Source organism: Streptomyces sp. NPDC027962 (assembly GCF_055566095.1).
This window is the reverse complement of the sequence record NZ_JBVHTA010000011.1, coordinates 1-56,759: the sequence shown is the minus strand read 5'-3', so window position 1 is coordinate 56,759 and position 56,759 is coordinate 1. Positions and strand designations below refer to the sequence as shown.

Here is a 56,759-nt window from a genome sequence, read left to right as displayed (position 1 = left end):
ATGAACCAAGAACTCAGCTGCTCGTTGGGGCGCCTGCCGGCTGTCGTACCGTCTGCGCCACTGCCGCTCACTGGATTGCCCCCATCCGCCGAAGCCTCATCGCCCGAACCCCTACCAGAATGCAGTCAGTTGCGGCCGCCTGTGACCGGGTTGCACCCGTCGAACAGGAAACCGGATTGCCTCCGGCATACCCGGAAGCAGACTGCAATTGCAGGCGGGTGTACCGAAAGTAATGCCGCGATCACGCCTCCGGCGAGTGGGATTGCAGAATCGCCACCATTCGCCACCCCTCCGAGTGAACGCACTTGCCGCCGGGCGCGATTCACTTGACATACGACGATCAGGAAGCAGTGGAGCGTTGCGCACACAGGCGCGCGCCGCGTTCCGTGCGCCCCCACACGCCACCGCGCGCGGGCGGCACTCCGACGATGGCAACGGAGCGTCACCAGGGGACTCCAGGTCGTAACCACCGGCGCTTACGACCCGTTGGAGGGGGCATGGGCTTCACGATCGGCGGCACCCGGGGGATCAGTCAGATCCGGCCCGGCGCCCGGCGCCGCGGGCGCACGACAGAGGCCACCGCGGTGGCCGAGTACACCGGGCTGTGGGGTTGGGCGGTGATCCCGGGGGCGCGAGCGGTGTCCGGCAAGTGCTCCTGCGGGGAAGCCGGCTGTACGGCACCGGGAGCGCACCCCCTCGACTTCGCGCCCGAGGTACCGGCCGGGGCGACGCTCGAGGAGGCCGGCCAGGCGTGGGCCGACGTGCCGGGCGCATCGCTGCTGCTGCCCGTCGGCCGGAGCTTCGACATCCTCGACGTGGCCGCGGCGGCCGGCCGCCGCGCCATGGTGCGCATGGAGCGGATGGGCCTGCCGCTCGGCCCGGTCTGCGCCACACCGGGCGGGCGCTGCCAGTTCTTCGTGGCACCCGGCGCGGCCGTCGAGCTGCCCGGGCTGCTGTACCGGATGGGCTGGGACGACGCGGACCTGGATCTGGGCTGCCTGGGCCCCGGCGACCACATCACCGCCCCGCCGTCCGACCGCGGGGGCCTCGGACCCGTCCGCTGGCTGCGGCCGCCCTCCCTGGACACGGCGGCGGCCCCGCCGGAGGCCCGGCTACTGCTGGGCACGCTGGCGTACATCTGCCACCGCAGCCGGTCCTGATCCACGGGCGGCCGGGCCTGCTGCACGCGCAGAAAACACAGAAAGGCGCCCGGTCGACCTCAGGACGGCCGGGCGCCTTCACGCGCGGGTGCGCTCAGTCGCCGATGAGCGCGTCGACGAACGCCTCGGGCTCGAACGGGGCCAGGTCGTCCGCGCCCTCGCCCAGGCCGACGAGCTTGACGGGCACACCCAGCTCGCGCTGGACCGCGACGACGATGCCGCCCTTGGCGGTGCCGTCCAGCTTGGTCAGCACGATGCCGGTGATGTCCACGACCTCGGCGAAGACCCGCGCCTGCACCAGGCCGTTCTGGCCGGTGGTGGCGTCGAGGACGAGCAGGACCTCGTCCAGCGGACCGTGCTTCTCCACGACCCGCTTGACCTTGCCGAGTTCGTCCATCAGGCCCGTCTTGGTGTGCAGCCTGCCCGCCGTGTCGATGAGCACGACGTCCGCGCCCTCGGCGATGCCCTCCTTGACCGCGTCGAACGCGATCGAGGCCGGGTCGCCGCCCTCGGGCCCCCGTACGGTGCGGGCGCCGACGCGCTCGCCCCAGGTCTGCAGCTGGTCGGCGGCGGCGGCGCGGAAGGTGTCGGCGGCGCCGAGCACGACGGAGCGGCCGTCCGCGACCAGGACGCGGGCGAGCTTGCCGGTGGTGGTGGTCTTTCCGGTGCCGTTGACTCCGACGACCATGACGACGCCGGGAGTGTCGAGACCGCTCTCGGTCTTGACGGCACGGTCGAAGTCTGTGCCGACGAGCTGCAGCAACTCCTCACGCAGCAGCGTGCGCAGGCCCTCCGGAGTGCGGGTGCCGAGGACCTTCACCCGCTCACGAAGCCGCTCCACGAGCTCCTGCGTGGGGGCGACGCCCACGTCCGCGGTGAGCAGCGTGTCCTCGATCTCCTCCCAGGTGTCCTCGTCGAGGTGCTCGCGGGACAGGAGCGTGAGGAGCCCCTTGCCGAGCGTGTTCTGGGATCGGGCGAGGCGGGCACGGAGCCGGACGAGCCGGCCGGCGGTCGGCTCCGGGATCTCGACGGCAGGCGCGGGAGCCTCGGCGACGACCGGGTCCTCGACGGCGGCAGGCGTTTCGACGGCGTCCTCGGCCGTCGGGAGGTCGACCTCCTCGATGGTGCGGCGGGGTTCTTCCCGCGGTGTCTCCGCCTCTTCGCCGACATGCGGTTCGGCGGGCGGAGCAGTGATGGTCGGCGTGGTCGGCGGCGCCTGTGGCGGCAGCTGCTTCTTCTTGCGGCTGCTGACCACGAGGCCGCTGATCGCGCCGATCGCGACCAGGGCGATGACTACGGCAAGGATGACGATTTCCATAACCCGTCCAGTATCGGCCACAGCCGCGGCACTACGGGGGCGTCGGAGGATCACACAAAGGCCGACTCACCCATTTGGACGTTTTGGGGTGTTCGTACGATGCTTGATGGCTCCGGCTCTCTCCCGGCAGCCCTCCGGTCCCCCACTCTCCGGCGCCCCCCACCCCCCATGGAGCCACTTTCATGCCCCACGCCTCCGAATCCGAAGGCGCGATAGAGACCCGCGGCCTCGAGCCCGTTCCCGACGGCGAGCGCACCGGTCACGTCCGTGAGCTGTTCCCCACCCGGGTTGCCGCCAACATCAGCGTCCTGCTGCTCACGATGGGCGCCGGTTCAACGGACTGAACTTCTGGCAGGTACTGACCGTCGCGGTCGCGGCACCCGTCCTCTCGTACGGGATCGTGGGTCTGATCTCCATCGCCGGCAAGCGCGGGGGCTCCCCCGGCATGGCCCTCTCCCGCGCGGTCTTCGGACAGCACGGCAACCTCTTCCCCGGGTCGCTGATCCGGGTGGCCCGGTGGGGCTGGGAGACGATCGCCGTGCCGCCGCGCACACCGGCCGCACCGCCCGGATCCGAGGAGTCCGCGGCGCAACGGGAGCCCGCAACGCTGTCCATCTGACGCCACGTCAGCTAACGTCCCCCTTCGCCACGTCCGACCCGGCGGAGGGGGATTTCCCATGGCCTTCACGGTGGCCCGCTTCAACATGGTCGACCCGGCCGCGACTCCTGAGACCCTCGCGGCCCGCTACCGCGCGGCCCTGGAGATGGCCGCGTACGCCGACGACCGCGGCGTCGACACGATCCAGACGGAGGAGCACCACGGCGCGGACAACAACTGGCTTCCGTCCCCGCTGACCTTCGCGGGGGCCGTCCTCGGCGCCACCCGGCGGCTCGCCGTCACGGTCTCCGCGGTCATCGGTCCGCTGCACGATCCGCTGCGGCTGGCGGAGGACATCGCCGTGCTCGACCTGATCGGCAGAGGCCGGCTGGTCATGGTCGCCGGCATCGGCTACCGGCCCGAGGAGTACGAGCAGCTGGGAGTGGCGTGGGCCCGGCGCGGGGCGCTCCAGGACGAGCTGCTCGAGACGCTGCTCGCGGCGTGGACCGGCGAGACTTTCACCTACCGGGGCCGGACCGTGCGGGTCACCCCGCGCCCGTACACCCGTCCGCATCCGATGCTGCTCGTCGGCGGGTCGTCCCGCGCGGCGGCGCACAGGGCCGCCCGGTTCGGTCTGCCGTTCTTCCCCAGCGCGCATCTGCCGGAGCTGGAGGCGTACTACGAGGCCCGGCGGGCGGAGTACGGGACGGAGGGCTTCTGCATGATGCCCGCGGAGAAGACGCCGCTGCTGCACATCTCGGAGGATCCGGACCGCACCTGGGCGCTGTACGGGGAGCACTTCCTGCACGAAGCGCGGACCTACGCCTCCTGGCAGTCCAAGGACATCCGCTCCGCGGTGCGCTCCGGTGCGGCCACTGCCCCGGAGCTGCGCAGCGAGGGCGTCTACCGGATCGTGACGCCGGACGAGTGCGTGAGCCTGGGCGCCGAGAGCCTGGTGCTGCATCCGCTGTGCGGCGGCATGCCGGTGGACGAGGGATGGCGCAGCCTGCAGCTGCTGTGCGAACACGTACTGCCCCGGCTCACGCGCTGAGCCGGGGCAGTTCCGTGGCGAGGAGAGAGGCAGCGGGGATTAGCCCATCTCCTCCAACGCCTTGCCCTTCGTCTCCTTGACGTACCTGAGTACGAAGGGGATCGAGAGCACGGCGAAGATCGTGTAGATCACATACGTGCCGGACAGGTTCCAGTCGGCGAGGCTCGGGAAGCTCGCGGTGATGGTCCAGTTGGCGATCCACTGCGCGGAGGCGGCGACGCCGAGGGCGGCGGCGCGGATCCGGTTCGGGAACATCTCGCCGAGAAGGACCCAGACCACGACGCCCCAGGAGAGCGCGAAGAAGAGCACGAAGACGTGGGCGGCGACCAGGGCCACGAGGCCCTGGGTGTCGGGGAGCTTGCCGTCGACGAGGTCGGCGGAGAAGGCCCAGGCCTCGAAGGCCAGTGCGATCGCCATACCGGTGGAGCCGATGAGTGCGAGTGGCCGGCGGCCGATCCGGTCGACCAGCACCATCGCGATCACGGTGCCGACGATGTTGATGATCGACGTGGTGAACGAGTAGAGGAACGAGCTGGACGGGTCGACGCCGACGGACTGCCACAGGGTCGCGGAGTAGTAGAACGCGACATTGATGCCGACGAGCTGCTGGAAGACCGAGAGCCCGATGCCGACCCAGACGATGGGCAGGAGGCCGAAGCGGCTGCCGAGCAGGTCCTTGAAGGTGGACTTGTGCTCACGGTGCATCGCGTGGTCGATCTCCCGGACGCGGGCGTCCAGGTCGACGCTCTTGCCTTCGACGTCGGCGAGCACCTGCTTCGCCTGGTCGACCTTGCCGACGGAGATCAGGAAGCGCGGCGACTCGGGGATCGCGAAGGACAGCAGTCCGTAGAGCACGGCCGGGACGACCTCCACACCCAGCATCCACTGCCAGGCCTCGAGGCCGGCGATGTCGCCGCGCTGCTCGCCGTCGGCGAACTGGAGGATGCCGTAGTTCACCAGCTGGGAGACGGCGATGCCGATGACGATGGCGGCCTGCTGGAAGGAGGCGAGCCGGCCGCGGTAGGCGGGCGGGGAGACCTCGGCGATGTAGGCGGGTCCGATGACGGAGGCCATGCCGATGGCGAAGCCGCCGACGGTCCGCCACAGGGCGAGGTCCCAGAGCGCGAACGGCAGCGCGGAGCCGATGGCGCTGGCGATGAAGAGCACGGCCGCGATCTGCATGCAGCGGATGCGTCCGATGCGGTCGGCGATCCGGCCGGCGGTGGCGGCACCGACTGCGCAGCCGATCAGGGCGATGGCAATGACCTGGGCCAGCGTTCCCGAGCCGATGTCGTAGCGGTCCCGGATGGCCTCGACGGCGCCGTTGATCACGGAGCTGTCGTAACCGAAGAGGAAGCCGCCCATCGCGGCGGCGGCCGTGATGAAAATGACATGCCCGAGATGTTCGGGGTGGGCCGAGCGGGCTCCCGGTGCCGGTGGCGGCTGCGCGGTGCTGGTCACGTGTACTCCTGAGGCCGTCCGGCAGCTTCGCCGGGCGTGGGGGGCGAGCCCTTCCAGTGGGGCACAGCGTCGGGGGGCGCACCACTTGAAGGTAAAAGCAACGTTGCAGAGACTATGCCTTCAAGTTTCGAAGTCAATACCCTCGTTCGAATCTTCCTTGGGTGGCGACCTATCGACTTGCCTTCAAGTTTTGAAGAAGTGCGCTGGGAGCGTCTTGGCTCAGCGAAGGCGCTGGCTGATGACCTTGGAGACGCCGTCGCCCTGCATCGAGACGCCGTAGAGCGCATCCGCGACCTCCATGGTCCGCTTCTGATGCGTGATCACGATCAGCTGCGAGCTCTCCTGGAGCTCCTGCATGATCCGGATCAGGCGCTGGAGGTTGGTGTCGTCGAGGGCAGCCTCGACCTCGTCCATCACGTAGAACGGGCTGGGCCGCGCCTTGAAGATCGACACCAGCATCGCCACGGCCGTCAGGGACCGCTCCCCGCCGGAAAGCAGCGACAAGCGCTTCACCTTCTTGCCGGGCGGCCGCGCCTCGACGTCCACGCCCGTGGTGAGCATGTTGTCGGGATCGGTCAGCACGAGCCGCCCTTCGCCGCCGGGGAAGAGCCGGGAGAAGACGCCCTCGAACTCGCGGGCGGTGTCCCGGTACGCCTCGGTGAAGACCTGCTCGACGCGCTCGTCCACCTCCTTCACCACCTGCAGAAGGTCCGCACGGGTCTTCTTCAGGTCCTCGAGCTGTTCCGACAGGAACTGGTGACGCTCCTCCAGCGCCGCGAACTCCTCCAGGGCGAGCGGATTCACCTTTCCCAGCTGCTGATATGCCCGTTCGGCCGACTTCAGGCGCTTTTCCTGTTCGGCTCGGACGAAACGTCGGGGCTGGTTGCGAGGATGCTCCGGATCCTCCGGCAGTTCCTCGCCCTCGGCCGGCGGCGAAGGGGGCACGAGCTGGTCAGGACCGTACTCGGCCGCCAGCCCGGCCGGTTCCACGCCCAGCTCCTCCAGCGCCTTCGTCTCCAGCTGCTCGATCCTCAGCCGCTTCTCGGCGCCCAGCACCTCGCCGCGGTGCACCGAGTCGGTCAGCTTGTCGAGCTCGGCCTTGAGGTCGCGGCCGGTGCTGCGGGCGGCAGCCAGCTCCTGCTCGCGCTCCGCCTTGGCCGACTCGGCCGCGGCCCGCTCGGCCTCCGCCCGTACGAGCGACACCTCGACATGGGCCAGCAGCTGGCGGGCGCCGGCGGCGACGGCCGCGGCGACCTCCGCCTCGTGACGCAGCCGGTCGCGCCGCCGTTCGGCACGCGCCCGTGCCTCTCGCTCGGCGCGTGCCCCCCGGTCGAGCGCGTCCGCGCGCCCCGACAGCCCCTTGACCCGCTCCTCGTGCGTCCGGACCTGGAGGCGGGCCTCCATCTCGGTCTGGCGCGCGTTGGCGCCGTCGGCCGCGAGCCGGTCGCGCACATGGGTGTCGGGTTCCTCCTCGGCCGGAGCCTCCTCGGCGACGAGCAGTCGCTCGGCCAGCTCCTCGGCATCCTCGGTCGCCCGCTCCAGCGCCTCCTGTGCGCGGGCGGCGGCCGCGGCGGTCCGCTCTGCCTCACCTGCGGCGCCGCGGGCCTGGCCGGCGAGGCGGCCGAGGCGGCCGGAGACGGCCGACTTCTCACGGTCCGCGGCGCGCCGCCGCTCCCCCAACTCCTCGACGAGTGCGGCGCATTCGGAGCGACGGGCGGTGGCCTGCTGCTGGGCGGCGGCCAGCTCGTCGCACTGCAGGGCCAGTTCCTCGAGCTCGGCCGCCGCCTCGTCGACGGAGGCCTGCACCTCGAGCAGACTGGGAGCACCCGCGGAGCCGCCCTGGGCGAAATGCGCCCCGAGGACGTCACCCTCCGCGGTCACGGCGGTGACCCCGGGCCGCGCGTACACGAGATCCTCGGCGTCCTCGAGCGTCCCCACGACGACAAAACCCTGCAGCAGCCGCCGCACGGCGGGCATGAGCTCGGGCGGCCCGCTCACCAGGTCTGCCGCGTACGGCGGCCCGTCGGCGGACGCCTGCGGTCCGGTGGTCCCCGGCCCCATGGACTCCGGCCCCGTCGCGCCGGCGAGGAGCAGCGCCGCCCGGCCTCCGTCCTGTTTCCGCAGGAGGCGAATCGCCTCGGCCGCCGTGGCAGGGCCGGCCGCTGCCACCGCGTCCGCCGCCGCGCCGAGGGCAGCCGCCACGGGGATCTCGTGGCCGGGCGTAACGGTGAGCAGTTCCGAAGCCGGGCCGAGCAGACCCGCGGGCCGGTCCTGCGCCCCGAGAAGCGCACCGGTACCGTCCTTGCGGCGCAGGCCCAGCGCGAGCGCCTCGCGGCGGGCCGCGACGGCGGCGCGCTTGCGCTCTGCCGAGGTGAGCGCCTCGCGGGCCGTGCTCAGAGCCGTTTCCGCGTCGGCGAGTTCACGCTTCGCCGCGTCGTGGCGGTCCGCGAGCGCCGAGTCGTCGGCGTCCAGCCCGTCGACCTCGGCCTTGAGCTCCTCGTACTCCTCCTGCGCGGCGACGGCCCGCTCCTGGGCCTCGTCGCGTGCCACGGCCAGCCTGTCGATCTCGGCCTGCGCCGATGCCGCGCGCGAACGGGCCGCGTTGACCTGTCCGTTCAGCCGGGCGAGGCCCTCGCGGCGGTCGGCGATGGCGCGCGCCACGTCCTTGAGGCGCCGTTCCTCGACGGCCAGCTCCCGCTCGAGGTCGGCGCGGTGGGCGACGGTGTCCTCGAGGGCCCGTTCCGCCGCCTCCAACGCGGCTTCCAGCTCGGCCTCCTGCTCGCGGATGCGGGCGGCCTCGCGCTCCATGTCCTCCGGGTCGCGGCCCCGCCGTTCCTCCGCAGGCTGTGCGGTGGCGCTCTTGACCCGGGCGTCGGCAAGGGAGATGGTGCCCCGCACCCGCTCGGCCAGCTGGGAGAGCTCGTACCAGCTCTGCTGGGCGCGCTGCAGCCGTGGCGCCAGCCGCCGTACGTCGTCCTCGAGATCCGCCTCGCGGGTCAGCGCCGCCTTGAGCTCCGCCTCCGCGGCCTCCTTGCGCGCTTTGAGCGCTGCCTCGTCGGCGATCTCGGTGCGCAGCGCTTCCCGCATCCGTACGAGGTCGTCCGCGAGCAGCCTGAGCCGGGCGTCGCGCAGGTCGGCCTGGATGACCGCGGCCCGTCTGGCCACCGCGGCCTGCCGCCCGAGCGGCTTGAGCTGGCGACGCAGTTCGTCGGTGAGGTCCTGCACACGGGCGAGGTTGGCCTGCATCGCGTCCAGCTTCCGCAGCGCCTTCTCCTTGCGCTTGCGGTGCTTGAGGACTCCGGCGGCCTCCTCGATGAAGGCCCGGCGGCCCATCGGGTCGGCGTGCAGCACGGAGTCGAGCTGGCCCTGCCCGACGATGACGTGCATCTCGCGGCCGATACCGGAGTCGGAGAGGAGCTCCTGGATGTCGAGGAGGCGGCAGGTGTCGCCGTTGATCTGGTACTCGCTGCCGCCGTTGCGGAACATGATCCGCGTGATGGTGACCTCGGCGTAGTCGATGGGGAGGGCGCCGTCGGAGTTGTCGATGGTCAGGGAGACCTCGGCGCGGCCGAGCGGCGGCCGGCCGGTCGTCCCGGCGAAGATGACGTCCTCCATCTTTCCGCCGCGCAGGGACTTGGCCCCCTGTTCACCCATGACCCAGGACAGCGCGTCCACCACGTTGGACTTGCCGGACCCGTTGGGTCCGACGACGCAGGTGATGCCCGGCTCGAACCGCAGGGTCGTGGCCGAGGCGAACGACTTGAAACCGCGCAGGGTCATGGCCTTGAGGTGCACGCCGCCGGACTCTACCTTTCACTCGCGGTTTCACCCGTGAAGGTGCAGGGCACATCAGATGTTGAAGGAAGCACTTCAGGGACTACGGGGAGCCACGGGGGCAGAGGGCGGGCCGAAGGGCCGGATCAGGGGCCGGGAGCGCAGAAGCGCAAAAGAAAGAAGGGACGCCGAGGCGTCCCTTGCATATCTTGCTGCGCGATGACTCCAGCGGCTGACCGAGCTCAGGTGAGCGCGGGCTCCGCCTGGGGTACGTCGATGTCGATGCCGTCGAGCAGCGACTCTCCAGGGTGCTGAGCGACGGCAGCGTTGAGCGCGTCGTTCTCGGACTGAATCCGTACAAGCTCGGATTCAAGGTCCTGGACGCGCTGCTGAAGCCGTCGCATCTCGGCGAGGAGTCGCGGGTCGGAACCGCCGACGTAACCGAGAAGCGCCTTTGCCATGATGGATGGTCCTCCACACTGAGTGACCGACCGATGCGGTGTGGGTCGTGAGGGATTCGCACCCGCGGTGCTCGGCAGTCCTTCGAGTACTGCTTGCCGTGCTGCGGTTCTTACTGCCGAACAGCTGAGGTGCGCGGGGCTTCCAGACTCTCACCAAAAAGTTTGACGGTCAACACGATCACACCCCGTATCGACGGGCAGCCCGGGGGCATACGGCCGCTGAACACTGCGGCGGTGCCTGACCTGCGGGGCCCTGGGGGCGTGACGATCATCTTTCCTCGCGCAGCCTGGCATGACAAGCCTCTTCTTGGCAACCACCAGGTCGTTTCTGCCGCCGGCCAGTGTTCGGGTCTCCCCTCGAGGAGCCCCCGGCGGGCACCCCGCCGGGGGCTCGTCACCGGATGGCGAAGTCCGGATATCCGCCCCGGGGCGTGTCCCAGATCTCAGTCACTCCGTCGACACGGCCGGGTGTGTCGTCGGAGCGAAGCCACTCCAGCAAACGGTGGCAATTCTCACGTGACCCCTCGGCCACCACCTGCACCCTGCCGTCGTCGAGATTGAGGGCGAAGCCGGTGAGGCCCCCGATCTCCAGAGCGTTTGCCCTGGTGAACCAGCGGAAGCCCACTCCCTGTACTCGGCCGCGTACCCAGGCGGTCAGCCGTGCGGTGTCGTTCATGGCTGCACCGTAACCGGCCGGTTGCTTTTGCATCACATCGCCCCCGGGCCGCATGGCGTACAGTCCGGACGAATCAGCCTCACTCGTACGGGTGAGTCCGTTTGACGTATACGTCGCGCACCAGGAAGGCACAGCAGATGGGTCGCCATCGACGCTCCGCCCCCGCGCCGGCCGCAACCAACCACGCGGCAGGCTCGGCAGGCAGGCACCGGGGCGGTGCCGGCCGGAAGAATCGGGCAGGCCTGCCCGTACGCACCGGCCTGCTCGGGGCCTCTGCCGCCATAGCCGTCGGCGCCGTGCTCGTCACCAGCGGCGTCCTGCCGGGCGGCGACGACAAGCACACCGTGGGCAGCAGTTCCGACGTCCGGACCGAGATGCGCAACGAGGTGCCGTCGCGCCTGCAGGCGCAGGGCGACACGAGCGCCGAGCCGACGGCCGGGGCGTCCGCCTCCCCCAGCCGGACGTCCGAGCGTTCGCAGGCTCCCTCGAAGTCGCCGTCGAAGTCGCCCTCGCCCAAGCCTTCGACGACCACCGAAACGCCGAAGAAGAGCGAGTCCCCGAAGAAGAGCGAGTCGGCCAAGCCGTCGAAGTCGCCCTCCAAGGAGACGACGAAGACCCCCAAGGCGAGCAAGACGGCTTCGGCCCCGACCCGCGAGGCCACCCGCACCCCCGAGCGCACCGCCACGCCGTCGAAGCCCGCGCTTTCGAAGCCGGCCGCGCCCTCGAAGCCCGCCCCCTCGAAGCCGGCCCCCTCGAAGCCGGCCGCGCCCGATACGGAGGCGGCCGCCGCCGCAGAGGCCGACGTGATCGACCTGGTCAACCAGGAGCGCTCGAAGGTCGGCTGCAGCCCGCTGAAGGCGAGTGGCGAGCTGGCCGATCTGGCCCGCGCCCACAGCAAGGACATGGCCGAGCGCAACTTCTTCGACCACACCGACCCCGACGGCGAAACGCCGTGGGACCGTGCGGAGAAGGCCGGCGTCCGTAGTCTCGGCGCCGAGAACATCGCGCGCGGCCAGGGCGACGCCAAGGCCGTGATGAACGCCTGGATGAGCAGCGAGGGACACCGCGCGAACATCCGGAACTGCGACTTCAACACGCTGGGCGTCGGTGCCCACATGGCCGACGGCGGCCCCTGGTGGACGCAGAACTTCGGCTACTGATCCCGCCGATCGAACAAGACGGCCCCTGACACTCGGAGGTGTCAGGGGCCCTTCGCATGGTGCCGGCGGCTCGTGAGCGGGTACGACGCCGGGCGCGAAGGCGCCGCGCTGTAGCGGCACGGAACCGGTGGAGCGGCAGCCTCCGCCGCGCGGAGGACCGTGCGTGGCAGGTCAGGAAACGGTGCGCGGCACCCGCTGGCAGCGCGGGCAGAAGTAGCTGGACCGGTTCATCCACGGGCGGCGGCGTATCGGGGTGCCGCAGCGTCGGCACGGCTCGCCCTCACGCCCGTAGGCGTCCAGGGAACGGTCGAAGTAGCCGGAGTCCCCGTTCACGTTCACGTACAGGCTGTCGAACGTGGTGCCGCCGACCGCGAGGGCCGCCGTCATCACCTCCCGCACATGCAGCAGCAACTCCACCGAGCGGGGCCGGGTGAGCGTCGCCGTGGGCCGCTCGTAGTGGAGCCTCGCCCGCCACAGGGCCTCGTCGGCGTAGATGTTGCCGACGCCGCTGATCAGCGACTGGTCGAGCAGGGCGCGTTTGACGGTGGTGCGGCGGGCCCGCATCGCGGTGTGGAAGGCGGTGTCGTCGAAGAGGGGGTCGAGCGGGTCACGGGCGATGTGCGCGATGACGTCGGGCAGGCCGTCCGGCGAGTTCTCGTGCAGGGACAGGCCGCCGAAGGTGCGCTGGTCGACGAAGCGCAGCTCGGTGCCGAGCGCGTCCGCGAAGCGGATGCGGATGCGCAGGTGCTTCTCGTCCTGTGCTTCCTGCGGCTGCACGAGCAGCTGGCCGCTCATCCCGAGATGGCCGAGGACGGAGGTGTCCGTGTCCTCGAGGGGGAGCCACAGGTACTTGCCACGCCGGCAGGCGTCGCCGACGGTCCGGCCCTTCAGCCGCGCGGCGAAATCCTCGCCGCCTGCCAGGTGTCTGCGGACCGCGCGCGGATGGAGGACCTGGACCTCGGCGATGGTTCGCCCGCTGACCCAGTTCTGCAGGCCGCGGCGTACGACTTCCACCTCGGGCAGCTCGGGCACGGGTCTCCTCGGATGACTCACACGGTGACGTCACGCAGCGTACAGGCCGGCCGTCCTCGCGGGAGCGCCGGGGGGAAGCCGTGAGGCCCCTCGCCACCGGAATCCACCCCGGGGCGAGGGACCTCACGCGAAACCGCGGACAGCCGACGGGCCGCAGGACTCAGGCGGAAGCCCGGTCCGCGGGTGCCGTGCCGGCTGCGGTGTCGGAAGAGTCGGGTGCCGTGTCGGAAGAGGTGTCGGCGTCCCCTTCCCCGGTGGCGACCCCGTTCTCGGCGGCGGCCTTGGCCGCCGCCACACGCTCGTCCGCGGCGGCTCGGATCTCCCGCCACGCGGACTCCGCCGCCTGCTGTTCCGCTTCCTTCTTGCTGCGGCCGGTGCCGGTGCCGTACGAGACACCACCGACGCGGGCGGCAGCAGTGAAGACCTTCTCGTGGTCCGGGCCGGTCTCCGTGACCAGGTACTCGGGGACTCCGAGGCCCTCGGCCGCGGTGAGCTCCTGGAGACTGGTCTTCCAGTCCAGGCCGGCGCCGAGGTTCGAGGACTTCTCGATCAGCGGGTCGAAGAGCCGGTGCACCAGCTCGGACGCCGCCTCGAGGCCCTGGTCGAGATAGACCGCGCCGATCACCGCTTCAAGGGTGTCGGCGAGGATGGATGCCTTGTCCCGGCCGCCCGTGCCCTCTTCGCCGCGGCCGAGCCGGATGAAGGAGCCGAGTTCCAGGCCACGTCCGACCTCCGCCAGCGCACGCGAATTGACCACCGCGGCCCGCAACTTGGCCAGCTGGCCTTCGGGCAGGTCGGGGTGGGTGCGGTACAGCGTGTCGGTGACCACCAGGCCGAGCACGGAGTCTCCGAGGAACTCCAGCCGCTCGTTGGTGGGCAGACCGCCGTTCTCGTACGCGTAGGAACGGTGCGTCAGCGCACGCACCAGAAGGGCGGACTCGAGTCGATACCCGAGCCGCCCTTCCAGAAGCGTGTGGGACGAGGCATTGTCCGTCTTGTTGGACTCAGACATTGCGCCTCTCACCAGCCGCTCAGACCTCGAGGACCTGGCGCTTGTTGTAGGTGCCGCAGCTCGGGCACGCGATGTGCTGCTGCTTCGGCTCCTGGCAACGCTCACACGAAACCAGGGTGGGGACCGCAGCCTTCCACTGCGACCGGCGGTGGCGCGTGTTGCTGCGCGACATCTTCCGCTTCGGAACAGCCACGGCTACTTCTCCTGCTTCTCGTCGACGCCCGCTTCGGCGCCGCCCATGTTGTCCTTCTCGCCGTCCTGAACGGTCTCGGCGAGTCCCTGCAGTGCCGCCCAACGGATGTCGACGGCGTCATGGTGGTGGTCCGGGTTCTCGTCCAGCCTGATTCCGCAATCGGAGCACAGGCCGGCACAGGTCTCCCGGCACACCGGCTGCATCGGCAGTGCGAGCACCACCGCATCACGCAGCACGGGCTCGAGGTCGAACATGCCGTCCTCGAGGAAGAGCCTGTCCTCGTCCTCTTCGTCTTCGACGGGCTCCGCAGCACGGCTGCGGCCCCGGTCGTCGCCTTCGGGGTACGTGAACATCTCCTGGAAGTCCGCGGCAACCTCTTGTTGCAGCGGCTCCAGACACCTTACGCACTCCCCCTCGGCGCTCGCACGGGCGGTGCCCGTGACGAGCACCCCTTCCATGACGGACTCGAGGCGGAGGTCCAGCTCCACCGGCGCGCCCTCCGGCACTCCGATGACATCGGCGATGCCGAGGTCCTTCGGTGCGTCCACCGTGCGGGAGAGCCGCTGCAGCGCACCGGGCCGCCGTCCCAGCTCGTGTGTGTCGAACACGAGGGGATTGCGATGGTCGAGGCGCGTGCTCAGGGGTCTTCCTGCTTTCGGTTCGTGGGGAGGGGCCGTCCCGATTCGCGGAGCGAAGCGGACAGCCGGGATCGCGGAACTACGCGCGACCGAAGAGCCAGGATACTGGAACGTCCGCCATAGACCCAATCCGGGCCGTTCAGCGCCCCTGCTCGTACCGGTTCAGCTGCTCGAGGTCGATCATGCCGGTGTCGAAAAGGCTGGTCTCGTCCAGCGCGGCGCCCTGCTGCGGCTGGGGCTGGGGCTGGTATTCGGGCTGCGGCTGCTGGTAGGCGTACGGGTCGTGCTGCGCGTACTGCTGGTCGTAGCCCTGCTGCGGATACCCGGCGTAGGGGTCGGGCTGCTGCTGGTAGCTCGCGTAGGCCTCCTGCGGGGCGTACGTGTACGGGTCCGGCTGGGGCGGGATCTGCGGCTGCGCCTCCGGCTGCGGCGGACGGTACGTGTAGGCGTCCGGTGCGCGCTCGGGGGCCGGGTCGGCGAGCTCCGCGAGACCGGCCAGATAGTCGGCGTCGCTGGTGTGCTGGTGGCCGCCGGCGGCGTCCTGGGCGGCCATGTGCGCGCCGAGGTCGTCCGTGGCGATGCGGCCGTGCAGCTTCTGGCGGCCGCGGCCGACCGCTTCGAGCGTCTTGGAGAGCACGGCCTCGAAGGCGCCGAGCTTGGCGTCGACGTACTGGTCCGCGCGCTGGATGAGCGTCTGCGGGTCGTTGCTGTGCTCGGGGGCGTCCTCGTCGGCGTAGCCCTGCTCGTCGAGTCCGGGGCCACGGCCCAGCAGCTTCTCGCGGCCCCGGTCGACGGAGCCGATGGTCTTGTTGAGGACGACCTCGAAGTTGGCGAGCTTGGAGTCGACGTACTCGTCGGCCTCCGCGCGGATCTCCTCGGCCTCCCGGCGGGCTTCGGCGAGGATGCGGTCGGCCTCGTCCTGCGACTGGCGGGCGACCTGGGTGTCGGAGATCAGAGAGCCGCGCTCGGCGTGGGCGGACTCGATGATCCGCTCGGCCTCCCGGCGGGCCTGCTCGACCATCTGCTCACGGCCGCCGATGAGCTCCTGCGCCTGGGCCAGGGACCCCGGCAGGGCCTCGTGCACCTCTTCGAGCATGGCGAGCAGCTCGGCGCGGTTGACCACGCAGGACGCCGACATGGGCATGGAGCGGGCGTTCCCGACCGCTTCGACGATCTCGTCGAGCTTCTTCTGCACGTCCACCGTGGTTCGCCACTCTCTACTGCGGATTGGAGACGGACGGGGACGACTGTACGGGCAGTCCGTGCCCGCCCGACACCGGCTGACGCGTTGTCAGGTCAGCCCTTTTCCGCGAGCCGCCGGACGAGTGCGCGGTGGACGGTGTCGGGCAGCAGGTGGGACACGTCGCCGCCCCATGCGGCAACCTCCTTGACCAGGCTGGAGGAGAGGAAGCTGTAGGTCGGGTTGGTGGGGACGAAGAGCGTCTCCACGCCCGAGAGGCCGTTGTTCATCTGGGCCATCTGCAGCTCGTAGTCGAAGTCGCTGACCGCTCGCAGCCCCTTGACGATCGCGGGGATGTCGCGCTCCTTGCAGAAGTCGACGAGGAGCCCGTGGTGCGACTCCACCACGACGTTCCCGTACTCGCGGGTCACGTCGCGGATCAGCTCCATCCGCTCGTCGACGGTGAACAGTCCCTGCTTGGACTGATTGATCATCACCGCGACGTGTACGACGTCGTACAGCTTGGAGGCGCGGGCGATGATGTCGAGGTGTCCATTGGTGATGGGGTCGAACGACCCCGGACAGACTGCTCGGCGCAACTGAAGTCCCTCGCTCTCCGGTCCGGTCATGGTGCGTCTTCGCACGTAGAGGCGGCGCGACCGTACCAAAGCGTCCCCTCGCCGTAGCGACGGGCCCGCAGTGGGACGAAGCCCTGGGGCCAGTTGAACTCCCCGCCTCTGGTGCTGCGCTCCACGGTGACGAGCGCATCGGCGGCGAGCCAGCCCTGGCGGCGGAGTGTGAGCAGAATCTCGCCAAGATCGTCGTCGGTGACGGCGTAGGGCGGATCGAGGAAGACGACGTCATAGGGGGCGTCCGGCGCCGGTCCGGTGACGATCTGTTCCGCTTTGCCGGTGCGGACCTCCGCGCCGGGCAGACCGAGCGCGCGCACGTTCTCCCGGACGACGCGGGCGGCGCGGGCGTCCGCCTCGACCAGCAGGGCATGGGCGGCGCCGCGCGACAGCGCCTCCAGGCCGACGGCGCCGGAGCCCGCGTACAGATCGGCGATGCGGATGCCCTCGAGCGCGCCGAGCTGCGCCTCCCAGCTGGAGAACAGCCCTTCCCGGGCGCGGTCGGAGGTGGGGCGGGTGCCGGTGCCTGGCGGTACGGCGAGGCGGCGTCCACCGGCCGCACCGGCGATCACGCGGGTCATGAAGGGCCTCTCTCGTCGGGCTGACGCCCCAAGTCTCTCAGCCCTTGTCGAGGTACTGCTCGCGCTCCTTGTCCAGCAAGGCGTCCAGTGCGGTGCGCAGCTCGGGCAGGCCCGTCAGCTCCGGGTCGGCTGCGACGATCGCGACCGCTTCCTCGCGGGCGGCCGCGATGACCTCCTCGTCCTCGATGACGGCGAGCATCCGCAGCGAGGTGCGCACCCCGGACTGGGCCTGGCCCAGCACATCGCCCTCGCGGCGCTGCTCGAGGTCGATACGGGAGAGCTCGAAGCCGTCGAGCGTCGAGGCGACGGCGGCCAGGCGCTGACGGGCCGGGCTCGCCTCCGGCATCTCGGTGACCAGCAGGCACAGGCCGGGGGCCGAGCCGCGGCCGACGCGCCCGCGCAGCTGGTGGAGCTGCGAGACGCCGAAGCGGTCCGCGTCCATGATCACCATGGCGGTGGCGTTGGGCACGTTCACCCCGACCTCGATGACCGTGGTGGCGACCAGGACGTCCACGTCGCCGCGGGCGAAGCGACGCATCACGTCGTCCTTGTCGTCGGGCTGCATCCGCCCGTGCAGGACCGCCACGCTCAGACCGCTCAGCGGGCCCTTGGCCAGCTGGTCGGCGATGTCGACGACGGCGAGCGGCGGGCGCTTCTCCGCCTCGTCCTCCGGCGAATTCTTCTTCGGCTTCTCGTCCTCCGCGTCACCGATCCGGGGGCACACGACATAGCCCTGGTGGCCGTTCTCCGCCTCTTCGCGCACCCGCTCCCAGGCACGGGCCAGGAAGTGCGGCTTGTCGGCAGCCGGCACCACGTGGCTCGCGATCGGCGAGCGGCCGGCGGGCAGCTGGTCCAGTACGGACGTCTCGAGGTCGCCGAAGACGGTCATCGCGACCGTACGGGGAATGGGGGTGGCGGTCATGACCAGCAGGTGCGGGGGCTGCTTGCCCTTCGAACGCAGGGCGTCGCGCTGCTCCACGCCGAAGCGGTGCTGCTCGTCGACGACGACCAGACCGAGGTCGTGGAACTGCACCTTGTCCTCGATCAGCGCATGCGTGCCGATGACGATCCCGGCCTCGCCGGTCACCAGGTCGAGCAGCGCCTGCCGTCGGGCGGCCGCCCCCATGGAGCCGGTGAGCAGCACGACCTTGGTGCCGTGGTCGGAGCCCCCCAGCATGCCGCCCTCCGCAAGGTCGCCCATCATCTCCGTGACCGAGCGGTGGTGCTGCTGGGCGAGAACCTCGGTGGGGGCGAGCATCGCGGCCTGGCCGCCCGCGTCGACGACGGCGAGCATCGCCCGCAACGCGACCATCGTGTTGTGCGTGACGGTGAAATGGTCGGTGACATACGCGTGACTCGGGTGAGCCACGCTGATGCACTGGACAGGCTTCCTGCCGACGTACTCCACCGCGCGAATTCCGCGGCGGAAGGTGTTGTACTTCGGGCGGGCGCGCAGACGGTTCATTTTACGTGACAGCCGAAACGGGGTGTATTCCTCGGGCAGAGCCACGGAAACGTAGAATGCGTCCCGCTTCGCCAGGACCCGGGCTCTTCCTCCCAGGGATCGCACCAGCCACGCCACGCCGTCGGCCAGCCGCCGGGACGCCGAGCAGAAAGAAATGCTCATACCGTCGGCGTCGAGGGTTCCGTCCGCGTCCATGAGTCCTTGCAGGATCGCCAGCCGATTCTTGATCGAGGCATTCTTGTAGGGCTCCGGCACGAACTTCTCGTGCGAGGCCGCACCCCACAACCCCATCTCACGCAGCGAAGCAATGACAGGGTTCCGGCGGTTTCCGCCCCTTGGCGCGGTCATGCGAAGTGTGAAGTCGCAGCGTGATCCTGGCACGGGTACCAAGTGACACTCGGGGGCGATGGCAGCCCGCACTGCCTCGAGGATCTCCTCGTCGACACTGGAGACACGGAGATTGTGACGGAATGATCCGTCTCCCAGGAGAACACCGAGCAGGTAGGGGTCGACCGAGAGATCCACACCGCTGTCGAGGTCGACCGGAACGGCAGCCGGCAGATACCACTTCGACGAACCGTTGGCTTTGAACGTGTCCTTCCTGATCTCCCTCGTGGTCATGGTCTTGGGCTGCTGACCGCGGTGCCAGCCGCAGCTCGTACCGACGATCCACAAATGCTCGTCATCGCATTCGACGGAACTTCCGTCCGAGAGCACAAGGCGCCAGACGTCACGCTCGCCTTGAGGAAAGACACCATCCACGACAGCGACCTCCCCAGACGGAACAACCACATCGTCGCCGCGCGCGATGTCGCCCATCCGGTGATAGCCGCTCGGCGTCAACACCAGGGAATCGAGGGGCTGTGCTTTGCCCGAGCCGACCTCGCCCTGGAGGAGGCGGTGCATCGGGTGCTCGGTCGCCAGGTCGTCGAAGATCTCCTTGCTGACCGACTGCTGGCCGTCGGTGAGGGTGAACGGCAGCCTGGCGTCGAACGCGTCGAGAAGTCCGCCGGGGGCGGGGCGGCGGGCCACCGCGGGCAGTTGGGTGTCCGCGAACCGCCGGCGGGCGAGGGCCACCTGGAGGACGAACGCCTCGTCCCACTTGAGGCGCTCCCTGGCCTCTGCGATGTCGGCCTTGGTACGCGGGCGGTGGATCTTGCGCAGCGCGTCCGGCAGGGTCGCCATGCCGCGGCCCTCGCGCAGCGCCGGAGGCAGCGGGTCGACGACGTCCACCGCCCGGTCCAGCACCGCGTCGACCGCCTTGGAGATCTTCCAGGACTCCAGCTGCTTGCAGGCGGGATAGATCGGGATGAGCTGATTGGCGAAGGCGTCCACGGCGTCGGCGGCGCTCGCGCCGCCGCTGAGCGGCTCGTACGCGGGATGCGAGAGCTGCAGCTTGCGGTTGAACACGGACACCTTGCCGGCGAACATCGCGCGGGTGCCCGGCAGCAGGTCCTTGTGCGGCTTGTGGACGCCCTTGCCGAAGAAGACCAGCTGGAGCCGGCCGCTGCCGTCGGTGATCGTCACCTCCAGGCGCCTGCCCCGGCCCTGGTTGAACGTGAGGATCCGCGCGTCGGCGACTTGGGCCACCACCGTGACGTGCTCGTCCAGCGGCAGCTCGGACAGGGAGGTCAGCTCCCCGCGCTCCGCGTACCGCCGTGGATAGTGGTGCAGCAGGTCACCGAGGGTGTGCAGGTCGAGATGCTCGGCCATCACCTTGGCGGTGGCGGCACCGAGCGTCTTCTTGAGGGGTTCGTCGAGCGCGGACACGCGATCCATTGCACACCACGCCACCGACAGCCGTCGCGCTCCTGTTGATAACTCCTGGTCAAGGCGGCGCCGCGCGCCCTACGATGGCCGTTCTTTCCCTCCTCTTCGCGATCACCGTCGTACGGGATCGCCCGACCCCGCGCCGTCGCCCGACCCCCCACCGGCGCAGCGACGATGACATCTGAGACGACACCGGCCACCGGTACGACACCGCACACCTTCCAGGTCGATCTCCGTGGCCTGGTGGACCTGCTGTCCCACCACCTCTACTCCAGCCCCAAGGTCTATCTGCGCGAGCTTCTGCAGAACGCGGTGGACGCGATCACCGCCCGGCGGGCCGAACAGCCCGACGCGCCCGCGCGCGTGCGGCTGTACGCCGAGGACGGCGGCCTGCGCGTCGAGGACTCGGGCATCGGCCTGACCGAGACCGATGTACACAGCCTGCTCGCGACCATCGGCCGCAGCTCCAAACGGGAGGGGCTCGAGTCCGCCCGGGCCGAGTTCCTCGGGCAGTTCGGCATCGGCCTGCTCGCCTGTTTCGTCGTCGCGGCCGAGATCCGCGTGGTGAGCCGCAGTGCCCGTACGCCCGACGCTCCGCCCGTCCAGTGGTCGGCCCGCGACGACGGTTCGTACACCGTGCGCACTCTGCCTGACAGCGCTCGGCCGGAGCCCGGCACGACCGTGTACCTGACGGCCCGCCCCGGCAGTGGCGACTGGCTGTCGGAGCAGCGGGTGATCGCCCTGGCACGCGACTTCGGATCGCTGCTGCCGTACGACGTCGTGGTCGGCGACACGGCAGTCAGCGACCTGCCCGCGCCCTGGGACCGCACGTATCCGGGGCCGGCGGCGCGGCGGGTCGCCCTCGCCCGTCACTGCCACGAGCTGTTCGGCTTCACCCCGCTCGACTCCGTCGACCTCGACCTTCCCGTCGCCGGTGTACGTGGCGTCGCCTACGTGCTGCCGTCCTCGGTCAGCCCGGCCCGGCGCTCGGGCCACCGCGTGCACCTGAAGGGCATGCTGCTCACCGACCGCGCCGACGAACTCCTCCCCGACTGGGCCTTCTTCGTGCGGTGCGTCATCGACACCGACAGTCTGCGGCCCACCGCCTCGCGCGAATCGCTGTACGCGGACGAGACGCTCGCCGCCGTACGCGAAGCCCTCGGCGACCGCATCCGGGAGTGGCTGACGGGGCTGGCCGCGGGCGACCCCGAGCGGCTGGAGCAGTTCCTCTCCGTGCACCACCTGGGTGTGAAGTCACTGGCCAGGCACGACACGGAGATGCTGCGCACGATGCTGCCGTGGCTGCCGTTCGAGACCACGGACGGCAGGATCGGTCTGGAGGAGTTCGCCCAGCGCCACCCGGTGGTGCACTTCGCCCGGACCGTCGAGGAGTACCGGCAGGTCGCTCCGATCGCGTCCGCGCAGGGCATCGGGCTGATCAACGGCGGCTACACGTACGACACCGAACTCGTCGAAAGCCTGCCGTACGTACGGCCCGGCACGGTGGTCGCCGAGCTCGACGCGGACACGGTCACCGCCCACCTCGACGCCGTCGACCCCGCGGAGGAGCTCGCCCTCGCCGGCTTCCTGGCCGCCGCGCGCGCCAAACTCGACCCGCTCGGCTGCGACGTGGCGCTGCGCGCCTTCCACCCGCTCACCGTGCCCGCCCTCCACCTCGACGACCGGGCCGCCCGCCACGAGCAGGCCCGCGCGGACGAAGAGGCGCAGGCCGACGACCTGTGGGCGGGCATCCTCGGGTCGCTGCGGGGCAGCGCGCCGCGCGCCCGGCTCGTGCTGAACCACCTCAACCCCCTGATCCGCAGGATCAGTTCGCTCGACGGGGAGCTCGCCGGCACCGCCACGGAGGCGCTGTACGGGCAGGCGCTGCTGATGGCTCAGCGACCACTGCGACCCGCCGACTCCGCGCTCCTCAACCGCGCGTTCATGGGCCTGCTGGAGTGGGCCACCCACGACCAGGAGAACGGCCGATGAGCCTCGCGACTCCCCCTGACGCCGACGCGCTGCGCCGGGCTCTGAACGACAACTACACGGAGCCGGAGGGCCCGGCGCGCAACGCGCGCGCGGAGCGGCTGTTCGCCGAGATCGAGCAGCTCGGCGACACCGCACTCGTCATCGACGGCCTCGACCATCTGATGCAGGTCTACAACTACAGCTCCGAGGCGGACAGGATGTTCGTCCCCTTCGCCCGGCTGCTGCGGATGTGGGACGAGCGGCCCGAGGACTTCGACCGGCGGCAGGTCCATTCGCTGTTCTGGATGTTCAAGTGGGTCTCCAGTGGGATGATCGACCAGCCGCACATCCCACTCGCCTCCATCGAGAAGTGGCAGGCGGAGATGGAGCACCGCTACCGGCTCGCCGGCCACTCCGAGCGGGCCGTGCGCCAGGGCGAGATGCGTATCGCCCGGCATCTGGGCGACATGGAACGGGCCCGGCGGGCGTACGGCGCCTGGCAGGCCGCCGACCGTGACGACAAGAGCGACTGCCACGCCTGCGAGTTGCGGGCCCAGGGCTCGTGGCAGGCCCACCAGGGCGACGAGGAGGGGGCGCTCACGACCTGGCGGCCTGTCCTGGAGGGCGAGTTCACCTGCGCGCACGAGCCGCACGCGGTGCTCGCCGCCTCGCTGCTGCCCCTGCTGCGGCTGGGGCGCACCGAGGAGGCCCGCGCGCACCATCTGCGCGGCTACCGGCTGGTCCGGTCGAAGGAGAGCATGCGCAGCGCGGTCGCGCAGCACGTGGAGTTCTGCGCACTGACCGGCAACGAGGCACGGGGCCTGGAGATACTCGCCGAACGGCCCGCGTACTTCACCGACACCGGGGAGCCCAGCAGCCTGCTCGGCTATCTGCAGGTCACCACGTTGCTCACCGACCGGCTGACCGTCCTCGGCCACGGCGAGCAGAGCCTGCCCGGTCCCGGGGGCCGCAGCTGGACCGCCCGTGAACTGGCCGCTCACGCCCGCACGGAGGCGCTCGCCATCGCCGCCCGCTTCGACACGCGCAACGGCAACTCGTACGTGAGCGAGAAGTGCGTCGAGCGCATGGACCGCGCACCGCTGGTGGACCGCCTGCCGCTGGGCGTGCGGGCCGCACGGCCGGTGGCCGCACCGCGTGAGGCGACGGCAGCGGCGCCCTCGGTGGAGACCGGGCCCGGGGGCGGCATGTCCGGTGCCGGCGTGTCCGGGCTGCTGGCCGAGGCGCGTCGCCTCTCCGACGCCCAGCACCCGGACGCGACGGCCGCGTGGGCCGCCGCCACCCGGGCCGCCGGGCAGGAGGGCGTCGAACTCGGCGTGCTCGACCGGGCGGAGATCGACGAGCACCGGGGCATGGCGCCCGGTACCCCGCCGGCCGGGGCGATCGAGCTCTTCACGTCCGCGGCCCGCCTTTACGAGTCGGCCGACGAGCCGGGGCGCGCGGCGTCGGCACTCGCCAGGGCGGCGTACTGCCTCGGGCTCGACGGTCGCCTCGACGAGGCGCTGGCCGCCGTGCAGGAGCCCTGCGACCGGTCCCTCGCCCTGTACGCCGAGGGCCGGGCGACCGCACGGCAGACCGGCAGGGCGCTGCTGTGCCGCGTCCGGATCCTCCACGACCTCATCCAGGGCATGCAGCTCAGGGAGGCCGTGGAAGCGGCCGTCGCGTCCTTGGAGGAGGCGGTGCACGCGCTCCTCGCCTTCGCGGAACCGGAACGGGCGGAGCCTGGGGTCGGCGTCGTGATCGGTGAGGCGCTCGGCTACCTGGGCGACATCACCGCGTTCCGTGGTGACGCGGCGGGGGCGGCGGAGCTGTACGCCCAGGCCGCCGACGCGTGCCTCGAGGCGGGCCGGCCCTGGTACGCGGTGCAGCCCGAGACCCAGCTGGCCGGAGTCAGCCGGCACCTCGGCGATCTGGAGACGGCCGAGCGCGCCTCCCGCGCCGCCCTGGAGCACGCGGCGCACTTCCCCGGGGCCTCTGGGCGCTGCCGTCTGCACCTGCAGCTCATGGAGACGCTCGCCGACGCCGGCAAGTTCGACGAGGCCGCCGAACATGCCCTGGAGGCGGCGCACTGGGCCGACGAGGCGGGCGAGACGGCGGGCAACGGGGCATACGCCCGGCACCGGCTGGGCGGGTTCCTGCTGCAGCTCGGGCGGGTGGACGAGGCCGCGGCGGTGCTGGAGTCGGTGCTGCCCGACCTGACGGCGGAGGGCCACGGCGACGGCATGATCGTGCAGACGCTGTGGTGGCTGGGCGACTGCTGCACGGCGCTGGACGAGCCGCGTGAGGCGGCGGAGCACTGGCTGAAGGCGGCGGACATCGCACGCGGCCGGCCGGAGCAGCGCGACCACGCGATGCTCGCGAATCTGGCGGGCCAGGCGCTGTTCCGCGCCCAGCTCAACCCCGAGGCGGAGCTGGCGTATCGGCGGGCCGGCGACCTGTGGCGCGACCTCGGCGACGTGCACGCGCTCGTGCGGACGCTGCGGGTACGGGCGTGGATCGCCGTACGCGACGGGCAGGCGGGCGTGGCGGCGGCGCGGGACCTGATGACCGCTGCTGCGGCGGAATGCGAGTCGGCGCAGGCCGCCTGCGAGGACGCCGAAGCCGCGGCCCTGCTGCGCGCCGAACTGGCGGACACCTACCGCCAGACCGGCGACCTGATCGCGAGCTCCTGCGACGGCGAACCGGGCGACGACGCCGACGGTTCGGCCCGGGCGGCGTACGAGGAGGCGGTCGGCTACGTCACGCGGGCGGTGGCGACCTTCGACGAGGCGGGCGACCGCTTCACCGACCTGCGCACGGGCGCGCAGCTCATGGCGGCGTGGCTCTACGCGTCGCTCTCGGACGCGGCGCCGTCGCGGTCGCTGGCGAGGTCCGTGCTGGCGACGTACGCGGCGGCCTCCTCCTCGCCGGAGAGCAGCGAGACGGCGGTGTCCCGCTGCGACGAGGCCCGGGCGGTGCTGGCGCAACTGTCCCAGTAGCCGGAACGGGCCGTCTCGTCGGCGGGGCCGGGCAAGTCCCGGCCCCGCCGACGATCGGGCGGAGGCCCGCCAGGTGCGGCAGGTCCCAGCTCCGCCGGGCCGTGGGGGAGGCTGAGGCGCGGGGTTCGGGGCAGAGCCCCGACAGGACCGGCGCACCCGGCCCCGCCGGCGACCAAGGCGCAGGCCGGGGGCAGCGCCCACGCCCCCCGGGCGCTACTCCACCCCGATCAGCAGCGGCGTCGCCCCCTCGCCCCCCTCGTACACCGCCGTGTCCACCGCCAGATAGCCCTCCCTGACGTGCGCCTCGAGGCGCCCCGACAGCCCCTCGGGCGCCGACGTCCCCAGGACCAGCGTGACCAGTTCGCCGCCCGCCGAGAGCATGCGGTCCAGCAGCGTCAGCGCCGTCGCCGTCAGGTCCTCGCCGATCACCGCGACGTCCCCGTCGATCAGGCCGAGCACGTCCCCGGCCTGGCAGACGCCGGCCGACGTCCACGACTGGCGTTCCGCCACGGCCAGTTCGGCGTACCGGGTCGCGCCGGCCGCGGCGGTCATCGCGACCACGTCCTCGTCGAAGCGGCGGTCCGGTGCGTGGACGGCGAGGGCCGCGATGCCCTGGACCGCCGAGCGGGTCGGGATCAGGGCGACGCGGACGCCCTCCGTGCGGGCCTGTTCCGCCGCTGCGGCGGCCGTGTGCCGCAAGGAGGTGTCGTTGGGCAGGAGGACCACCTCGCGGGCGTGTGCCCGGCGGATCGCCTCGACGAGTTCTCCGCTGGCCGGCGGCTCCCCGGGCCGGGCCAGGACCGTGGTCGCGCCGGCCTGGCCGCACAGCTCCGCGAGTCCCTCGCCCTGGACCACGGCGACGACCGCCCGCTGGGCCTGTTCGCGGGCAGGGGCCGCCGCGGAGTCGAAGTGTGTGATGCGGATGCGGTAGGGCCGTCCCGCTTCCACGCCCGCCTCGACGGCCGCGCCGGCGTCGTCGACATGGACGTGGACGTTCCACAGGCCGTCTCCGCCGACGACGACCAGGGAGTCGCCGAGCCCGTCGAGCCGGGCACGGAGCCGGGCCACGGCAGCGTCGTCCGCTTCGAGGAGGTAGATCACTTCGAAGGCGGGACCGCCGCCGGCGCACGGCCGCCCCGCGTCCACCGCGGCGGGACGCCGGCCGGTCCGGGGTGCCGGAGTCGCCGGGGCCTCGCCGGAGAGGGCCTGCACCAGCGCTCCCAGGACGGTGACGAGGCCCTGCCCGCCCGCGTCGACGACGCCCGCGGCGTCCAGCACCGCGAGCTGCCGGGGGGTGGCTTCGAGCGCCTCCCGCGCCCCCGCGTAGGCGGCCCGCAGAGGGTCGGCCGGCGCGCTCTGCGCGGCGTCCGCGGCTGCGCGGGCCACGCTGAGGATGGTGCCCTCCACCGGGTGTGCGACCGCCTCGCGCGCCAGTTCGGCGGCCCGCCGCAGCGCTCCGGCGAGGTGGTCTCCGTCACCGATCCGTTCCGCCATGCCGCGCAGGAGCTGTGCCAGGATCGTGCCCGAGTTGCCGCGCGCACCGATCAGCGCGCCGTGGGCCATGGCACGGATCACATCGGCGGGGGCGGGGGCGGTGTCCCCGGTCTCGTGGGCGGCGAACACCGCCTCCACGGCCTGGGTGGCCGACTCGACGGTCAGGTACAGATTCGTGCCTGTGTCCCCGTCCGCGACCGGGTACACGTTGATGGCGTCGATCTCCTCGCGCTCCCGGCCCAGGGCCTCCAGCGCCAGTGAGCACCAGGCGCGTACGGCCGAGGCGTCGAGACTCTGCGGCACCTGGTGATCCTCCTTGTGCGGCCTGACGGGGGCCGTGGCTGCGGGTTGTCCCGCAGCGTAGACCCCGGCCGGCTGCGGACGGCCGGGCGGGGGGCGGCGGGAGCGTGCTAGTTTCGTGTCTCGGAAGCAGTGGATGTATGCTGCTCCAGTTGCCCGATGAGAATCGGGCCATTCCCCCGGCAAGCCACTTCAGATCACTGATTCCGGCGCGCCGGATTCACCGTAAGTGCATCTGAAGTCTTTGGAGTGACCCGTGGCTGCCAACTGCGACGTCTGCGGCAAGGGGCCGGGCTTCGGCAACAACATTTCGCACTCGCACCGCCGTACGTCCCGTCGCTGGAACCCGAACATCCAGCGTGTGCGTGCAGTGGTCGGTCGGACGCCGAAGCGGCTCAACGTCTGCACCTCGTGCATCAAGGCCGGCAAGGTCTCGCGCTAACGCCGACGTTTCGTCGTAGCGCAGCCCCTGCGGTTGCCTTGAAAGCCGGTCCACCTCGGTGGGCCGGCTTTTTGCCGTGCTCCCGCGGAGGCGGCCGACAAAGGCGCCGACGGGGCGGCGCCCAGTGCTGTGACCGGCAAGGTTCACCGGCTCGCGACGCCCGGCACGGCACCTCGCTGTGTTGTCGCTTCACCCAAGTACATCCAGTACGCGGGAGATCCTCCGCCTTGCGATGCACCGCACCGGACGCCGCGAGCTTTCCGGCAAACCCTTCCGGTCACAGCACTAGCGAAAGCGCCAGCCGTGGTCCACCGGGCCGATGCCCGTTCCGAGGGCGAACCCCGCCGCGATCGCGCCGGTGACGTACTCCTTGGCCGCCTCCACCGCGTCCGGGACGGTCATGCCCTTCGCCAGGCCCGACGCCACCGCGGAGGCGAGTGTGCAGCCCGTCCCGTGCGTGTGCCGGTTGTCGTGGCGCTGCGCTCGCAGCCAGTGTTCCTGAGCGCCGTCCGTGAGCAGGTCCACCGCGTCGCCCGCGAGGTGGCCGCCCTTGATCAGCGCCCAGCGGGGCCCGAAGCCGAGGACGGCGTCGGCGGCCCTGCGCATGCCGTCCTCGTCCTGGACCTCGATGCCGGTCAGCTGTGCCACCTCGTCCAGATTGGGTGTGGCCACGGTCGCCGTCGGCAGCAGCTTGTTCCGTACGGAATCGAGTGCGGAGGCCGCGATCAGCGGGTCGCCGTGCTTGGACACGCCCACCGGGTCGACGACCACGGGCGCGTCCGTGGCGGCGAGCAGCTCCGCGACGGTCTCGACCAGTTCGGCGGAGGCCAGCATCCCGGTCTTCACGGCCTGTACACCGATGTCGTCGACGACGCTGCGGTACTGGGCGCGTACCGCTTCGACGGGCAGCTCCCAGGCTCCCTGGACGCCCTGCGAGTTCTGTGCGGTGACCGCGGTCAGCACGCTCATGCCATGGACGCCGAGGGCGAGCATCGTCTTGAGGTCGGCCTGGATTCCGGCACCGCCGCCGGAGTCGGATCCGGCGACGGTGAGCACACGAGGGGGTACGGGCACGCGGGGAGGTATCGGCATGCCCCCGAATCTACTTGCCGCCGGTGTCCACTTGCCGTCCTCGGTGTCTCCTTGCTGCCTTCGAGGTCTACGTGCCGTCCTCGATGTCGCCGAAGTGGTCCCAGCCGCCCTTGCTGTTCCACGGTGCGCCGTCGACGGTCACCTGCGGCAGCGCGGAGGGGTTGAGGACCTCCCCGATCACCTTCCAGCGGGCCGGCAGTTTGGCATCGGGCGGGAAGGTGGCGACGATCGCGTGGTCCTCCCCCCCGGTCAGCACCCACTGCAGCGGGTCGACGCCGACGGCCTGGCCGATGTCGTTCATCTGCGAGGGGATGTCGATCAGTCCGGACCGCAGATCGATGCGGACCTTGCTCGCCTCCGCGATGTGCCCGAGGTCGGCGACGAGCCCGTCGCTGATGTCGCACATGGCGGTTGCACCCAGCCCGGCGGCCGCGGGACCGGCGTGGTACGGCGGCTCGGGCCGGCGGTGCGCCTCCACGAAGGCGCGCGGGGAGCGGAAGCCGCGCGAGAGCACCGCGTGCCCCGCGGCGGACCATCCCAACCAGCCGGTGTAGGCGACGACATCGCCCGGCTGCGCGCCCGAGCGGGTCACGGGCTCATGGTTGCGAAGGTCGCCGAGCGCGGTGATCGCGATGGTGATGGTGTCGCCGCGGACGACGTCGCCGCCGACCACGGCGGCGCCGGCGACCTGGCATTCGTCGCGGATGCCGTCCATGAGTTCGGTGGCCCAGGTGACGGGAAGATCGGCCGGGACGACGAGTCCGAGGAGAACGGCGGTCGGGACCGCGCCCATCGCGGCGATGTCGGCCAGGTTCTGGGCGGCGGCCTTGCGCCCCACGTCGTACGCGGTCGACCAGTCGCGGCGGAAGTGCCGGCCTTCCAGGAGGAGGTCCGTCGTGGCCACGACCCGCCGGTCGGGCGCGGCCACGACCGCGGCGTCATCGCCCGGTCCGAGCCGTACCGCGGGGGTGGTGGTGAGCTTGGAGGTGAGCTCCCTGATGAGCCCGAACTCCCCCAATTCGCCCACAGTTCCCTTCACCGAGTCACCTCTCCTTGTCCTGGACGCTGCGTGCGACCGGCTCCCCTGCCGGGCGTGCGGGGGTCGGCCCCCGGGTGGGCACCGCATCCGGGTGCCCCTTGTACCGCGGTGCGCTCGCGGTCGCGAGCGGTCACTGCTGTCGGTACCGTCAAGAGATGCTTCAACCTCTGCTCGCCGTACGCCACGCTGCGGACGCCGTCCGCCGCGAAGGTCTCCCCGCGGCCCGCGACGACGCGATACCGTGGCGACCCCGCTCCCTGGGATCTCCCCACCGACGGTAGGGGACATGATCCTCGTGCCGCCCTGGAGGCTCCGTGGTACAGGCGTACATCCTCATTCAGACCGAAGTGGGCAAGGCGTCGACCGTCGCCGAGACCATCGGCAAGATCCCGGGTGTGATCCAGGCCGAGGATGTGACCGGTCCGTACGACGTGATCGTGCGTGCGCAGGCCGACACCGTCGACGACCTGGGGCGCATGGTGGTCGCCAAGGTCCAGCAGGTGGACGGCATCACTCGCACCCTCACCTGTCCGGTCGTGCATCTGTAGCCCCCGTCTACGCTTGGCCGGTGACGTCCTACCGCCGCCGGCCCCTCTTCCTGTCCGCCGCCGCCCTGCTGGTGGCCGCCGCGGGCTGCACCTCCACGGACGCGTCGGCGTCGATCACGGTTCCCAGCCCCCCGGCCGGGGAAGCAGCCCTGTGCCGTGCGCTGGACAAGGAGCTGCCGGACAAGGTCGCCGGGCAGGACCGCGACGACCCCGAGCCGTCGTCCGAATTCACCGCCGGCTGGGGCGATGCCGCGATCGTACTGCGCTGCGGCGTGCCCCGGCCCGAGGGGATGAGTGATCCCCGGAGTCAGGGAGTCGACGTGGACGGAGTCAACTGGCTGCTGGAGGAGCGTGACGCCGGCCCCAGGCTCACCACCACGTACCGCGAGACGTATGTGGAGGTCACCCTGGGCAGGCAGTACACGCACGACATCAGCCCGCTGACCGGCCTCGCCGGGCCCGTCAAGAAGACGGTCCCCGCGACGTTTTGACGGCGGTCCCTGCCGCGTTCCGACAGAGGGCGGCTACCGCAGCCCCGTCGAACGGCGCAGGGCCGCCTGGATCAGCCGGTCCACCAGCTCGGTGTAGGCGACACCGCTCTCCTGCCACATCCGCGGGTACATGGAGATCGGCGTGAAGCCCGGCATGGTGTTGATCTCGTTGATGACGAACTCGCCGTCCTCGGTGAGGAAGAAGTCCGCGCGCACCAGGCCTTCGCACGAGGCGGCGTCGAAGGCCGCGACCGCGAGCCGCTGGACCTCGGAGGTCTGCTCCTCGGTGAGGGGCGCGGGCACCAGGCCGGCGGCGGAGTCGATGTACTTGGCCTCGAAGTCGTAGAAGTCGTGCGCCGTCACCGGCGGGATCTCGGCCGGGACGCTGGCCCGCGGACCGTCCTCGAACTCGAGCACACCGCACTCGATCTCCCGGCCGCGCAGCAGCGACTCCACCAGGATCTTGGGGTCGTGGCGCTGCGCCTCCGCGATCGCGTCGTCGAGACCGGCGAGGTCGTCGACCTTGGTGATGCCCATGGAGGACCCGCCGCGGGCGGGCTTGATGAACAGCGGCCAGCCGTGCTCGCCCGCGAAGTCGACGATCTTCTTGCGCGCCGCGGCGTTGTCCTGCGCCCACTCCCGCGGGCGGATGACCTCGTACGGGCCGACGGGGAGGCCGAAGGAGATGAAGACCCGCTTCATGTACTCCTTGTCCTGGCCGACGGCGGAGGCGAGGACGCCGGAGCCGACGTACGGGACGCCGGAGAGCTCCAGCAGGCCCTGGAGGGTACCGTCCTCGCCGTACGGGCCGTGCAGCATCGGGAAGACGACGTCGACCTCGCCGAGCGCCTTGGGCACGGAGCCGGGCTCGCTGTAGACGACCTCACGGCTGCCGGGGTCGACGGAGAGCACCACGCCGCCCTCGTCGGACTCCGCGAGCTCCTCGACGCTCGGCGTCCTGCGGTCGGTGATCGCCATCCGCTCCGGTTCGTCGGCGGTGAGCGCCCACCGGCCGTCGGACGTGATGCCGATCGGCAGGACGTCGTACTTGGCGCGGTCGATGGCGCGCAGCACCGCTCCCGCGGTGACCACGGAGATCCCGTGTTCGGAGCTGCGGCCGCCGAAGACGACGGCTACGCGCGGCTTGCGGAGCTGCTGCTCGGGGCTCTGGGGGAGGTTCTCGGTGCTCATATCGCGATGAGACTACCGTGCAGTTCGAACGTCGTGGAGTGCAGGCGAGGGGCGCGCCGCACCGGCGGCCGCCCGGGAGCGGACGGCTCCGGCGCCCGGCCCCCGCACGGTCAAGCGCCGCTCGGGTCCGGCGGCCCCGGTCAGCACCGCTCGGGCCCGGCGGCCCGGGTCAGCACCGCTCGGGCCCGGCGGCCCGGGTCAGCACCGCTCGGGCCCGGCGACCGGGGTCAGCGCCGCTCGGGCTTGGCGGCCCGGGACATCAGCTCCTTGAGAGCGACGACCGGCGGCTTCCCCTCGTGGACGATGCCGACGACCGTCTCCGTGATCGGCATGTCGACCCCGTGCCGCCGCGCCAGATCCAGCACCGACTCGCAGGACTTGACGCCCTCGGCCGTCTGCCGGGTGACGGCGATGGTCTCCTGGAGCGTCATGCCGCGGCCGAGGTTGGTGCCGAAGGTGTGGTTGCGCGACAACGGCGACGAGCAGGTCGCGACCAGGTCCCCGAGCCCGGCGAGGCCGGAGAACGTGAGCGCGTCGGCGCCCATCGCGAGGCCGAGGCGGGTGGTCTCCGCGAGGCCGCGGGTGATCAGGGAGCCCTTGGCGTTGTCGCCGAGACCCATGCCGTCCGCGATACCGACGGCGAGCCCGATCACGTTCTTGACGGCGCCGCCCAGTTCGCAGCCGACGACGTCGGTGTTGGTGTACGGGCGGAAGTACGGCGTGTGGCACGCGGCCTGGAGCCGCTGGGCGACTGCCTCGTCACGGCAGGCGACGACCGCGGCCGCGGGCATGCGGGAGGCGATCTCCTTGGCCAGGTTGGGGCCGGTGACGACAGCGACGCGTTCGCCGGGCACGCCGGCCACTTCCTCAACGACCTCGCTCATCCGCTTGGCCGTGCCGAGTTCGACCCCCTTCATCAGCGAGACGAGCACGGTGTCCGCGGGCAGCTGCGGCGCCCACGCGGCAAGATTGCCGCGCAGCGTCTGCGAGGGAACGGCGAGAACGGTGAAGTCCGCTCCGTGCAGCGCCTCTGCCGGATCGGTGGTGGCGTGCAGGTTCTGCGGAAGCTCGATCCCCGGCAGATAGTCGGGATTGGTGCGGGTGGTGTTGATCGCCTCCGCCAGTTCCGTACGGCGGCCCCAGAGGATGACCTCACAGCCGGCGTCCGCGAGCACCATGCCGAACGCCGTGCCCCACGAGCCCGTTCCGAAGACGGCCGCCTTGACGCGCTGTGTCACTTCGCTTCCTCCTCGGCCGCCTTGCGGCGCTGCTGCGCGCGCACTTCGCGCAGATCGAACGGTTTCTCCGGTGCCTTCTCGCCACGCAGATCCTCAAGCTGCACCGTGATCGCGGCCATGATGACCTCGGTCGCGGCCTTCAGGACCTCGGGCGTCGGGTCCTGGTCGTAGAAGCGTGAGAGGTCGACCGGCGGGCCGGCCTGCACCTGGAGGGTCTTTCGCGGGAGGAGACGGACCTTGTTCTCCTTGGCGTACGGCGGCATCGCCAAGTTGGCGCCCCACTGCGCGACCGGGATGACGGGCGCCTGCGTCTGCAGCGCGGCGCGCGCCACACCGGTCTTGGCCGTCATCGGCCACATGCCCGGATCGCGGGTGAGGGTGCCTTCGGGGTAGAAGGCGACGCATTCGCCGCGCTCGACCGCGTCGACGGCGGCACGGAAGGCGCCGACGGCGTTGGAGGACTCGCGGTAGACGGGGATCTGGCGGGTGCCCCGCAGCAGAACTCCGACCACGGGCGCCTTGAACAGCGCGGCTTTGGCCAGGAACCGCGGTACTCGTCCGGTGTTGTACTGGAAGTGCCCGTACGAGAACATGTCGAGGTACGAGTTGTGGTTGATGGCGGTGATGAATCCGCCCTCGGCCGGAATGTGTTCCATTCCCCGCCAGTCCCGCTTGAACAGAAGCAACAGCGGCGGCTTTGCGATGACCGCGGCCAGGCGGTACCAGAAGCCGATTCTACGGCGGGACACTCGGACACCTTCCTCTTACGACCGGGCTATTGCCTGGCTGCTGGGGGTCAAGTGTCGCCCCAGGCCTCTGGTCTGTCGAGAACACGGTACGCCCCGCCTGTGGGCCCTCCCCTCGGGGCCTTCTGCCGCTCGGGCCACAATGGGCGCGATGCGCACGGACAAAGACCTCGCCACGGACACGATGCCGATCCCCGCTCCGGCCGTCGCCTGGTCCCTGGTCGTGCCGCTGAAACCGCTGGCCCTGGCCAAGAGCCGGCTGGCGGGAGCCGCGGACGACGGACTGCGGCCCCGTCTCGCCCTCGCGTTCGCCCAGGACACCGTGGCGACGGCGCTGGCCTGCCCGGTGGTGCGGGATGTGGTGGTCGTCACTGACGACAGGAGGGCCGCGGCGGAGCTCACGGCACTGGGGGCGCGCATCGTGCCGGACCTTCCGGCGGCGGGCCTCAACGCGGCGCTGTCGCACGGCGTCCGCACGGTGCGCACGGTCCGCCCGTCGGCGGCGGTCGCGGCGCTCAACGCCGATCTACCCGCATTGCGTACCGCGGAATTGGAACGCACGCTCGCCGCCGCTTCGGTATTTACCCGGGCATTTCTGACGGATGCGGCCGGAATCGGCACCACTTTGCTGTGCGCCCGGCCGGGTGCGGAATTGCGGCCCGCTTTCGGCGGCCCTTCACGTCGGGCGCATTTGGCTTCGGGCGCCGCGGAAATTCTTCTCACCGGCGTCGATTCCGTGCGCCAGGACGTCGACACCGGCGACGATCTGGCTGCGGCGCTGGTGCTGGGCGTGGGGCCGCGGACCGCCGAGCGCCTGGCGGCCGGCGCCCGCGCCGGGGAACGTCGGCGCGCGGCGGAGGGGCACTAAGCTGCATCCATGCAGGCGACCTCGTACACATACGACCCCGAGAGCCGCAGCGGGAGCGTCCTGCTGGACGACGGAACTCCGGTGGAGTTCGACGCGGCGGCCTTCGACGCGGGCGGTCTGCGGCTGCTGCGCCCAGGGCAGCGAGTACGCATCGAGACCGAGGGCGAGGGCGAGAGCCGCCGCATCACGCTGGTAACGCTGTACACCTTCTGAAGGCGCCACCGGCCGAACGCGCCACCGACACACCGCGGGCCGGTCTCCCCGGGGGAGACCGGCCCGGCGCGTGAGTGGCTGGGCGGCCTTGTGCCGCTTACTTCTTGGGGCGTCGTGCCCCGAGTGCTACTTCTTCCTCGCGGTCGTCTTCTTGGCGGTCGTCTTGCGCGCCGAGGTCTTCTTGGCGGGCGCCTTCTTGGCCGTCGCCTTCTTGGCCGGGGCGGTCTTCTTCGCCGTGGCCTTCTTGGCCGCGGCCTTCGCCGGGGCCGCCTTCTTCGCGGCCGCCGTGGTCTTCTTCGCGGTCGTCTTCTTCGCCGTCGTCTTTTTCGCCGTCGTCTTCTTCGCGGCGGCCTTCTTCGCCGTCGTCTTCTTCGCGGCGGTGCGCTTCGCAGCGGCCTTCTTGGCCGCGGCCTTCGCGATGGTGGGCGCCTGGCCGGAAAGGCTGCCCTTGGGCGCCTTCTTGACGGCGACCTCACCTCCCTTGGGGAGCTTCTTCGAGCCGCTGACCAGGTCCTTGAAGCCCTGCCCGGCGCGGAATCGCGGCACGGACGTCTTCTTGACCCGGACACGCTCGCCCGTCTGCGGGTTACGGGCGTAGCGGGCGGGGCGGTCGACCTTCTCGAACGAGCCGAAGCCGGTGACCGAAACCCGGTCTCCGGCGACCGTTGCGCGGACGATCGCATCAAGTACGGCGTCGACGGCGTCAGCGGCCTGCTGACGCCCGCCGAGCTTGTCGGCAATCGCTTCTACGAGCTGCGCCTTGTTCACGTCTTCCCCTTCGGAGACATTTGGCCGGAACGATTGCGTCCAGGCTTTTTCGCACGTTAGGCAGATATATACCGCAAATCAAACACGAAACGGTCTAATCACCCTAGTGCCGCAACGAAGTCGACCTCGGCTGCGTTCTGAGGTCAGTCACCTTCCGGGAATCGGCCCTCGTCGAGGTCCTTCATCAACCGGTCCAGACGCCTTGCCGCGCCAGGGAGATCGTGCTTCGCCGCTGCCGTGACGACCAGCAGCTTCCGGGACAGCGCCATCCTTACGCCCTCCGGGACTTGCAGTGTGCGCACTCTTGTGTGCGCTTCCTTCAATCGGGCCGCGACCGCCTCGTAGAGCTCGAGTTGGCTGTCACGTTCCATGCACCGATTGTGCCATCTGGGGCGAGTTGTCGCCCGACAGGGCCTCAACGAGCGACTGCGCCCCCCACCGGAAGGTGGAGGGCGCAGTTCGGGAAAAGCGCTGCTCAGGCCTCAATTGTGCGGGGCTTGAAGGACGGGCGGCCCGCTTCGTAGGCCGCGATGTCCGCTTCGTTCTGAAGGGTGAGACTGATGTCGTCCAGGCCGTTCAGCAACCGCCAGCGGGCGTTCTCGTCGAGGTCGAAGTCCGCGGTGATTCCCGGGGCGAGGACCTGTCGCTTCTCGAGGTCGACGGTGATCGGAGCCGTCGGGTCGGCCTCGGTCAGCTCCCACAGGGCGTCGACGACGGACTGCTCCAGCACGACCGTCAGCAGGCCGTTCTTGAGGGAGTTGCCGCGGAAGATGTCGGCGAACCGGGACGAGATGACGGCCTTGAAGCCGTAGTTCTGCAGCGCCCATACGGCGTGCTCCCGCGAGGAGCCGGTACCGAAGTCGGGGCCCGCGACGAGCACCGTGGCGCCCTTGCGCTCGGGGCGGTTGAGGACGAACTCGGAGTCCTTGCGCCAGGCCTCGAACAGCCCGTCCTCGAACCCGTCGCGGGTGACCTTCTTCAGCCAGTGCGCCGGGATGATCTGGTCGGTGTCGACGTTGCTGCGGCGCAGCGGAACGGCCCGGCCGGTGTGCGTGGTAAAAGCTTCCATGGTGTTCAGACTCCGGCGGGCGCAGGGGTTTCGGACAGGTCCGCGGGCGAGGCCAGGTGGCCCAGCACCGCGGTGGCGGCGGCGACCTGGGGCGAGACGAGGTGCGTACGGCCGCCCTTGCCCTGCCTGCCCTCGAAGTTGCGGTTCGAGGTGGACGCGGAGCGCTCCCCGGGAGCCAGTTGGTCGGGGTTCATGCCGAGACACATCGAACAGCCCGCGTGCCGCCATTCGGCTCCGGCCTCCTTGAAGACCTTGTCCAGGCCCTCCTCCACGGCCTGCAGCGCGACCCGCACCGAACCGGGCACGACCAGCATCCTTACGCCGTCGGCGACTTTGCGGCCGTCCAGGATCGAGGCGGCGTTGCGCAGGTCCTCGATGCGGCCGTTGGTGCAGGAGCCTACGAAGACGGTGTCGACCTTGATGTCGCGCAGCGGCTGTCCGGCGGTCAACCCCATGTACTTCAGGGCGTTTTCGGCGGCCAGGCGCTCCGAAGCGTCCTCGTACGAAGCCGGGTCGGGGACGTCGGCCGACAGCGGCGCGCCCTGGCCCGGGTTGGTGCCCCAGGTGACGAACGGGGCGAGTTCACTGGCGTCGATGAGGACCTCGGCGTCGAAGACCGCGTCGTCGTCGGTGCGCAGCGTCTGCCAGTACTCGACCGCCGCGTCCCACTCGGCGCCCTTGGGCGCGTGGTCGCGGCCCTGCAGGTAGTCGAAGGTGGTCCGGTCCGGGGCGATCATGCCCGCCCGGGCGCCGGCCTCGATCGACATGTTGCAGATGGTCATCCGGGCTTCCATCGACAGTTTCTCGATGGCGGAGCCGCGGTACTCCAGGACGTAGCCCTGGCCGCCACCGGTGCCGATCTTCGCGATGATCGCGAGGATCAGGTCCTTGGCGGTGACGTCCTCGGGCAGTTCGCCCTCGACCGTGATGGCCATGGTCTTGGGGCGGGCCATGGGCAGCGTCTGGGTGGCCAGCACATGCTCCACCTGCGAGGTGCCGATACCGAAGGCCAGCGCGCCGAAGGCGCCGTGGGTGGAGGTGTGCGAGTCGCCGCAGACCACGGTGGTGCCGGGCTGGGTCAGACCCAGCTGGGGGCCCACGACGTGGACGACGCCCTGCTCGACGTCGCCCAGCGGGTGCAGGCGTACACCGAACTCCGCGCAGTTCTTGCGCAGGGTCTCCAGCTGCGCGCGGGACACCGGGTCGGCGATGGGCTTGTCGATGTCGAGGGTCGGGGTGTTGTGGTCCTCGGTCGCGATGGTGAGGTCGAGGCGCCGGACCTGGCGGCCGCTGAGCCGCAGACCGTCGAAGGCCTGGGGGCTGGTCACCTCGTGCAGCAGATGCAGATCGATGAAGAGGAGGTCGGGCTCGCCCTCGGCGCGCCGGACGACATGGTCGTCCCAGACCTTCTCCGCGAGTGTCCTACCCATCGCTTTCCCTCCGGCCGGCTGTGCTGCCGACGCATCTAGAGATCTTGTGCACTGCCCGTTGGTCCGCGGGCCGCAACTACAGCGTGGCAAGTTCCGGAGAAAATTGAACTTGCGTTTCACAGAGTGAGACGTGAGTATCGTTGCATGGACAACTCTAGCGGCGTCGGCGTTCTCGACAAGGCGGCCCTCGTCTTGAGCGCCCTGGAGTCCGGTCCGGCCACCCTCGCGGGGCTGGTCGCGGCCACTGGACTCGCACGACCCACGGCACATCGCCTCGCCGTGGCACTGGAACACCACCGTATGGTGGCGCGGGACATGCAGGGCCGGTTCATCCTCGGTCCGCGGCTGGCGGAGCTCGCCGCCGCGGCGGGCGAGGACCGGCTGCTGGCCACCGCCGGCCCCGTGCTCACCCATCTGCGCGACGTGACCGGCGAGAGTGCGCAGCTCTACCGCCGGCAGGGAGACATGCGCATCTGCGTGGCGGCGGCCGAGCGGCTGTCCGGACTTCGGGACACCGTGCCGGTCGGCTCCACGCTCACCATGAAGGCCGGCTCTTCGGCCCAGATCCTGATGGCCTGGGAGGAGCCGGAGCGGCTGCACCGCGGCCTCCAAGGGGCACGCTTCACGGCGACGGCCCTGTCCGGCGTACGGCGCCGGGGCTGGGCCCAGTCAATCGGTGAGCGCGAGCCGGGCGTGGCCTCGGTCTCGGCCCCCGTGCGCGGCCCCTCCAACCGCGTGGTCGCGGCCGTCTCGGTCTCCGGACCGATCGAGCGCCTGACCCGCCACCCGGGCCGTATGCACGCGCAGGCGGTCATCGACGCCGCCGGACGCCTCAGCGAGGCGCTGCGCCGCAGCGGCTGATCCGCCACCTCTGACGTCCATGTCCGGCCGGCCCCTTCAACGCCGCAGGGGCCGGCCGGAGGTGTTCGCGCCCGGCGCCGGGTGCGTGTTCGCGCCCCGTCGGCGGCTGCGGTGTTCGCGCCCGGCCGCCGGGTGCAGCATGGAAGTACCGGCAAGCGACGGAGGTGCAGCAGCGATGACCGAGTTCATGGACGTACACCGTGGCATGAAGGGCATTACGAACGACCAGCTGATGGAGGCGCACCGCGCGGACCTGGCGATCGAGAGCGAGGAGGGCGTGCACTTCAAGCAGGCGTGGGCGGACCCGGACACGGGCACCGTCTACTGCCTCTCCGAAGGACCCTCCGCGGATGCCGTGCAGCGCATCCACGAGCGCTCGGGCCACCCTGCGGACGAGATCCACCCCGTACCGCTCACCATCTGAACGTTTCGCCAAGGCCTCCGCCGTCCCGGGTTCGGCGGAGGTCTCGTCGTGTCCGCTCAGACCCGGAGCCGGTCCTGCGCCTGGACACCGTGCCGCAGCGAGGCCGTGCCGTAGGCCCTGCCGAGGCCGTAGGGCGGCATGTCGCCGTAGAACGCCTCGTACGACCCGTCGGGCACGACATACGTCTCGTGCCAGATGCCGACGTGGAGCTTGCTCTTGCGCGCCAGCCGGTTGATCCGGCCCCACCACGGACGGTGCCGTTTGTCGGGTGCGGCCGCGTAGGCGAGCAGCTTCTCCTTCGACTCCCAGTACTGGACGACGTAGAACGTCCGCGGTGAGCCGGTCAGCACGATGTGGTGGAGGAGTCCGAGGGAACGGTCGGCGCTCAGCTCCCTCAGCATCATCGGCATCGCGAAGACCACCGGAAGCCAGCGGTGCACCGCCCACAGGTGGTTGATCCGGACGCCGATGAGAAAGACGACGACATCGCCCGATGCCGCGGCCGTGGTGCGGCCGGGCAGCGTCTTGGTGCGCATGATGACCCCCAGGTCTATTGGATAGTGTCACTACCCATGATTGGATAGTCGCACTCTCCAATGAAGGGTGCAAGGGGATGCGGCTCTCGGAACTGAGCGAACTGAGCGGGGTCTCCACCGCGACGATCAAGTACTACCTGCGTGAGCGGCTACTGGCGGCGGGCCGGCGCGTCACCGCCACCCAGTCCGAGTACGACGAGAACCATCTGCGCCGGCTGCGCCTCGTCCGGGCGATGATCCAGGTCGGCCGGATCCCCGTGGCCACTGCCCGCGAGGTGCTCGCCCATGTCGACGACGACTCGCTCGGGCTCACCATGCGACTGGGAGCGGCGACGTGGGCACTGCCGCAGCTGCCGGAGGGCCCCACCGACGATCCGGCCGCGGCGGACGCGAAGCGCGAAGTCGAGCGGCTGCTGACGGAGCTGGGGTGGGACAGCGCCCGTGAGATCGGCGACCTCTCCCCCGTCTACCGGTCTCTCGTGACGTCGATCGCGACGCTCAACCGGCTCGGCTATGTCGTCCCGATCCCCGAACTCCTTCTGTACGCACGCCAGATGGAGCAGATCGCGGTGTACGAGATGGACCACCTGGAGACCCTCCCCGAGGGCGCCGAGCGGGTGGAGACGGCAGTGGCCGCGCAGGTGTTGTACGACCCGCTGCTGCTCAGCCTGCGGCGCCTCGCTCTCGAGGTGGAGACCGCGCGCCGGTACGGCATCGAGTAGTGGCCCCGGAAAGGCCGAACCGGAAACGCCGAAGGGGCCTTCCGACTGCTCGGAAGGCCCCTTCGGACTCTGTACCCCCGACCGGATTCGAACCGGCGCTACCGCCTTGAGAGGGCGGCGTGCTAGGCCGCTACACAACGGGGGCATGCATCCTGCGACGCGCTGGGCTACCAGGACTCGAACCTAGACTAAATGAACCAGAATCACTCGTGCTGCCAATTACACCATAGCCCATGGTGGTTTAGACCAGTACCCCCGACCGGATTCGAACCGGCGCTACCGCCTTGAGAGGGCGGCGTGCTAGGCCGCTACACAACGGGGGCCCTAGCGATCCTGCATCGACGTCAGCGGGTGCGACCCTGATGACATCGCGGGAAGGATCTGTACCCCCGACCGGATTCGAACCGGCGCTACTGCCTTGAGAGGGCAGCGTGCTAGGCCGCTACACAACGGGGGCTTTGCAGATAAGCTCTGCGAGCTGGCCTACCAGGACTCGAACCTAGACTAACTGAACCAGAATCAGTCGTGCTGCCAATTACACCATAGGCCACCAAAACTCAACCCCCAGCTGGGGGTTTTGTTCGGTCTGCGCTTCCGGCTCCCGGGTTTCGGCCCGCTCCCCTTGGCGCAGGAAGAACATTACCTGAAGGTGGACGGCGCTCCAAAACGGGTATGGCAGCGCAGCAGCGCCGGGAGCTCGTCGAGACCGGTGATCCGGATCAGCTCCGGGCGCCCTCCGAGCCCCGTGCGATCGAGCCAGATACCTGCCAGCCCCGCCTCGACGGCGCCGCGGGCGTCGATGTCGGGCTGGTCGCCGACGTACGCGACCTCGGAGGGAGCCAGTTCCATGGCCTCACAGGCCGCCAGGAACGCGCCGGCATCGGGCTTCGAGATCCCGATCTCGAGGGCGCACACCACGACCTCGAAACGGTCCCTCACACCGAGCGTGCGCAGCTTGCGCTCCTGGTTGCGGAGGCTCGAGTTGGACAGGATCCCGTGACGGTAGTCAAGCGCGAGAAGATCCAGGACGCGCACCGTGTCGGGGAAGAGCGCCCACGCCGCCTCGTAGTGCACGACATGGCGCCCGAACCACTCGTCGGCCTCGGCGTCGCTCATGCCCGGCTTCCCGAGGAACTCCCGGACCCGGTCCCGCCGCTGCCCCTGGAAGTCGGTGAGCCCGTCGGCGACCCGGACCCAGTGGACGTCGGTGATCCGCTTCCATGCGACGAGGGCCTGCTCGACGGTGTCGTAACCGTCGGGCAGGCCCTCGTTCTCGAGATGCTTGCTCATGCCGATCCGGTCCGCGCTCGCGTAGTCGAAGATCGTGTCGTCGATGTCCCAGAGGACCGCGCGAATCGGCATGCCGCCGAGCTTAGGCCGCCAGCTTCGCCAGCGCCGCGTCGATGCGGGAAAGCGTCTTCTCCTTGCCCAGGATCTCCAGGGACTCGAAGAGCGGCAGGCCCACCGTGCGGCCGGTTACCGCGACGCGGACCGGTGCCTGGGCCTTGCCCAGCTTGAGGCCGTGCTCCTCGCCGGCGGCCAGGACGGCCTCCTTGAGCGACTCGGGGCTGGTCCAGTCCGCGGCCTCGAGCCTCGCGCGAGCGGTGGTCAGCAGCGCCACCGGGTCGCCCTTCATCGCCTTCGTCCAGGACGTCTCGTCCTCGACGGGCTCGTCCCGGAAGAGGAAGTCGACGTTGGCGGTGATGTCGGAGAGGACCGTCAGCCGGGTCTGGGCGTGCGGCGCGATGGCCTCCCAGGCGGCGCGGTCGAAGTTCTCCGGCGCCCAGTTGGCGTGCGGGGCCTGCAGCCAGGGCTCACAGGCCTCGGTGAACGCCTTCACATCCAGCATCCGGATGTGATCGGCGTTGATCGACTCGGCCTTCTTCAGGTCGAAGCGCGCCGGGTTGGCGTTGACGTCCGCGAGATCGAACTTCGCCACCATCTCCGGGATGGTGAAGATGTCCTGGTCGGCGGAGAAGGACCAGCCGAGCAGCGACAGGTAGTTGAGCAACCCCTCGGGGAGGAAGCCGCGCTCCCTGTAGAGGTTGAGGGATGCCTGCGGGTCGCGCTTGGAGAGCTTCTTGTTGCCCTCGCCCATGACGTACGGCAGGTGACCGAAGGAGGGGATCTCCTTGGCGATGCCGAGCTCGATCAGCGCCTTGTAGAGGGCGATCTGGCGCGGGGTGGAGGAGAGCAGGTCCTCGCCGCGCAGGACGTGCGTGATCTCCATAAGCGCGTCGTCGACGGGGTTGACGAGCGTGTAGAGGGGGGCACCGTTGGCGCGCACGATGCCGTAGTCCGGGACGTTGTCCGGGGTGAAGGTCAGCTCGCCGCGCACCAGGTCGGTGAAGGTGATCGGCTCCTCGGGCATCTTGAAGCGCACGATCGACTCGCGGCCTTCCGCGTCGTACGCGGCGCGCTCGTCGGCGGTCAGCGTGCGGCACTTGCCGTCGTAGCCGGAGGGCTTGCCGACGGCGCGGGCGGCGTCGCGGCGGGCCTCGAGCTCGAGGGCCGTGCAGTAGCAGTGGTACGCGTAGCCGCCGGCGATCAGCTTCCCGGCGACGTCCTTGTAGATGTCCATCCGCTGGGACTGCCGGTAGGGGCCGTGCGGGCCGCCTGCTTCGGGGCCCTCGTCCCAGTCGAGGCCGAGCCAGCGCATCGAGTCGAGCAGCTGGTTGTACGACTCCTCGGAGTCGCGGGCCGCGTCGGTGTCCTCGATGCGGAAGACCATGGTGCCGCCGTTGTGCCGGGCGTAGGCCCAGTTGAACAGGGCGGTGCGGACCAGGCCCACGTGGGGGTTGCCGGTCGGGGACGGACAGAAACGTACGCGGACGGATCCGTTAGCCACGCTTGATCACCTTGTTGGTGAGAGTGCCGATGCCTTCGATGGTGACGGCGACCTCGTCGCCGACGTTGAGCGGGCCGACCCCCGCGGGGGTGCCCGTGAGGACGACGTCGCCCGGGAGCAGCGTCATGGCCTCGGTGATGTGCACGATCAGGTCCTCGACGGAGCGGACCATCTCGCTGGTGCGACCCAGCTGGCGTTGCTCGCCGTTGACCGTGCACTGGATGGTCACGTCGGCCGGGTCGAGGTCGGTCTCCACCCAGGGGCCGAGCGGGCAGGAGGTGTCGAAGCCTTTAGCCCGGGCCCACTGCTTCTCGCGCTTCTGCGCGTCACGTGCGGTGACGTCGTTGGCGCAGGTGTAGCCGAAGACGACGTCCTTGACACGTTCGCGCGGGACCTCGCGGCACATGCGGCCGATGACGACGGCGAGCTCGGCCTCGTGGTGCAGCTCGTTCGAGAACGACGGGTACTCGATGGCGTCGCCGGAGCCGATCACCGAAGTGGTGGGCTTGAAGAAGGCGACGGGTACGTCGGGGACCTCGTTGCCGAGCTCCGCCGCGTGCTCCGCGTAGTTGCGGCCGATGGCCACGACCTTGTTGGGGAGCACGGGCGGCAGCAGACGGACCTTGCTCAGCGGGACCTTGGTGCCGGAGAGCTCGAAGTCGGCGTACGGAATGCCCTTGATGATGTCGAGGAGGAGGGCACCCGATTCAACGGACCCTTCGCCCTCGACCGCGCCGAAGGCGACATTGCCGTCGATGGAGAACCTGGCGATGCGCACGGGATGCTGTCGCCCCTCACTTCTTGGTCGCTGGCCGGAGACTGACGCTCCAGGCTAGCGCGGCCAGGGCCGCGCCTTCGTCCGCGTTACCCCTGGAGAGGGTCCGGTGAGTCCGCTCCGGTCGGCAATGGCCCGCGTCTGCTGAGCGGACCGGGCTGCGGCCGCGGGACGCCGGTCCGCCACCGGGGCCCCGCAGACGACCGGGCCGGCCCCGTGCCGCCGCGCTCTCGAGCGGGCCCGCAACCGGGGGCGAGTGAGCCGAAGGGGCGCGCGGGTGCCGAAAGGAAGAACGCGCGGAGGTCCCGAGGAACGAGGGACCGAGCACGATCGACCGTCGACACCCGCACAAAGCGCCCCGGAGGAGAACCGGGCCTCAAGAAGAGAGGGGCGCGTCCATGAGGACCGTGCGGCGGGGGTTGGCCGTCTGGGTGGGAAGATCGAGCGAGTGCTCCTGCTGCTCCGGCGCCTGCAGTGCGTCCGCGTCCTCGAGGTGGGCGAGGGTGGTGCGCCGGGGGTTGGCTATGTTGCGGAACATCGTGGTCGTCTTCATGTGTGGTGTCTGACCTTGTCGGTGTGCGGCGCTCAGGGGAGCGCGGTTGACGGACTGCCCATCCTTGTAAAGCGTCAGGCTAAACATCCAGTTCCCACCGAAAGACAGGAAGACTCAATGATCAGCGTGTGAGTTTGCTCACGAGATGAGCGACTATTCCGGCAATTCGGTCCCTTGATCAGGGATCCCGAAGCGGACATTAGGCCACGGAGCGCATCATTCCGCTCCTGATCATCGCGACTGGGACACCCCCCACCCCTAAGTGACTCGTGGCGTAAAGTCCGTTTTCACCGAGAACGACTTCTACGACTTGTGACCCGGCGCTTACAGCGTGTCATCCAGGTCACAGGCCGGTACATGGCCCTTGTTGGAGATCCGGCACTGTGCTGGAATTCCACGAACCGCCGCGGGTTTCAGGCCGGCGCGCAAGGGCGCAACGCAGCGCCGAGTTGCGGCGGAGAAGGGGGAGCAGCGCCGGTCACTCACGACCACCATGGGGCGCGATCGACGCCCCACGACGCCGACACCGTCCCGCTGTGCAAGCGGAGGGACGCCTGGTCCAGAGGTTGCGACGCTAGTGCAGGGACGTTTCAAGAGGGATGGCTCGGGTTCTCCCCCGGCCCGCCAGGGCCGCGGGGAAGCTGCGGCGGAACAGGAGCCGCGCGGCGGGATCGACCGCGGCTCCTCGGCCCAGCACACCCACAACCAGGGACCGGCGGCGCCCGGTGACGGCGGCGAGCGCTCAGCGCGCCACGGCGGCAAGGCGTCCGGTGCCAAGACGTCGGGTGCCAAGACACCTCCGGGCGACGCGGCGAATGTTCCGCCGACACCCAAGGGCGCCAAGGACACCGGTTCGCGAATAGCCCTGCGCAACTGGCGCATCAGCACGCGCCTGGTGTCCCTGCTCACCCTGCCGGTCGTCGCGGCGACCACACTGGGCGGACTCCGCATCAACGAGTCCATGGACGACATGAAGCAGCTGGATCACATGCAGCTGCTCACGAAGATGACCACGGAAGCGACCGAGCTGGCGCACGCGCTCCAGCAGGAGCGCGACCTGTCCGCCGGCCCGCTGGCCAACGGCGCCGCCGACACCGACTTCAAGGTCTCCGGGCCCCGCACCCAGACAGACCGCGCGAAGAAGGCCTTCCTCGAGGCCACCCGCTCGATCCCCAACAACGACGACGACCGCGCCCTGGAGAGCATCCGCGGCAACGCGAACCAGATCGCCGTCCAGGTCAACAACCTGAGCAACATCCGGGACTCGGCATACGACCAGAAGGTCCCGAACTCTCAGACGGTCGAGAGCTACAGCCGTCTGATCGAGTCGCTGCTGTCCCTCTCCCAGGACATGGCGCAGGCGACCAGCAACCCGGAGATGATCAAGCGGACCCGCGCCCTGGCGGCCTTCTCCTCCGCCAAGGAGTACGCGTCCATCCAGCGCGCCATCATCGCCGCGGCCCTGCCCGGCGGTGCCGACGCCAAGACTCCCGGCCTCACCGAGAACGACCGACTGTACGGCCAGGCAGCGCTGGAGAACGGTGAGTCCGAGCTCAACAGCTTCCGGTCGATCTACGAGTCCACCGGCGGCGACGCCGAGGAACTGACGACCACGCTCAACAGCGAGAACCCGACGATCACGGCGGCCGAGCAGTACGCGAAGCGTGTGCTGGAGAACAAGGACGGCCTCAAGCAGCTGAAGCCGACCCGGTCCCACCTCGACTGGACGGACGACTACTCGGTCCGCATCAACGCGATGAAGACCATCGAGCAGACGCTGCTCGGCCAGATGGAGGGCGAGGCCCGCGAGCTGCGCGAGGCCTCCCAGCGCGACGCGATCATCAACGGTGCGCTGATCCTCATCGTGCTCGGTGTGTCCCTCGTCGGCGCCTTCGTCGTGGCCCGCTCCATGATCCGATCGCTGCGCCGGCTGCAGGACACCGCGACGAAGGTCGCCCAGGACCGTCTGCCCGAGCTCGTCAAGCAGCTCTCCGAGTCCGACCCGCAGGACGTCGACACCTCCGTCGAGTCCGTCGGTGTCCACTCGCGCGACGAGATCGGCAAGGTGGCCGCGGCCTTCGACGACGTGCACCGCGAGGCCGTCCGGCTCGCCGCCGAGCAGGCCCTGCTGCGGGGCAACGTCAACGCGATGTTCACCAACCTCTCGCGCCGGAGCCAGGGTCTTATCCAGCGCCAGCTCTCGCTCATCTCCGAGCTGGAGTCCCGCGAGGCCGACCCGGACCAGCTGTCCTCGCTCTTCAAGCTCGACCACCTCGCGACCCGTATGCGCCGTAACGGCGAGAACCTCCTCGTCCTCGCGGGCGAGGAGCCCGGCCGCCGCTGGACCCGCCCGGTCCCGCTGGTCGACGTGCTGCGCGCCGCCGCATCCGAGGTGGAGCAGTACGAGCGCATCGAGCTCGCCTCCGTTCCGGCGACCGAGGTCGCGGGACGCGTTGTCAACGACCTCGTGCACCTGCTCGCAGAGCTGCTGGAGAACGCGACCTCGTTCTCCTCGCCGCAGACCAAGGTCCGCGTCACCGGTCACGCACTGCCCGACGGGCGGGTCCTGGTCGAGATCCACGACACCGGCATCGGCCTCTCCCCCGAGGACCTCGCCGCGATCAACGAGCGGCTGGCGTCGCCGCCCACCGTGGACGTCTCGGTCTCCCGCCGCATGGGTCTGTTCGTGGTCGGCCGTCTGTCCCTGCGGCACGGCATCCGTATCCAGCTGCGTCCCTCCGACTCCGGTGGTACGACCGCGCTCGTCATGCTGCCCGTCGACGTCGCCCACGGCGGCAAGAAGGCTCCCGCCAAGCCGGGTGCGAGCAGCCAGGGTGCCGTTCCTCAGGGCTCCGGCGGCGCTCCGGCCGGTCTCGCCGGGCGTCCCGGCGGCGGCCGTCCAGGCCTGGGCGGCGGAAAGGGCGGCCCGCTCGGCGGTGCCTCCTCCCCCACGTCCTCCGGCATGGGAGCCACCGCCGGAGGACGGCCGGCCGCCGGTGCGCCGCGCGGTCAGGTCGGTGCCGGTTCGCCGCCGCCTGCCGCGCTGCCGGGCCGCGACGGCTCGGGCCGCCCGGCCCAGGGCCAGCAGAACCAGGGACAGCACGCCCAGAACCAGCAGGGCCAGGGCCAGCACCCACAGAGCCGTTCGACGCAGGACGCTTCGCGTCAGGGCGGCGCTTACGGCACCCCCGGCCGCGGCGCGCACAGCGCTCCGCCCCGTAACGAGGCTCCCCACAACGGTTTCCAGAACGGTGCGACCGGCGCTGCCGACCGCGGCCGGCAGCTGCCGGCACCCGGTGGCCCGCGCGCGGAGCTGCCCGGCGGCGCGCCCGCACCGAGGCGTGACGAGCCGGTCCCGCCGCGTCCGCAGCGCCCGCAGACCACCAGCTGGGGCAGCGAGCAGCCGTCGCAGCCGCAACGCCCCTCCGCGGACATGCCGCGGGGTCACGAGGACCACGACGCCTCTCGTGGCCCGGGCGCGACGGCCGAGTTCGCACGTCCGGACTTCCACGCCGGTCCCCCGCAGGCCGAGCGCCCGGCGGGACCGTCCGCGACCGGCCAGTTCGTGCGGCCCGACGTGTACGGGACCTCCAACACGCCCAATGCGTCCGGCAGCAACGGCCAGTACGGCCGGCCGGCCGCTCAGGACCCGGCGGCCACCGCGCAGTTCGCCCGCCCCGAGCTCGGAGCGCCGCAGCAGCCCGCGCCGCGCCGGCGTGACGAGTCCGGTTTCGCGCCCCCGCGTCCGCAGGCAGGTCTGCCCGCGCCGCAGCAGCCGGAGGCGCTGCCGCCGGCCGGTCCCGGCGACGGCCGCACTCCGCTGTACGACACCCTGGAAACCAACTGGTTCCGTGGTGCACAGGGCGGTGGCCAGTCCACCGACCAGCCCCAGGCGCCGGCCGAGCCCTCCGCTCAGCCGATGCCGCAGCGTTCTCCCGCGCAGAGCCCGGCGAACCCGGGCAACGCGCCCCAAGCGAGCGGTGCCTGGCGCTCCTCGCCCAACGACGAGTTGGTGCGTCAGGCCGAGCGGGTCAGGAAGCCCGCGGCCGGCGGCGTCACCACCTCCGGTCTGCCCCGCCGTGTCCCGCGTGCCAACCTCGTGCCGGGTACCGCGCAGGAGCAGAACCACCAGGCCGGTCCGCAGGTTTCGCGCGCGCCCGACGATGTGCGCGGCCGACTGACCAATCTCCGCCGGGGTATCCAGCAAGGCCGTCAGCAGAACAGCTCGACGACCGGCAGCTTCAACCCCGGCCCCTCTCACCAGCAGGAGCGTTAGTTGAGTCCGATGAGCCAGGCGGCGCAGAATCTGAACTGGTTGATCACCAACTTCGTGGACAACACCCCAGGGGTGTCCCACACGGTGGTGGTCTCCGCCGACGGTCTTCTGCTGGCGATGTCCGAAGGTTTCCCGCGCGACCGCGCCGATCAGCTGGCGGCCGTGGCCTCCGGTCTGACCTCGCTGACCGCGGGGGCGTCCCGGATCTTCGAAGGCGGTCCGGTCAGCCAGACGGTCGTGGAGATGGAGCGCGGCTTCCTCTTCCTGATGTCCGTCTCCGACGGTTCCTCGCTGGCCGTGCTCGCGCACCCGGACTGCGACATCGGCCTCGTGGGCTACGAGATGGCGCTCCTGGTGGACCGTGCGGGCAGCGTCCTCACCCCGGACCTGCGCGCCGAGCTCCAGGGGAGCCTTCTGCACTGAGACTTCGCCCCGAGCCGAACCCCACTGACCGGCTCGACCCCCGCCAACGCACCGTCACCAGCACGGCCGCCCAAGGCCCCCCACCGGCCCCATCAGACGGCACAGCCGACCACTTGCTGTCACGCCCGGAGGATTCATGACCCCGCCCCCCGCCTCTCACGATCCGTACGGCGCCTCAGTCGACGCGTACGGAGACGAGGGCGACCAACCGCTGGTGCGGCCGTACGCCATGACCGGCGGACGGACTCGGCCGCGGTACCAGCTCGCCATCGAGGCGCTGGTCAGTACGACGGCCGATCCGGCGCTGCTCGCCGGCCTGCTCCCCGAGCACCAGCGGATCTGCCACCTGTGCCGGGAGGTCAAATCGGTCGCAGAGGTGTCGGCGCTGCTGTCGATGCCGCTCGGTGTCGCGCGGATCCTTGTCGCGGACCTGGCGGAGGCCGGCATGGTGGCGATTCACCAGCCGGGCAACGGAGAGGCCGGCGGCACGCCGGATGTGACACTGCTCGAAAGGGTACTCAGTGGACTTCGCAAGCTCTAGCGGCGGTGCTGCCCGATCGACCACCAGCGCGAAGATCGTGGTGGCGGGCGGCTTCGGCGTGGGCAAGACCACGTTCGTAGGCGCCGTCTCGGAGATCAACCCGCTGCGTACCGAAGCCGTCATGACCTCCGCGTCCGCGGGCATCGACGACCTCACCCACACCGGCGACAAGACGACGACGACCGTCGCCATGGACTTCGGCCGCATCACCCTCGACCAGGACCTGATCCTGTACCTCTTCGGCACCCCCGGACAGGACCGCTTCTGGTTCATGTGGGACGACCTCGTCCGCGGCGCCATCGGCGCCGTCGTCCTCGTCGACACCCGCAGACTCGCCGACTGCTTCCCCGCCGTCGACTACTTCGAGAACTCCGGCCTCCCCTTCGTCATCGCCCTCAACGGCTTCGACGGACACCAGCCCTACAACCCCGAAGAAGTCCGCGAAGCACTCCAGATCGGCCCGGACACCCCGATCATCACCACCGACGCCCGCCACCGCGCCGACGCCAAGAGCGCCCTCATCACCCTCGTCGAACACGCCCTCATGGCACGACTCAAGTAGAATGCTCAAGTAGACGGTGCAGTACGGCAGTTGTCGTAGTTGCCGCCAGGGCGGGCTGTGTCTTTTGACACGGCCCGCCTCCGTGTTCATAACATTTCGACAGAGAATTCCAGCACAGCGGACACCCGGTGCACACGGGCGGTGCCGCTGCGCTCACATGTGCACCGCTATTTGCCGCGTCTCGTTGTTTATGCCCGTTTTATACGAGGCGTGCGCCACTCGGAATCACAGATTCCGAGTGTTTGGAATGGGGCCGTCGACGTGCTGGAATTCGTCGAACTGCCGAGTAGTACGGCTCTGAACGAAACACGGCACAGCGTAGGTGCCGACGCCGAGAGGTTGTTGGTCGAGTGAGGCGAAGCATGACGAGCTCCGCAGAGCAGCAGGCGCGGGGCAACTTCACCCCGCCGTCGCGCACAGCGGCGTCGCCTGCGGATGCGTCGGGAGCTTCCGGCCCTTCCCCGGCCGGCAGCGAATCGGGCAGTGGCACCGGCGGCAGCTCCAGCCGGCTGTCCCCGCGCAACTGGCGGGTGCCCACCCGCCTGAACGCGATTCTCCTCATACCCGTGCTCGTCGGTCTGGTGATGGGCGGGTTCCAGGTCAAGCAGTCGATCGACACCTGGAGCGAGGCGCAGGACGCGGAGAAGACGGCGCTGATCGTGCGCGCCGCCTCCGAGTACGGCCAGGCACTGCTCAACGAGCGTGACCTCACCGCGCAGCCCCTTCTCCTGGCGACGAGCGAGGACGCCCGCAAGGCGGCCGTCGTCACCGAGGCGTACGAGACCACGGACGCGGCCAAGGCCAAGTTCGACCAGGCCGTTCAGGACATGCCCGAAGGGCAGGGCCTCGAGCGCCGCCTCACCCTCTTCCGGCAGGAGGAGCCGGGCCTCGCGAAGCTGCGCGAAGTCGCCTACACCAAGGCGCTCGACCCGGTGAAGACCGAAGAGGGCTACGTCAAGATCCAGCACGTGCTGATGGAGTTCTCCAACGAGCTCGGCCTGGGCACCGGCAACGTCACCAGCTACGGCCGCACCGTCTACGCCGTCCAGCTCGCCAAGGCAGCCACGTCGCTGCAGCGCTCGATCGGCATGCACCTCCTGGTGCGGCCGAGCAAGGACACCGGCGTCCTCGCCCAGCAGAAGGTCGCCTTCAACTCGTACAACTACCTCGAGCAGATCGCGATCGGCGAGTACGTCTCCGGCGGTACGGAGGACGACACCGCGCGGCTCAAGGAAGTCATGACCGACAAGGCCACCGAGGGCGGCAAGCGCCTCGCGGCCGCAGGCCTGAACCCGCCCAAGGGCGCGGACGGTTCCGTCTTCACCGGCATGGCCACCGCGATCGGATCAGGCGCGACCCCCGAGAAGCTGCGCGGACAGGACGTCACGACGGAGACGTGGATGGGCGCCGCGACCGCCAAGTTCGACGGTTACACCGAGATCGAGAAGGACCTCGTCGACCGGGCCGTGGGAGAGGCCGTGGCGATCTCCGACGACGCCAAGTCGGACGCCGTCCTCAACGGCCTCATCGTCGTCATCGCCCTGCTGACCGCCTTCATCCTGGCCGGCCTCATGGCCCGCCAGATGAGCCGCTCGATGCGCCAGCTGCGTACCGCCGCCTTCGGTATCGCCGAGCAGCGCCTGCCGATGCTCGTCGACCAGCTGTCCCGCACCGAGCCGGGCCGGGTCGACACCCGCGTCCAGCCGATCCCGATCGACACCCAGGACGAGATCGGCGAGGTCGCCCGCGCCTTCGACCAGGTCCACCGGGAGGCCGTCCGGCTCGCCGCCGAGCAGGCCATGCTCCGCGGCAACGTCAACGCGATCTTCACCAACCTCTCGCGCCGCAACCAGTCGCTGATCGAGGGCCAGCTGACCCTCATCACCGACCTGGAGAACAACGAGGCCGACCCGGACCAGCTGGAGAACCTCTTCCGCCTGGACCACCTGGCGACCCGTATGCGCCGCAACGGCGAGAACCTCCTCGTCCTCGCCGGCGAAGAGCCCGGCCGCCGCTGGAACCAGCCGGTGCCGCTGGTCGACGTGCTGCGCGCCGCCTCCTCCGAGGTGGAGTCCTACGAGCGCATCGAGCTCACCGGTGTCCCGGAGACGGACATCCACGGCCAGGCCGTGACCGACCTCGTGCACCTGCTGGCCGAGCTCCTGGAGAACGCCACCACGTTCTCCTCGCCGCAGACCAAGGTCCGCGTCACCGCCACCCGGCTGCCCGACGGCCGCGTGATGGTCGAGATCCACGACAAGGGCATCGGCCTCACCGCCGAGGACTTCGCGGACATCAACCACAAGCTGGCCAACCCGCCGACCGTGGACGCCGCCGTCTCGCAGCGCATGGGCCTCTTCGTGGTCGGCCGGCTCGCCGACCGGCACGGCATCCGCGTCCAGCTGCGCCCCTCCGGCGAGCAGGCCGGCACCACCTCGCTGGTCATGCTCCCCGACGCCATCACCCACGGTGGCGGTGGCGAGGCGCTGCCCGAGGACGACTTCACGGTGTCGCAGATCATCCCGGAGCAGCGCGCCTTCGAGCAGCCTGCCTTCGAGTCCGCCCCGATGCGGACCGCGGCAGAGCTCGGCTTCGACGACTCCCGCTACGAACAGCCCTCCGACGACTCCGCCGCCCAGCTCGACCCCGTGGGCCGGTCCCTGATGCGCGAGGAGCGCCGTGCGGCCCTGGAGGCCCAGGCGCAGGGCGGCGAGCGGCCGCTGTACCGCGACGAGGTGTCGTACGGTCAGGAGCAGGAGCCGCAGCAGGAGTACGGCTCCGAGTACGACCGGCAGCAGTACGCCGACCAGGGCTACGCACAGCAGGACCAGCAGCCGATGTACGACGAGTACCAGGGCACCTACCAGGACGGCTTCCAGGCGACCGGGGGCTACCCCGAGCACCAGGAGCGTCAGGAGCAGTACCCGGACGCATATGCGGAAGCCACATACCAGGCTCCGCAGGACTCCGAGCAGCAGTACGACGGTCAGTACGACTCCCAGCCCCACCAGGCCGAGTGGGCCGATCAGAGCGGTCACCAGAGCGCGTACGAGGCGGATTACCGGACCGAAGCGGAATCTTCGCCGGGCGCTCCCGCGAATGCTCCGGAACGCGTAGGCTTCGAACGTCCGGGACCGTCTCCGTCTTCGAGCAGCAGCCACGAGCTGACCAATGCGGGCCTTCCCCGGCGCGGCAGCAGCCAGCAGCCGCCGGCGCAGCAGACACAGGCGCAGGAGCAGTGGCAGCGGCCCGCCGAACAGGCTCCGTCCGGTCAGCAGAGCGGACAGGCCGCGGACGGCGCCAACGGGTTCACTGGCGGCCGCTCCGACTCCAACGGCTTCGGTGGCGGCGGCTCGGACTCCGACCCCGACGGGTGGCGTTCGACGAACGACGAGCGCTGGCAGCGGGCGGAGAAGCTCCGCGACCCGAAGGCGGGCGGGGTCACCTCGTCCGGTCTTCCCCGGCGGGTTCCCAAGGCCAACCTCGTCGAGGGCACGGCCGAGCAGACCCCGCAGGGCGGCCCACAGGTCTCCCGCGCGCCTGAGGACGTACGCGGCAGGTTGAGCAACCTGCGGCGCGGCGTCCAGCAGGGACGCAGCGCGGGAACGGACACGAACGGACCGGGCTTCGGCCCGGGCAGTACCTACAACCAGGAGCGTTAGTGTGAGCCCGATGAGCCAGGCGGCGCAGAATCTGAACTGGTTGATCACCAACTTCGTGGACAACACCCCAGGGGTGTCCCACACCGTGGTGGTCTCCGCCGACGGACTCCTGCTGGCGATGTCCGAAGGTTTCCCGCGCGACCGCGCCGATCAGCTGGCGGCCGTGGCCTCCGGTCTGACCTCGCTGACCGCGGGAGCGTCCCGGATCTTCGAAGGCGGTGCCGTCAGCCAGACGGTCGTGGAGATGGAGCGCGGCTTCCTCTTCCTGATGTCCATCTCCGACGGCTCCTCGCTGGCCGTACTGGCCCACCCCGACGCCGACATCGGCCTCGTGGGCTACGAGATGGCACTCCTGGTCGACCGTGCGGGCAGTGTCCTCACCCCCGACCTGCGTGCGGAGCTCCAGGGAAGCCTGCTCAACTGAGTGCTCAATTGAGCGATTGGCTTCTTGACCATTAGACAGACAGTGCGTTTCACGCCACCGCACCGTTAAGGTGCGGTGGCGCGGGCTCCACAGGGACAGGAACCGGCGACAGGCAGTCGGAGGAGGAAACGTGGCAACACCCCCAGGCGGACGCCCTTACGAGGGCGGTCACCAACCGCCGCACGGTGAGCACGCAGACAACCGGTTCAACTTTCCTTCGACGCCGGGCAGACAGGGCGCGCAGCAGCCTTACCAGCAGCCGCAGTCGCCGTACGACCCGTCGTACGGACAGCCGTACCAGCCCCGGGTCCAGCCCGTGGCCCCGCGGCGGTCCCCGGAGCCTTCGACCCCGTCGTCGTCCGGCTCCGGCTCGGGTCCCGGCACGCACAACCCGCTGGTGCGGCCGTACGCCATGACCGGCGGACGGACCCGGCCGCGGTACCAGCTCGCCATCGAGGCGCTGGTCAGTACGACGGCCGATCCGTCCAGGCTGCAAGGGCAGTTGCCCGAGCACCAGCGGATCTGCCGGCTGTGCTTCGAGATCAAGTCGGTCGCCGAGATCTCCGCACTCCTCACCATCCCCCTCGGCGTTGCCCGGATCCTCGTCGCCGACCTGGCCGAGGCCGGACTCGTCGCCATCCATCAGCCCGGCGGCGACGAGTCCGCCGGCGGCCAGCCAGACGTGACACTGCTCGAAAGGGTGCTCAGTGGACTTCGCAAGCTCTAGCGGCGGTGCTGCCCGCTCAACCACCAGCGCGAAGATCGTGGTGGCGGGCGGCTTCGGCGTGGGCAAGACCACGTTCGTAGGCGCCGTCTCGGAGATCAACCCGCTGCGTACCGAAGCCGTCATGACCTCCGCGTCCGCGGGCATCGACGACCTCACCCACACCGGCGACAAGACGACGACGACCGTCGCCATGGACTTCGGCCGCATCACCCTCGACCAGGACCTGATCCTGTACCTCTTCGGCACCCCCGGACAGGACCGCTTCTGGTTCATGTGGGACGACCTCGTCCGCGGCGCCATCGGCGCCGTCGTCCTCGTCGACACCCGCAGACTCGCCGACTGCTTCCCCGCCGTCGACTACTTCGAGAACTCCGGCCTCCCCTTCGTCATCGCCCTCAACGGCTTCGACGGACACCAGCCCTACAACCCCGAAGAAGTCCGCGAAGCACTCCAGATCGGCCCGGACACCCCGATCATCACCACCGACGCCCGCCACCGCGCCGACGCCAAGAGCGCCCTCATCACCCTCGTCGAACACGCCCTCATGGCACGACTGCGGTAGCGCGTTCGCGGGCAGGTCCCCTGTGCCCTGTGAACCGGCCCCCAAGGCTCCTGTGGAGCCTCGGGGGCCGGTTTCGTGCGGGCGGTCCGTGGTCACGGACCGGCGGGGCCGCGGGGGCTGTTCCCCATCCGCCCCTTCCCGCTGTACCGATGCGCGGCCCCGCCGCGTGGCGGGGCAAGCCCCGGACCCCGGTACCGCGCTGCGCGTGGTGTCCTCAACCGCCGGCGGGCTGAAATTGCCGCTACGCGGTCGATCCGGCCCGCTCGGACACTCTCCCCTTACAGCCTTCGGGCCGTGGGAGGCGGCCCGGCCGGACGGGCAAAGTCAGCCCCGCCGGCGATTGAGGCGCGGGTTCGGGGCGGCGCCCCGCGAGACCGGCAGGCTCCAGCCCGGGCCCCACGCCGCCAGGCGTGCGGGCGCGCACGGGAATGCCCCGCACACCAAGTGGTGATGCGGGGCATTCCGGGGTCAGGGCGTCAGCCCTGCCAGCTGTGGGAGGGGCGGAAGCCGCGCTGGCGTTCCAGGCGGCGCCAGCCCGCCGAGGTGCGGCCGCGGTGGGTCGGGGCGGCGGCGTCGGGCTGGGCGGAGGCGCGGGCAAGCAGGACCGCGGTTATGGCCGCCAGCTCCTCGGGGTCGGCGTTGCCCTTCTCGACGCGGAGAAGAGAGGACGAGTCGCTCGGAGTGCTCATGGGTGGGCTCCAGTGGTCGCAGAGTTACTGCGGGGGGTTGCCGTGTTTGCGGGAGGGCAGGTCGGCGTGCTTGGTGCGCAGCATCGCGAGGGAGGCGATGAGGACCTCGCGGGTTTGTG

General features: G+C 70.5%; 51 protein-coding genes, 5 tRNA genes and 1 pseudogene (1 of these 57 running past the window's edge). 22 read left to right on the top strand and 35 right to left on the bottom strand.

Features of this window, described 5'->3' with window-relative positions:
• Nucleotides 1-71, bottom strand: the start of a protein-coding gene (gene nsdA, locus ACZ4SA_RS13150; protein WP_468273256.1) for a transcriptional repressor NsdA. It extends 1,402 nt beyond the left edge of the window; 71 of the gene's 1,473 nt are visible here — the first part of the coding sequence; the start codon lies at nt 69-71; its stop codon lies off the left edge, out of view.
• A 426-nt stretch (nt 72-497) separates the two neighbouring features.
• Here nsdA and ACZ4SA_RS13145 point away from each other — a divergent pair, with 426 nt between their 5' ends.
• Entirely contained in the window at nt 498-1,160 is a 663-nt protein-coding gene (locus ACZ4SA_RS13145; protein ID WP_468273253.1) for a bifunctional DNA primase/polymerase, read from the top strand.
• Between the two features lie 94 nt (nt 1,161-1,254).
• Here ACZ4SA_RS13145 and ftsY read toward each other — a convergent pair whose 3' ends face one another.
• Nucleotides 1,255-2,478, bottom strand: a complete 1,224-nt coding sequence (ftsY, locus tag ACZ4SA_RS13140) for a signal recognition particle-docking protein FtsY (RefSeq protein ID WP_468273250.1) — start codon at nt 2,476-2,478, stop codon at nt 1,255-1,257.
• A gap of 182 nt (nt 2,479-2,660) precedes the next feature.
• Between ftsY and ACZ4SA_RS13135 the strand changes: the two are divergent.
• Nucleotides 2,661-3,013: pseudogene (locus ACZ4SA_RS13135) on the top strand (cytosine permease); the annotation flags it as partial.
• Between the two features lie 142 nt (nt 3,014-3,155).
• Nucleotides 3,156-4,127 carry an LLM class flavin-dependent oxidoreductase gene (locus tag ACZ4SA_RS13130; protein WP_468273248.1) on the top strand — a complete coding sequence of 324 codons (972 nt, stop codon included), beginning with the start codon at nt 3,156-3,158 and terminating at the stop codon, nt 4,125-4,127.
• A 39-nt stretch (nt 4,128-4,166) separates the two neighbouring features.
• Here the strand turns inward: ACZ4SA_RS13130 and ACZ4SA_RS13125 are convergent, their stop codons facing one another.
• The 4 genes from ACZ4SA_RS13125 to ACZ4SA_RS13110 all read right to left on the bottom strand — a co-directional run bounded on the left by ACZ4SA_RS13125 (nt 4,167) and on the right by ACZ4SA_RS13110 (nt 10,499).
• Entirely contained in the window at nt 4,167-5,588 is a 1,422-nt protein-coding gene (locus ACZ4SA_RS13125; RefSeq protein ID WP_468273246.1) for a sugar porter family MFS transporter, read from the bottom strand.
• A gap of 219 nt (nt 5,589-5,807) precedes the next feature.
• Nucleotides 5,808-9,383 (bottom strand): chromosome segregation protein SMC, encoded by a 3,576-nt coding sequence (gene smc / locus ACZ4SA_RS13120; RefSeq protein WP_468273243.1) that lies wholly within the window; start codon nt 9,381-9,383, stop codon nt 5,808-5,810.
• 221 nt (nt 9,384-9,604) lie between these two features.
• On the bottom strand, nt 9,605-9,823 hold the full coding sequence (locus ACZ4SA_RS13115) for a hypothetical protein (RefSeq protein ID WP_215097132.1): 219 nt from the start codon (nt 9,821-9,823) through the stop codon (nt 9,605-9,607).
• A gap of 394 nt (nt 9,824-10,217) precedes the next feature.
• The gene (locus tag ACZ4SA_RS13110; RefSeq protein ID WP_189473382.1) at nt 10,218-10,499 is read right to left on the bottom strand and encodes an acylphosphatase; all 282 of its coding nucleotides are present in this window, start codon (nt 10,497-10,499) and stop codon (nt 10,218-10,220) included.
• Nucleotides 10,500-10,636: 137 nt separating this feature from the next.
• On the opposite strand from ACZ4SA_RS13110, the gene ACZ4SA_RS13105 reads away from it, so the two are divergent.
• On the top strand, nt 10,637-11,659 hold the full coding sequence (locus tag ACZ4SA_RS13105) for a CAP domain-containing protein (RefSeq protein ID WP_468273240.1): 1,023 nt from the start codon (nt 10,637-10,639) through the stop codon (nt 11,657-11,659).
• A gap of 171 nt (nt 11,660-11,830) precedes the next feature.
• Here ACZ4SA_RS13105 and mutM read toward each other — a convergent pair whose 3' ends face one another.
• From mutM to ACZ4SA_RS13065, 8 genes are all read right to left on the bottom strand, one after another.
• Complete coding sequence (gene mutM / locus ACZ4SA_RS13100) at nt 11,831-12,691, bottom strand: bifunctional DNA-formamidopyrimidine glycosylase/DNA-(apurinic or apyrimidinic site) lyase (RefSeq protein WP_468273238.1); 861 nt, start codon at nt 12,689-12,691, stop codon at nt 11,831-11,833.
• 160 nt (nt 12,692-12,851) lie between these two features.
• Complete coding sequence (rnc, locus tag ACZ4SA_RS13095; RefSeq protein ID WP_468273236.1) at nt 12,852-13,703, bottom strand: ribonuclease III; 852 nt, start codon at nt 13,701-13,703, stop codon at nt 12,852-12,854.
• Between the two features lie 19 nt (nt 13,704-13,722).
• Entirely contained in the window at nt 13,723-13,896 is a 174-nt protein-coding gene (gene rpmF, locus ACZ4SA_RS13090; RefSeq protein ID WP_026165248.1) for a 50S ribosomal protein L32, read from the bottom strand.
• Nucleotides 13,897-13,898: 2 nt separating this feature from the next.
• On the bottom strand, nt 13,899-14,504 hold the full coding sequence (locus ACZ4SA_RS13085; protein WP_468273234.1) for a YceD family protein: 606 nt from the start codon (nt 14,502-14,504) through the stop codon (nt 13,899-13,901).
• A gap of 169 nt (nt 14,505-14,673) precedes the next feature.
• The gene (locus ACZ4SA_RS13080; protein ID WP_468273232.1) at nt 14,674-15,735 is read right to left on the bottom strand and encodes a cell division initiation protein; all 1,062 of its coding nucleotides are present in this window, start codon (nt 15,733-15,735) and stop codon (nt 14,674-14,676) included.
• 95 nt (nt 15,736-15,830) lie between these two features.
• Nucleotides 15,831-16,313: a pantetheine-phosphate adenylyltransferase gene (gene coaD / locus ACZ4SA_RS13075; protein ID WP_468273492.1), complete on the bottom strand. Its 483-nt coding sequence runs from the start codon at nt 16,311-16,313 to the stop codon at nt 15,831-15,833.
• Between the two features lie 26 nt (nt 16,314-16,339).
• Nucleotides 16,340-16,924, bottom strand: coding sequence for a 16S rRNA (guanine(966)-N(2))-methyltransferase RsmD (rsmD, locus tag ACZ4SA_RS13070; protein ID WP_468273230.1), 585 nt, complete (start codon nt 16,922-16,924; stop codon nt 16,340-16,342).
• A 37-nt stretch (nt 16,925-16,961) separates the two neighbouring features.
• Nucleotides 16,962-20,168, bottom strand: a complete 3,207-nt coding sequence (locus tag ACZ4SA_RS13065) for a helicase-related protein (protein ID WP_468273228.1) — start codon at nt 20,166-20,168, stop codon at nt 16,962-16,964.
• 165 nt (nt 20,169-20,333) lie between these two features.
• On the opposite strand from ACZ4SA_RS13065, the gene ACZ4SA_RS13060 reads away from it, so the two are divergent.
• Both ACZ4SA_RS13060 and ACZ4SA_RS13055 read left to right on the top strand, forming a co-directional pair.
• Complete coding sequence (locus ACZ4SA_RS13060) at nt 20,334-22,151, top strand: HSP90 family protein (RefSeq protein WP_468273226.1); 1,818 nt, start codon at nt 20,334-20,336, stop codon at nt 22,149-22,151.
• Nucleotides 22,148-25,126, top strand: coding sequence for a tetratricopeptide repeat protein (locus ACZ4SA_RS13055; RefSeq protein WP_468273223.1), 2,979 nt, complete (start codon nt 22,148-22,150; stop codon nt 25,124-25,126). Before ACZ4SA_RS13060 ends, ACZ4SA_RS13055 begins: the two co-directional genes overlap by 4 nt.
• A 213-nt stretch (nt 25,127-25,339) precedes the next feature.
• On the opposite strand, the gene ACZ4SA_RS13050 is transcribed toward ACZ4SA_RS13055, so the two are convergent.
• Entirely contained in the window at nt 25,340-26,923 is a 1,584-nt protein-coding gene (locus ACZ4SA_RS13050; RefSeq protein WP_468273220.1) for a DAK2 domain-containing protein, read from the bottom strand.
• Nucleotides 26,924-27,176: 253 nt separating this feature from the next.
• On the opposite strand from ACZ4SA_RS13050, the gene rpmB reads away from it, so the two are divergent.
• Complete coding sequence (gene rpmB, locus ACZ4SA_RS13045; protein ID WP_003957616.1) at nt 27,177-27,362, top strand: 50S ribosomal protein L28; 186 nt, start codon at nt 27,177-27,179, stop codon at nt 27,360-27,362.
• Between the two features lie 285 nt (nt 27,363-27,647).
• Here rpmB and thiD read toward each other — a convergent pair whose 3' ends face one another.
• Nucleotides 27,648-28,454, bottom strand: a complete 807-nt coding sequence (gene thiD, locus ACZ4SA_RS13040) for a bifunctional hydroxymethylpyrimidine kinase/phosphomethylpyrimidine kinase (protein ID WP_468273218.1) — start codon at nt 28,452-28,454, stop codon at nt 27,648-27,650.
• A 67-nt stretch (nt 28,455-28,521) separates the two neighbouring features.
• The gene (locus ACZ4SA_RS13035) at nt 28,522-29,493 is read right to left on the bottom strand and encodes a thiamine-phosphate kinase (RefSeq protein WP_468273216.1); all 972 of its coding nucleotides are present in this window, start codon (nt 29,491-29,493) and stop codon (nt 28,522-28,524) included.
• 314 nt (nt 29,494-29,807) lie between these two features.
• Here ACZ4SA_RS13035 and ACZ4SA_RS13030 point away from each other — a divergent pair, with 314 nt between their 5' ends.
• Nucleotides 29,808-30,041, top strand: a complete 234-nt coding sequence (locus tag ACZ4SA_RS13030) for an Lrp/AsnC family transcriptional regulator (RefSeq protein WP_029384521.1) — start codon at nt 29,808-29,810, stop codon at nt 30,039-30,041.
• Nucleotides 30,042-30,061: 20 nt separating this feature from the next.
• A complete protein-coding gene (locus ACZ4SA_RS13025; protein WP_468273213.1) occupies nt 30,062-30,532 on the top strand; it encodes a DUF3515 domain-containing protein in 471 nt (156 codons plus the stop codon).
• A gap of 33 nt (nt 30,533-30,565) precedes the next feature.
• On the opposite strand, the gene ACZ4SA_RS13020 is transcribed toward ACZ4SA_RS13025, so the two are convergent.
• The 3 genes from ACZ4SA_RS13020 to ACZ4SA_RS13010 form a co-directional block, all read right to left on the bottom strand.
• A complete protein-coding gene (locus ACZ4SA_RS13020; protein WP_468273211.1) occupies nt 30,566-31,723 on the bottom strand; it encodes a D-alanine--D-alanine ligase family protein in 1,158 nt (385 codons plus the stop codon).
• A 227-nt stretch (nt 31,724-31,950) separates the two neighbouring features.
• Entirely contained in the window at nt 31,951-32,961 is a 1,011-nt protein-coding gene (locus tag ACZ4SA_RS13015) for an NAD(P)H-dependent glycerol-3-phosphate dehydrogenase (protein WP_468273209.1), read from the bottom strand.
• Nucleotides 32,958-33,710 carry a lysophospholipid acyltransferase family protein gene (locus ACZ4SA_RS13010; RefSeq protein WP_468273207.1) on the bottom strand — a complete coding sequence of 251 codons (753 nt, stop codon included), beginning with the start codon at nt 33,708-33,710 and terminating at the stop codon, nt 32,958-32,960. Before ACZ4SA_RS13010 ends, ACZ4SA_RS13015 begins: the two co-directional genes overlap by 4 nt.
• A gap of 148 nt (nt 33,711-33,858) precedes the next feature.
• Between ACZ4SA_RS13010 and cofC the strand changes: the two genes are divergently transcribed.
• Both cofC and ACZ4SA_RS13000 read left to right on the top strand, forming a co-directional pair.
• On the top strand, nt 33,859-34,575 hold the full coding sequence (cofC, locus tag ACZ4SA_RS13005) for a 2-phospho-L-lactate guanylyltransferase (RefSeq protein WP_468273490.1): 717 nt from the start codon (nt 33,859-33,861) through the stop codon (nt 34,573-34,575).
• 9 nt (nt 34,576-34,584) lie between these two features.
• On the top strand, nt 34,585-34,788 hold the full coding sequence (locus ACZ4SA_RS13000) for a hypothetical protein (RefSeq protein WP_468273205.1): 204 nt from the start codon (nt 34,585-34,587) through the stop codon (nt 34,786-34,788).
• A gap of 126 nt (nt 34,789-34,914) precedes the next feature.
• On the opposite strand, the gene ACZ4SA_RS12995 is transcribed toward ACZ4SA_RS13000, so the two are convergent.
• From ACZ4SA_RS12995 to leuC, 4 genes are all read right to left on the bottom strand, one after another.
• Nucleotides 34,915-35,556 (bottom strand): HU family DNA-binding protein, encoded by a 642-nt coding sequence (locus ACZ4SA_RS12995; RefSeq protein ID WP_468273203.1) that lies wholly within the window; start codon nt 35,554-35,556, stop codon nt 34,915-34,917.
• Between the two features lie 143 nt (nt 35,557-35,699).
• A complete protein-coding gene (locus tag ACZ4SA_RS12990) occupies nt 35,700-35,927 on the bottom strand; it encodes an SCO5555 family protein (protein WP_468273201.1) in 228 nt (75 codons plus the stop codon).
• 104 nt (nt 35,928-36,031) lie between these two features.
• On the bottom strand, nt 36,032-36,625 hold the full coding sequence (leuD, locus tag ACZ4SA_RS12985; protein WP_468273198.1) for a 3-isopropylmalate dehydratase small subunit: 594 nt from the start codon (nt 36,623-36,625) through the stop codon (nt 36,032-36,034).
• 5 nt (nt 36,626-36,630) lie between these two features.
• Nucleotides 36,631-38,055 (bottom strand): 3-isopropylmalate dehydratase large subunit, encoded by a 1,425-nt coding sequence (gene leuC / locus ACZ4SA_RS12980; RefSeq protein ID WP_468273196.1) that lies wholly within the window; start codon nt 38,053-38,055, stop codon nt 36,631-36,633.
• Between the two features lie 144 nt (nt 38,056-38,199).
• Between leuC and ndgR the strand changes: the two genes are divergently transcribed.
• Nucleotides 38,200-38,916, top strand: coding sequence for an IclR family transcriptional regulator NdgR (ndgR, locus tag ACZ4SA_RS12975; RefSeq protein WP_058942291.1), 717 nt, complete (start codon nt 38,200-38,202; stop codon nt 38,914-38,916).
• Between the two features lie 175 nt (nt 38,917-39,091).
• Nucleotides 39,092-39,340, top strand: coding sequence for an SCO4226 family nickel-binding protein (locus tag ACZ4SA_RS12970; protein WP_468273193.1), 249 nt, complete (start codon nt 39,092-39,094; stop codon nt 39,338-39,340).
• 56 nt (nt 39,341-39,396) lie between these two features.
• Here the strand turns inward: ACZ4SA_RS12970 and ACZ4SA_RS12965 are convergent, their stop codons facing one another.
• Nucleotides 39,397-39,876, bottom strand: coding sequence for a DUF4188 domain-containing protein (locus ACZ4SA_RS12965; RefSeq protein WP_468273190.1), 480 nt, complete (start codon nt 39,874-39,876; stop codon nt 39,397-39,399).
• Nucleotides 39,877-39,953: 77 nt separating this feature from the next.
• On the opposite strand from ACZ4SA_RS12965, the gene ACZ4SA_RS12960 reads away from it, so the two are divergent.
• Nucleotides 39,954-40,598, top strand: coding sequence for a MerR family transcriptional regulator (locus tag ACZ4SA_RS12960; protein WP_468273188.1), 645 nt, complete (start codon nt 39,954-39,956; stop codon nt 40,596-40,598).
• Between the two features lie 72 nt (nt 40,599-40,670).
• Here ACZ4SA_RS12960 and ACZ4SA_RS12955 read toward each other — a convergent pair.
• The 9 genes from ACZ4SA_RS12955 to ACZ4SA_RS12915 form a co-directional block, all read right to left on the bottom strand.
• Nucleotides 40,671-40,743, bottom strand: a tRNA-Glu gene (locus ACZ4SA_RS12955).
• A gap of 17 nt (nt 40,744-40,760) precedes the next feature.
• Nucleotides 40,761-40,832 (bottom strand) — tRNA-Gln (locus ACZ4SA_RS12950).
• Between the two features lie 16 nt (nt 40,833-40,848).
• Nucleotides 40,849-40,921 (bottom strand) — tRNA-Glu (locus ACZ4SA_RS12945).
• 61 nt (nt 40,922-40,982) lie between these two features.
• Nucleotides 40,983-41,055 (bottom strand) — tRNA-Glu (locus tag ACZ4SA_RS12940).
• Between the two features lie 21 nt (nt 41,056-41,076).
• Nucleotides 41,077-41,148 (bottom strand) — tRNA-Gln (locus ACZ4SA_RS12935).
• An 89-nt stretch (nt 41,149-41,237) separates the two neighbouring features.
• A complete protein-coding gene (locus tag ACZ4SA_RS12930; protein WP_468273186.1) occupies nt 41,238-41,960 on the bottom strand; it encodes an HAD family hydrolase in 723 nt (240 codons plus the stop codon).
• A gap of 10 nt (nt 41,961-41,970) precedes the next feature.
• Nucleotides 41,971-43,446: a glutamate--tRNA ligase gene (gene gltX / locus ACZ4SA_RS12925; protein ID WP_468273184.1), complete on the bottom strand. Its 1,476-nt coding sequence runs from the start codon at nt 43,444-43,446 to the stop codon at nt 41,971-41,973.
• Nucleotides 43,439-44,224, bottom strand: a complete 786-nt coding sequence (locus ACZ4SA_RS12920) for a fumarylacetoacetate hydrolase family protein (RefSeq protein WP_468273182.1) — start codon at nt 44,222-44,224, stop codon at nt 43,439-43,441. Before ACZ4SA_RS12920 ends, gltX begins: the two co-directional genes overlap by 8 nt.
• A gap of 373 nt (nt 44,225-44,597) precedes the next feature.
• Entirely contained in the window at nt 44,598-44,774 is a 177-nt protein-coding gene (locus ACZ4SA_RS12915; protein ID WP_468273179.1) for a hypothetical protein, read from the bottom strand.
• A gap of 577 nt (nt 44,775-45,351) precedes the next feature.
• On the opposite strand from ACZ4SA_RS12915, the gene ACZ4SA_RS12910 reads away from it, so the two are divergent.
• The 8 genes from ACZ4SA_RS12910 to ACZ4SA_RS12875 all read left to right on the top strand — a co-directional run bounded on the left by ACZ4SA_RS12910 (nt 45,352) and on the right by ACZ4SA_RS12875 (nt 55,951).
• Entirely contained in the window at nt 45,352-49,050 is a 3,699-nt protein-coding gene (locus tag ACZ4SA_RS12910) for a sensor histidine kinase (protein ID WP_468273177.1), read from the top strand.
• Between the two features lie 9 nt (nt 49,051-49,059).
• Nucleotides 49,060-49,473, top strand: coding sequence for a roadblock/LC7 domain-containing protein (locus ACZ4SA_RS12905; RefSeq protein ID WP_005311457.1), 414 nt, complete (start codon nt 49,060-49,062; stop codon nt 49,471-49,473).
• A gap of 136 nt (nt 49,474-49,609) precedes the next feature.
• Nucleotides 49,610-50,014, top strand: coding sequence for a DUF742 domain-containing protein (locus tag ACZ4SA_RS12900; RefSeq protein WP_356637980.1), 405 nt, complete (start codon nt 49,610-49,612; stop codon nt 50,012-50,014).
• Nucleotides 49,995-50,576, top strand: coding sequence for a GTP-binding protein (locus ACZ4SA_RS12895; protein WP_159686641.1), 582 nt, complete (start codon nt 49,995-49,997; stop codon nt 50,574-50,576). The genes ACZ4SA_RS12900 and ACZ4SA_RS12895 overlap by 20 nt, the downstream gene beginning before the upstream one ends.
• A gap of 350 nt (nt 50,577-50,926) precedes the next feature.
• Entirely contained in the window at nt 50,927-54,238 is a 3,312-nt protein-coding gene (locus ACZ4SA_RS12890; RefSeq protein WP_468273175.1) for a sensor histidine kinase, read from the top strand.
• 10 nt (nt 54,239-54,248) lie between these two features.
• Complete coding sequence (locus tag ACZ4SA_RS12885; RefSeq protein ID WP_376688985.1) at nt 54,249-54,662, top strand: roadblock/LC7 domain-containing protein; 414 nt, start codon at nt 54,249-54,251, stop codon at nt 54,660-54,662.
• Nucleotides 54,663-54,792: 130 nt separating this feature from the next.
• Nucleotides 54,793-55,389, top strand: coding sequence for a DUF742 domain-containing protein (locus ACZ4SA_RS12880; RefSeq protein ID WP_468273172.1), 597 nt, complete (start codon nt 54,793-54,795; stop codon nt 55,387-55,389).
• Complete coding sequence (locus ACZ4SA_RS12875) at nt 55,370-55,951, top strand: GTP-binding protein (protein WP_050791473.1); 582 nt, start codon at nt 55,370-55,372, stop codon at nt 55,949-55,951. Before ACZ4SA_RS12880 ends, ACZ4SA_RS12875 begins: the two co-directional genes overlap by 20 nt.
• A gap of 476 nt (nt 55,952-56,427) precedes the next feature.
• Here ACZ4SA_RS12875 and ACZ4SA_RS12870 read toward each other — a convergent pair whose 3' ends face one another.
• The gene (locus ACZ4SA_RS12870; protein ID WP_468273169.1) at nt 56,428-56,640 is read right to left on the bottom strand and encodes an acyl-CoA carboxylase subunit epsilon; all 213 of its coding nucleotides are present in this window, start codon (nt 56,638-56,640) and stop codon (nt 56,428-56,430) included.
• Nucleotides 56,641-56,759 lie beyond the last annotated feature (119 nt).

Excerpts from the sequence above, each read along its gene's own strand:
- ACZ4SA_RS13020 (WP_468273211.1), bottom strand. The coding sequence starts at position 31,723 with ATGAGCACCGAGAACCTCCCCCAGAGCCCCGAGCAGCAGCTCCGCAAG.
- thiD (WP_468273218.1), bottom strand. The coding sequence starts at position 28,454 with ATGCCGATACCTCCCCGCGTGCCCGTACCCCCTCGTGTGCTCACCGTC.
- ACZ4SA_RS12930 (WP_468273186.1), bottom strand. The coding sequence starts at position 41,960 with ATGCCGATTCGCGCGGTCCTCTGGGACATCGACGACACGATCTTCGAC.
- ACZ4SA_RS12870 (WP_468273169.1), bottom strand. The coding sequence starts at position 56,640 with ATGAGCACTCCGAGCGACTCGTCCTCTCTTCTCCGCGTCGAGAAGGGC.
- rsmD (WP_468273230.1), bottom strand. The coding sequence starts at position 16,924 with ATGACCCGCGTGATCGCCGGTGCGGCCGGTGGACGCCGCCTCGCCGTA.
- ACZ4SA_RS13000 (WP_468273205.1), top strand. The coding sequence starts at position 34,585 with ATGCAGGCGACCTCGTACACATACGACCCCGAGAGCCGCAGCGGGAGC.
- leuC (WP_468273196.1), bottom strand. The coding sequence starts at position 38,055 with ATGGGTAGGACACTCGCGGAGAAGGTCTGGGACGACCATGTCGTCCGG.
- ACZ4SA_RS13105 (WP_468273240.1), top strand. The coding sequence starts at position 10,637 with ATGGGTCGCCATCGACGCTCCGCCCCCGCGCCGGCCGCAACCAACCAC.
- ACZ4SA_RS12960 (WP_468273188.1), top strand. The coding sequence starts at position 39,954 with ATGCGGCTCTCGGAACTGAGCGAACTGAGCGGGGTCTCCACCGCGACG.
- ACZ4SA_RS13055 (WP_468273223.1), top strand. The coding sequence starts at position 22,148 with ATGAGCCTCGCGACTCCCCCTGACGCCGACGCGCTGCGCCGGGCTCTG.
- ACZ4SA_RS13115 (WP_215097132.1), bottom strand. The coding sequence starts at position 9,823 with ATGGCAAAGGCGCTTCTCGGTTACGTCGGCGGTTCCGACCCGCGACTC.
- ACZ4SA_RS12970 (WP_468273193.1), top strand. The coding sequence starts at position 39,092 with ATGACCGAGTTCATGGACGTACACCGTGGCATGAAGGGCATTACGAAC.
- ACZ4SA_RS13145 (WP_468273253.1), top strand. The coding sequence starts at position 498 with ATGGGCTTCACGATCGGCGGCACCCGGGGGATCAGTCAGATCCGGCCC.
- ACZ4SA_RS12990 (WP_468273201.1), bottom strand. The coding sequence starts at position 35,927 with ATGGAACGTGACAGCCAACTCGAGCTCTACGAGGCGGTCGCGGCCCGA.
- ACZ4SA_RS12885 (WP_376688985.1), top strand. The coding sequence starts at position 54,249 with ATGAGCCAGGCGGCGCAGAATCTGAACTGGTTGATCACCAACTTCGTG.
- ACZ4SA_RS12965 (WP_468273190.1), bottom strand. The coding sequence starts at position 39,876 with ATGCGCACCAAGACGCTGCCCGGCCGCACCACGGCCGCGGCATCGGGC.
- cofC (WP_468273490.1), top strand. The coding sequence starts at position 33,859 with ATGCGCACGGACAAAGACCTCGCCACGGACACGATGCCGATCCCCGCT.
- leuD (WP_468273198.1), bottom strand. The coding sequence starts at position 36,625 with ATGGAAGCTTTTACCACGCACACCGGCCGGGCCGTTCCGCTGCGCCGC.
- rnc (WP_468273236.1), bottom strand. The coding sequence starts at position 13,703 with ATGTCTGAGTCCAACAAGACGGACAATGCCTCGTCCCACACGCTTCTG.
- ACZ4SA_RS13110 (WP_189473382.1), bottom strand. The coding sequence starts at position 10,499 with ATGAACGACACCGCACGGCTGACCGCCTGGGTACGCGGCCGAGTACAG.
- ACZ4SA_RS12915 (WP_468273179.1), bottom strand. The coding sequence starts at position 44,774 with ATGAAGACGACCACGATGTTCCGCAACATAGCCAACCCCCGGCGCACC.
- ACZ4SA_RS13065 (WP_468273228.1), bottom strand. The coding sequence starts at position 20,168 with ATGGATCGCGTGTCCGCGCTCGACGAACCCCTCAAGAAGACGCTCGGT.
- ndgR (WP_058942291.1), top strand. The coding sequence starts at position 38,200 with ATGGACAACTCTAGCGGCGTCGGCGTTCTCGACAAGGCGGCCCTCGTC.
- ACZ4SA_RS12900 (WP_356637980.1), top strand. The coding sequence starts at position 49,610 with ATGACCCCGCCCCCCGCCTCTCACGATCCGTACGGCGCCTCAGTCGAC.
- ACZ4SA_RS13060 (WP_468273226.1), top strand. The coding sequence starts at position 20,334 with ATGACATCTGAGACGACACCGGCCACCGGTACGACACCGCACACCTTC.
- ftsY (WP_468273250.1), bottom strand. The coding sequence starts at position 2,478 with ATGGAAATCGTCATCCTTGCCGTAGTCATCGCCCTGGTCGCGATCGGC.
- ACZ4SA_RS13130 (WP_468273248.1), top strand. The coding sequence starts at position 3,156 with ATGGCCTTCACGGTGGCCCGCTTCAACATGGTCGACCCGGCCGCGACT.
- ACZ4SA_RS12905 (WP_005311457.1), top strand. The coding sequence starts at position 49,060 with ATGAGCCAGGCGGCGCAGAATCTGAACTGGTTGATCACCAACTTCGTG.